This is a genomic window from Pseudomonas sp. KH_050, from assembly GCF_057838875.1.
In genome coordinates, this window is the sequence record NZ_CM174478.1 from 5,129,262 (window position 1) to 5,183,311 (window position 54,050).

Genomic DNA, 54,050 nt, shown 5'->3' on the forward strand with positions numbered 1-54,050 from the left:
TGCTGGTGACCAACTGTCCTGGGTGATCAGCGCCATTCGCCGCGACCTGGCGGAACAGGCCAGCGAACTGCCACAGATTTCGATGTTGCAGAGTCAACACCGCTTTGCCTTGCCGACTTATCATTCGGTTTGAACCGATATTGGCGTAGGAGCTGCCGCAGGCTGCGATCTTTAGCGATTATCAAGATTGCCCAAGAGCAAGATCAAAAGATCGCAGCCTGCGGCAGCTCCTACCGCCTGACTTCGTTGCGCGGTCAATTCAATAACCCCCTGTTCAACGCCTCGCCTACAGCCTGAGCCCTATTGGTCACGTCCAGCTTGCAGTAGATATTGCTCAGGTGGAACTTGACCGTGGCTTGGGATATGGCCCGAATCACACTGATCTCCCACACGGTTTTTCCGGCCCTGGCCCAGCGCAGGATTTCCAGTTCCTTTTCGCTCAAAGGCTTGCCGACCTGGCGCTGTCGACTTCTCATTCATGACTCTCCCTCTCACCTCGGACTATCGCACCACTGCCAACTAAACATTGCGTTGACAAGCCATGCACGCGAAGGCGAAGGGTTACACAGGCATGAGATTAAACAAGGATGAAAGGCACTAAAAAGCGATGAGCCACAAACTAACAAGCACCTTCCTACAACACCCAAGGAAGATAACTGGGTCAGTGTTTGAACGTCGTCCGGTGGCAATCGGCTGACTACTGGCACCGTTTATCAGTAGTCAGCCGTTGCAAATCAGAACGTTGACGGATTTATTTGCGCAAAGCTGCTCACGTTCGGATGCCCTGCCAGCTCACCGCTATCGCGCACCAGCCCGCAGGTGGCCATCCCCGCTTCCCGCGCCGCATCCAGCTCCTGGACGATATCGGACAGGAATAGAATCTGCCGAGATTGAAAGCCAATTGACTGGGCAATCCGCTGATAGGACGATGCTTCGCGCTTGGGCCCCGACGTGGTGTCGAAATAGCCACTGAACAGCGCCGTCAAATCACCGGCCTCGGAGCAACCGAAAATCAGCCGCTGAGCCTGGATCGAACCGGATGAATAAACAAAGAGTTGATAGCCATCCTGATGCCAGCGCTTAAGTGCTTCTACCGCATCCGGATAGACGTGTCCTTTGAGTTGCCCGGCCAGGTAGCCCTGCTCCCAGACCATCCCTTGCAAGGCCTTGAGTGGAGTCGCCTTACGGTCTTCAGCGATCCAGCTCAAGAGGATCTGGATGACCCGCTCGACGTCAGCCGTCGGCTCGCCACCGTCCTGGCGTACCGCCTGCAGTTGCTCGGCTACGTCCGGTCGGTCGGCGTTCTGCCGGACAAACTCCGGGAGATGTTTTGCGGCATAGGGAAACAGCACCTCAAACACGAAACTCACCGCGCTGGTGGTGCCTTCGATGTCGGTGAGGATGGCTTTGATCGACATTCGCTTAGTCCTCCAGGCCAGGAAAACGGCGGGCAATGTCTTCTCCGGTGAACCGGGCTACCCAGCCCTCGGGATTGTTGAACATGCGAATTGCCACGAAGTGCGGGTTCTCGCCCATGTCGAACCAGTGCGGCGTGCCGGCGGGCACCGAAATCAGGTCATTCTTCTCGCAGAGTACGGCGTACACGTAATCATCGATGTGCAAGGTAAACAGACCCCGCCCGGCGACGAAAAAGCGCACTTCGTCTTCATCATGGCGGTGTTCATCAAGGAACTTGGCCCGCAGTTCGGCTTTTTGCGGGTGATCGCTGTTGAGGCTGATGACATCGACGGTGACGTATCCACGCTCGGTCATCAAGCGGTCGATCTGCTCCTGATAGGCGGCGATCACTTCTTCCTGGCTGGCACCGGGCTGGATCTTCGCGGCGGCTTGCCAGCGGTCGAAATGCACGCCTATGTCGGCCAGGGTCGAGGCAATATCGTCGAAGTGGGTCAGAACCTTGTTCGGCAGTTCCGGGCTGGATACGTGGTAAACGGTCAGGCTGCTCATGCTGGCAACTCCTCGGTATCAGCATCGCCCTCCGGCTTTTATCATCCGGTCAGGTGGTGCGTTTCATCAGACGGTGGGCTACTTCTGAAGAAGTAAACGATTAACGGTTGAGCACGGAGCGAGTCTTCAACTCGCACTCGAACAAAAATTCAAAGGCTTCGATCTGCCGTAGCGCATCACTCATTCGCGCACCCCAGGTGTAGAGACCATGGCCGCGGATCAGGTAACCCACGCAATCGGGGTGTGCCTCAAGCCAAGGCTGCACCTTGGCGGCCAGTCGAGCAATATCCTGATCGTTATCGAAGATCGGCACTCGCACTCTGGATTCGTGGGTGGAGACGCCGCTGAAGGCCTTTTGCAGTTCGTAGTTTTCGAACTCGATAAAGTCTTCGGCGGTCAGCCGCGAGAGCACCGTGGCATTCACCGAGTGCGTGTGCAATACCGCGCCGATGTCCGGGCGCCAACTGTAGAGCTGGGTGTGCAGCAGGGTTTCGGCCGAGGGTTTCTTGCCCGGCTCCAGGCTGTTGCCGGCCAGGTCGGTGGCCAACACGTCATCCGGGCCTAGCTGCCCCTTGTGCTTGCCAGAGACGGTCAGCAAGGCTTGGCTCGGCGACAGGCGCGTCGAGTAATTGCTGCTGGTGGCCGGCGACCAGCCGCGGCCATAGAGAAAACGCCCGGCTTCGATGATTTCCAGGGCCAGCTGATCACGGGTAAGACTCATGACCTGTCCTCTTGCATACGAATGGCAATAATAACGGCTGCAGCCAGGGCTGCGAGGCTGGCAATACTAAAAGTCAATGTCGCCCCCAGGGCATTCCAGCTATAGCCGGAATACAACGCACCCAACGCACCGCCGGTGCCGGCCAGTGCGGCATACAGCGCCTGGCCCTGACCTTGCTGGCGAGCACCGAAGCTACGTTGCACGAAATGGATGGCTGCCGCGTGAAAGCTGCCAAAGGTGGCCGCGTGCAAAATTTGCGCGAACAGCAACACCCACAAAAACTCGGCAAAAGAACCGAGCAGCAGCCAGCGCAACGCGGCCAGCAGGAAACTCGCCATCAACACCCGGCGCACCGAGAAGCGCGCCAGAATCTTGCTCATGGCCAGGAACATCAGGACTTCGGCGACCACACCCAGGGCCCAGAGCATGCCGATCAAGCCACGGCTGTAACCCAGGTGCTCAAGGTGCAAAGTCAGGAAAGTGTAATAGGGCCCATGGCTCAACTGCATCAGCGCCACGCAGGCATAAAACGCCAGCACGCCAGGGCTTAGCAATTGCTTGACAAACCCCTCACCGGTCAGACGACTGCCCTGGACGGGTTGGGCATTCGGCACCCAGGCGCTGCTGACGACAATCCCGGCCATGATCACCACCAGAGTCGCCGGGTAGATGTCCAGGCTCAGCCATTCGAACAAACGCCCAAGGGCCACCACTGTGATGATAAAACCGACGGATCCCCACAAGCGGATCTGACTGTAACGGGAAGTCTGGCCGTTCAAGTGCGCCAGGGTAATGACTTCGAATTGCGGCAATACTGCGTGCCAGAAGAACGCATGCAAGGCCATGACCATCGCCAGCCAGGCATAACTCTTGCTGACGAAGATCAACGAGAAAGTCAGCAGCGTGCAAACAGCGCCAAAACGCACAATCGCCAGTCGGCGGCCCGTGTAGTCACCCAGCCAGCCCCAGATATTCGGCGCCACGCAGCGCATCAGCATCGGGATCGCCACCAGTTCGCCAATGCGCGCACTGGAAAAACCCAGGTGATCGAAGTACAGCGCCAGAAACGGCGCCGTCGAACCGAGCAAGGCGAAATAGAACAGATAGAAACTGGATAGCCGCCAGTACGGCAGCGCCGCCACGGCTGTCAGACCGTGGCGACTGCGAAGGTCGCCATTACAGCTGGCCCAGCACCGGTGTGCTCACTCGCACGTCGGCGTTCTGCCCGCGGTGACGCAACAGGTGGTCCATCAGCACAATGGCCATCATCGCCTCGGCGATCGGCGTGGCGCGGATGCCGACGCACGGGTCGTGGCGGCCCTTGGTGATGACGTCCACCGAATTGCCGTGGACATCGATGGAGCGGCCCGGCGTGGTGATGCTCGAGGTCGGCTTGAGGGCCAGGTGGGCAACGATCGGCTGCCCGGAGGAAATCCCGCCGAGAATCCCGCCAGCGTTGTTGCTGAGGAAACCTTCGGGGGTCATTTCGTCACGGTGCTCGGTGCCACGCTGGGCGACGCTGGCGAATCCAGCGCCGATTTCCACGCCCTTGACCGCATTGATGCTCATCAACGCATGGGCCAGTTCGGCATCGAGACGGTCGAAAATCGGCTCGCCAAGGCCCGGCATCACGCCCTCGGCGACCACGGTGATCTTTGCTCCGACTGAATCCTGATCGCGGCGCAGCTGGTCCATGTAGGCTTCAAGCTCTGGCACTTTGTCCGGATCAGGGCTGAAGAAGGCGTTCTCTTCCACCGAATCCCAGGTCTTGAACGGAATTTCGATCGGCCCCAGCTGGCTCATATAGCCACGGATCACGATGCCCTGGCTGGCCAGGAACTTCTTCGCAATCGCACCAGCGGCCACCCGCATGGCGGTTTCCCGCGCCGAACTGCGCCCGCCGCCACGATAGTCGCGTTCACCGTATTTGTGGTGGTAGGTGTAATCGGCATGGGCCGGACGGAACAGATCCTTGATCGCCGAGTAGTCCTTGGACTTCTGGTCGGTGTTGCGGATCAGCAGACCGATCGGGCAACCGGTGGTCCGGCCTTCGAAAACTCCGGAAAGAATTTCGACTTCGTCGGCTTCCTGACGCTGGGTGGTGTGACGGCTGGTGCCAGGCTTGCGCCGATCCAGATCGCGCTGCAGGTCCTCCAGCGACAGCTCGAGGCCCGGCGGGCAGCCGTCGACAATGGCGACCAACGCCGGACCATGGCTTTCGCCAGCGGTGGTGACAGTGAACAGCTTGCCGTAGGTATTGCCGGACATGCAGGGCGCTCCGTGTAATCGCTGAAGTTACTCAACCGGGATAATCCAAGCTTATAAATAAGCCTTGGTAACCAAGTGCGCGCCAGTATACGCAGGCTACCCAACTAGTTCATCCTCGAACCTTATCGGTGTCTGTGAGTCCAACCGACACCTTGTTCATGATGGCGTGATGATGCTGCGAGTTCTTGCCTTGAGCCTTACCCTGTTTACCGGCCTGGTCCAGGCCACCGTTCTGCAACGCCCGGTCAGTCTGGACACTGGCAACGGCGAGTTACACGGCTCGTTGTTGCTGCCCAAATCCGACACCCCAGTGCCGGTGGTATTGATCATCTCCGGTTCCGGCCCCACCGACCGCGACGGCAACAACCCTGACGGCGGGCGCAACGACAGCCTCAAGCGCCTGGCCTGGGTGCTGGCCAAACACAACATTGCCAGCGTGCGCTACGATAAACGTGGCGTGGCCGCCAGCCTGGCGGCCACGCCCGACGAACGCAACCTGACACTCGATGCCTATGTGGCCGACGCCGTGGCTTGGGGTCAGCAGCTCAAGACCGATCCACGCTTTGGTAACCTGATCCTGCTCGGGCACAGCGAAGGCGCGTTGATCGCCAGCCTGGCCGCTCCCACCGTGGATGCCGCGGCGGTGATTTCAGTCTCCGGCAGCGCCCGTCCGATCGACCAGGTGCTGCGCCAGCAGTTGAGCTATCGCCTGCCACCGTCGCTGGTGCTGCGCAGCAATCAGTTGCTCGACAGCCTCAAGGCCGGTCACGTCGACAACGCTGTGCCACCGCAACTGGAAGTGATTTTCCGCCCCAGCGTGCAGCCCTATCTGATCAGTCTGTTTCGCCAGGATCCGGCAGCGGCCTTTGCCAGGCTGAAAATGCCAGCCTTGATCATTCAGGGCAGCAACGATATCCAGGTCGGCGTCGGTGATGCACAGATGCTCAAGGCCGCCAAACCGGACGCCGAACTGGCGTTGATCGAAGGCATGAACCACGTCATGCGCATCGTGCCCAATGATATCAAGCGCCAACTGGCCTCTTACAAAGACCCGCAGCTGCCGCTGGCCGTCGAGTTGGGCGCACATATCTTGAGCTTTATCGAAGGGCTTCACGCCAGTTAAGCGGCTTTCACCCTCCAGTCCTGAATAAAACGGCCGATAAGCCTTTGCCGACAATTCATTTGCTGTCGGCAAGCAGGGCTTGGACAGGATCTCGCCGTTATGACAGAAACCCGGAATTCACCCGAAACCGCAGTCGATGAAACCGCCCCGGAAGCGGTCGAGCTGCCGTGGGCGGACGTCCATGCCGAGCACCAGCGGATGCTCCGTCTGGCGCCGCTGCAAACTGACCGCACCACTGGCGCAAGGCCGCTACGTTTTGTCGAGTTCGGTTATGCCGAGCGCAACGACAAGGAACGCAGTCTGCTCAGGATGAGTATTCAGTTGCCGAACCAACGGGTGCGCAAAGAGCAGAACCACCTGGATGTGTGGGTCGATCATGCCACCCGCCGGGTGCATTTCAGCCCTGAAAGCGGTTTGCAGACAGAGCCGTTGAACCGGGGAATAGGCCGCTTCCTGATGGCTCAGGGCATCTCCTGGGCGCAGAAGAAATGGTCGCAGTATCGAGTCGACGGCTTCGATCTGGCGAACAAGGATGCCCTCAAAGAGGACACCCGACTGCGCCGCGATCACTCTTTGCAAGCCCATGGTTTCGAAGTGGTCTACGCCGATGCCCAGCACTTGAAGGGCAGCGTGAAAGACGTGCGGGTCGGTGAATTGCGGGCGGGCTGGAACACTGAAAAACTGCAGTTCGTGGAAATCCTCGAAGCCGCGCAGATGCTCCAGCAAGCCGAGCAGAACCTGGCGGAACAGGAAGTCAAACTGCGCAAACAGGAAAAACAGGTTACCCGGTTCCAGCGCGACGACGCCGGGTTGCGCTTCACCATTACCTGTCTGGTGGCGTTCTCGGTGTTCCAGGCCGGGTTGTTGATCTGGATTGCTACGCACCGTTGACAGCGGCAGGCGCATGCATCGGTTTGCGACCGCTTCGCCCGAGCGCGGACTGGCCAACGGGGCAAGCCCCTTGCCACAAATCTGATGTTCGACTCATCGTTCGTCACGGCGCGTCAACCAAATAACCAATATCCCGGCAAGGTCAGCACGACAACCGCCAGTACTGGCCGCAGGATGCGATAGAGCTTTGGATTGCGACGTTTCCACTGCTTGATCACGCCGCTGAAGCTGTCGCTGGAGTGTTTGCTCCAGGCATAGACCTGGTTGATCCCGCCGACGCGTTCGTCATCGAGATTCTGCGGCGCAGTGGCGCGACCCAGCAGGCCACTGATCCTGCGGTTGATGCCGGTCATGAGGCGGTTGCTCAGTGGGCGCTCGATGTCACAGAACAGGATGACCCGGGTCTTGCTCGTCTCGTTCTTGACCCAGTGCACATAGGTTTCGTCGAACATTACGTCTTCGCCATCGTGCCAGGCGTATTCCTGACCATCGACGAAAATCCGGCAATCGTCGGAGTTGGGTGTCGACAACCCCAGGTGATAACGCAGGGAGCCGGCGAATGGATCGCGGTGCGGGTTGAGGTGGCTGCCGCCTGGCAGCAAGGCGAACATCGCGCCTTTCACGTTGGGGATAGTGCTCAGGAGCGCCACGGTTCTCGGGCACAACGCCTCGGCCGACGGCAGCGGTTTGTCGTACCACTTGAGGTAGAAACGCTTCCAGCCCTTCTTGAAGAACGAACCAAAACCGGCGTCGTTGTTTTTCTCGGCGGCGCGGATATAACCCTCGTCGAACAGGTGCATGGCTTCGTCGCGAATGACTTCCCAGTTGTCCTTGAGCACATCCAGTTCCGGGAACTTGCTGCGATCCAGATAGGGTTTGGATGGCACGCCAGAGAACAGGTACATCAAGGCGTTGTAGGGAGCGAACAGTGCCGAATGATTGACGAACTGACGCAACACCGGCAAACGCGCGTTGCCACGCAAATGGACATAAAGCGTGCTGCCCATAAACAGCAGCAACACCGACGCCTTCGCAACAAAGGAAAAGCTCATGAATAACTCCCTGTAAATAAGTAACTCTGCGCCCTGTCATTTACCCGACATGGCAGCCGGCCATAATCAACACTACTGGCCTCGAAAAAAACCCGCCTGAATCAACGACCTGCGTAGGAGCTGGCGTAGCCTGCGATCTTTTCGAGGCAGCCGAAGATCAAAAGATCAAAAGATCGCAGCCTGCGGCAGCTCCTACGGGGGAATGCCTTCGTTATTGCTGATTTTCCTGCTCGCTGAACAGGTCACTGAACAACATGCTCGACAGGTAACGCTCACCGGAGTCCGGCAGAATCACCACGATGGTCTTGCCTTGCATTTCCGGCGTTTCGGCCAGACGTACCGCGACCGCCATGGCGGCGCCACAGGAAATGCCGCTCAAGATTCCCTCTTCCTGCATCAAGCGCAGGGCCATGGCCTTGGACTCTTCATCGCTGACCAGCTCGACCCGGTCGACCATCGCCAGATCGAGGTTGTTCGGTACAAACCCGGCGCCGATGCCCTGGATCTTGTGCGGGCTTGGCTTGATCTCTTCCCCGGCCAGTTTCTGAGTGATCACCGGAGACACGACAGGCTCCACCGCCACCGACAGAATCGGTTTGCCCTGAGTGAGCTTGATATAGCGCGACACCCCGGTAATGGTCCCACCAGTGCCCACGCCCGCAACCAGCACGTCCACCGCGCCGTCGGTGTCATTCCAGATTTCCGGGCCGGTGGTTTTTTCATGGATGGCCGGGTTGGCCGGGTTATCGAACTGCTGCGGCATGAAGTACCGGGCAGGATCACTGGCGAGAATCTCGGCGGCCTTTTCGATCGCGCCTTTCATGCCTTTGGCCGGCTCCGTCAGCACCAGCTCGGCCCCCAGGGCCTTGAGGACTTTGCGCCGCTCGATGCTCATGGACGCCGGCATGGTCAGCACCAGCCTGTAGCCACGGGCGGCCGCGACGAACGCCAGGCCGATGCCGGTATTGCCCGAGGTCGGCTCGACGATGGTCATGCCAGGCTTGAGCTTGCCGCTGCTTTCGGCGTCCCAGATCATGTTCGCGCCGATCCTGCACTTGACCGAATATCCGGGATTACGCCCTTCGATCTTGGCCAGAATAGTCACCCCACGAGGGGCGATGCGGTTGATCTGTACCAATGGCGTATTGCCAATGGAATGGGCGTTATCAGCGTAGATACGGCTCATGGCTGGGTCCTTATGCAGCGTTGAAGAAGCGTTCAAGGGTATGCTTCGGGCCCATGGGGCGTCCAGTCGAGACGAACGACTACTTGTTGCAGCAGTCACAGGCTTTATATGGCTGGAGACTGAACACCATGAAACGTCGCTACAGTTGGCCCCTCTGGACCCTGGCCGGCATCGTCGTACTGCTGGTAGCGTTGCACATCACCCTGCCCTACCTGGTTCGCGACTACCTGAACGACAAACTGGCGAACATGGGTGACTACCGCGGTCAGATCGTCGACGTCGACCTGGCACTGTGGCGCGGCGCCTATCGAATCAATGGCCTGAAGATCGTCAAGATCGATGGCAAGGTGCCGGTGCCTTTCGTCAATGCGCCGCTGATCGACCTTTCGGTCAGTTGGCATTCACTCTGGTACGACCATGCAGTGGTGGCCGAAGTGCTGTTCGTCAGACCCGAGTTGAACTTCGTTGACGGCGGAGCCAACAAACAGGCGTCTCAGACCGGTCAGGGTACCGACTGGCGAGCGCAATTGAGCAAGCTGCTGCCCATCACACTTAACGAAGTACGGATCAACGACGGGCGAATGACCTTCCGCAACTTCAACTCGAAACCGCCGGTCAACATGGAGGCCACCCAGGTCAACGCCAGCATCTACAACCTGACCAACGTGGTCGACGTCAAAGGCAAACGCGACGCCCGCTTCGAAGGTAAAGCCCTGCTGCTTGGACATGCGCCGCTGGAAACTATGGCCACCTTCGACCCGCTGAGCAATTTCGAAGAATTCGAGTTCCGTCTGCGCGCCAGGCATATCGAACTCAAACGCATGAATGATTTCGCCTCGGCTTATGGCAAGTTCGATTTCAATGCCGGTCACGGCGACGTCGTGATCGAGGCGCAGGCCAATAAAGGACAACTCAAGGGTTATATCAAACCGCTCTTGAGAGACGTCGATGTGTTCAATTGGCAGCAAGACGTCGAAAACGAGAAAAAAGGCCTCTTCCGTTCCGTATGGGAAGCCCTGGTCGGTACCACTGAAACAGTGCTCAAGAACCAGAGAAAAAATCAGTTCGCCACCCGCGTCGAGCTCAGCGGTAGTGTTCACCAGCGAGATATCAGCGCATTCCAGGCGTTTTTGCAGATACTGCGTAACGGCTTCGTCGAGGCGTTCAACGCCCGCTACGAGCAGTCAAAACCGTCGGCTGACTAATCGTTGCCGGTCACCTGATAACGGCCGGTTTCTTCCGCTGCCTGCAGAGTAGGCGCCAGCTGTTTCTGCAGCGAGTCCCAACCCAGGCAAGCCAGCGCCAGGGACCGGGGGACGGGTTCGCGGCCATTGCTGTAACGGCTGATACTGCGCGTACTGACGCCCAGGGCCTCTGCGGCCAGGCTCAACGGCAATCCGGTGCGCGCACGCCAGCCGATGAAGATCCGGGTGTTTTCATCGACGGCGTTTTGCGCAAGGGCGTCCAGGTACAGCGTGTCGGCGCCGATCTGGATGTCCAGTTCCGGCCACTCGACAGTCCAGCCGTCATCGCCCAAGGCCGCGCTGGCAAATGCTTGCTCGTCCTGGAGCAGGAGCAGCCCCGGGAATCTGCGCAGATCGCCACTTAAATCCAGGGTCAGTTGCTGACCGTCGATAAAGGTCAAAGCCAGTCTGCTATCGGGCAATGCCCGCACGGCTGCCAGGCGTGGCCGTTTCATGGATGCCATGGTTCCACTCCTGCAAAATTTGCTCGCGATGTGCCCTTACCCATTCCAGCGCCTCCGTCACGATTTGCGCGGGAGCATGGCCCAGCATCACTTCGACGGTTTCCAGACTGATCATCACATCCACGCCGCCACCCGTCAGATGCACGTGAAGAGGCAAATGGTCCCTTTCCCGCAGCTGGATGCGATATTTGTCGCGAAATCGATACTTTGTAGACATGCCGGGCAAGCTATCGCCAAAATGGCGATATCTTAATACTGGCAACAAGCCCTGACTGAGTCAAGATGTGACGCCCCATTCAGAGACTGAATGGCCCGTCTGCGTTCACAGTCGACCGGGCGCCGCGTTATAGTCAGCCATGAGATTTATTCGCCCGCCCTGCTTTGCTCAGGTCGGCGTTACCGTTCGAGGAATTGCAGATGAAGTTCGAAGGCACCAGCGCATACGTCGCTACCGATGACCTGAAGCTTGCGGTCAATGCCGCCATCACGCTGGAGCGGCCACTGCTGGTCAAGGGCGAGCCGGGTACCGGCAAGACCATGCTGGCCGAGCAGTTGGCCGAGTCCTTCGGCGCGCGGCTGATCACCTGGCACATCAAGTCCACCACCAAGGCTCACCAGGGCCTTTACGAGTACGATGCGGTCAGCCGTCTGCGCGACTCGCAACTGGGCGTGGACAAGGTCCATGACGTTCGCAACTACCTGAAAAAGGGCAAGCTCTGGGAAGCCTTCGAGTCCGAAGAACGGGTGATTCTGCTGATCGACGAAATTGACAAGGCCGACATTGAGTTCCCCAACGACCTGCTGCAAGAACTCGATAAGATGGAGTTCTACGTTTACGAGATCGACGAGACGATCAAGGCCAAGAAGCGCCCGATCATCATCATTACCTCCAACAACGAGAAAGAACTGCCAGACGCCTTCCTGCGCCGCTGCTTCTTCCACTACATCGCCTTCCCCGACCGCGTCACTATGCAAAAGATCGTCGACGTGCACTACCCGGACATCAAGAAGGATCTGGTCAGCGAAGCGCTGGACGTGTTCTTCGATGTGCGCAAGGTCCCGGGCTTGAAGAAAAAACCTTCGACCTCCGAACTGGTGGACTGGCTGAAACTGCTGATGGCCGACAACATCGGCGAAGCCGTGCTGCGCGAACGCGATCCGACCAAAGCCATCCCGCCCCTGGCCGGCGCGCTGGTGAAGAACGAACAGGACGTGCAATTGCTTGAGCGTCTGGCGTTCATGAGCCGTCGCGGCACTCGCTGATACTCCTTTTTTACGATCTCAAGGGCGACAGCCATGCTGCTCAACCTGTTCAATGAAATGCGCGCAGCCAAGGTCCCGGTCTCGGTACGCGAGCTGCTCGATCTGATCAATGCGCTGAAACAGCGGGTGATCTTCGCCGACATGGACGAGTTCTATTATCTCGCCCGGGCGATCCTGGTGAAGGACGAACGGCATTTCGACAAGTTCGACCGGGCGTTCGGCGCCTATTTCAATGGCCTGGAAAAACTCGACGATCACCTTCAGGCGTTGATCCCCGAAGACTGGCTGCGCAAGGAGTTCGAACGCAGCCTGAGCGATGAAGAGCGCGCACAGATCCAGTCCCTCGGCGGCCTGGACAAGCTGATCGAGGAGTTCAAGAAGCGCCTCGAGGAGCAAAAGGAACGCCACGCCGGCGGCAACAAATGGATCGGCACCGGCGGCACCAGCCCGTTCGGTTCCGGCGGCTTCAACCCGGAAGGCATTCGCATCGGCGATGCCGGCAAACGTCAGGGCAAGGCGGTCAAGGTCTGGGACCAGCGCGAGTACAAGAACCTCGACGATTCGGTCGAGCTCGGCACGCGCAACATCAAGATCGCCCTGCGTCGTCTGCGCAAATTCGCTCGCCAGGGCGCGGCGGAAGAGCTGGATATCGACGGCACCATCGACCACACCGCGCGTGACGCCGGGCTGCTGAATATTCAAATGCGCCCGGAGCGGCGCAACACCATCAAACTGTTGCTGTTGTTCGATATCGGCGGCTCGATGGACGCCCACGTGAAGATCTGCGAGGAGTTGTTTTCAGCCTGCAAGACCGAGTTCAAACATCTGGAGTATTTCTACTTCCATAACTTCGTTTATGAATCGGTGTGGAAGAACAACATGCGTCGCAGCTCGGAGCGGACCTCGACCCAGGACTTGCTGCACAAATACGGCGCCGACTACAAAGTGATCTTCATCGGTGACGCCGCCATGGCGCCCTACGAAATCACCCAGCCTGGCGGCAGCGTCGAGCACTGGAACGAAGAAGCCGGTTATGTGTGGATGCAGCGTTTCAGGGAGAAGTACAAGAAGCTCATCTGGATCAATCCGTACCCGAAAGACACCTGGGGCTACACCGCCTCGACCAACATCGTGCGTGAGCTGGTGGAAGATCAGATGTTCCCGCTGACCTTGCGGGGGCTGGAAGAAGGGATGCGGTTCTTGTCGAAATGATTGGGTGATGGGCAAAAAGATCGCAGCCTGCGCAGCTCCTGCACAGGCTGCGATCTTTTTGGGCTTTATGCGAATCTGCGCAAGTAACTCACTTGCTGCTGATGCGCCGTCTCCTGCACCACCGGCGTCAATCGGACCTGCTGTCCCGGCAGACACTGCGCCAGCCGCGCCAGTGCCAAGGGTGTCAACGCTCCCAACCGCGGATAGCCACCAATCGTCTGTCGATCATTGAGCAGCACGATCGGCTGCCCGTCCGGCGGCACTTGAATCGCTCCCAGCGGGATGCCTTCGGAGATCATGGGCTGGCCCTGGTACTGCAACTCCGGCCCTTGCAAACGAATGCCCATGCGATCGGCGCGGCTGTCGACCGTCCAGCAGCTGTTGAAGGCATCGAACAGACTTTGCCCACTGAACTCGCCAATCTGCGCTCCCAGCACCACCTCCAATGGCAAATTCAGTTTGAAATCCGGGATCTGTTCGCGAGACAGTTCGCGCACATTCATGGCCGGCCGCAAGTAACACAGCTCGGCACCTTTGGCCAACGCTCGGCCAAAACCATCAAGCCCCCCCAATTCTTCACGCACCACCGTGGCACAACTGCCCAACACGCTGGTCGCGGCGAATCCTCCCGGCGCAGCGAGATAAGCTCGTGCCCCGAGCAGCGGCTGGGTGAACTGCAGGCGCTGACCCTTCTTCAGGCTGAAAGCGCGCCACGGTGCCAGAGGCTGACCGTCGAGTTGCCCGCCAAGATCGGCCCCCGCCAACGCCAGGCAGCAATCGTCTTGCGCCACAAGGGTAAAACCACCGAGGGTGATTTCGACCACTGCCGCGTCCAGCGAGTTGCCCAACAGCCAATTGGCCCAGGACATCGACACCCAGTCCAGCGCCCCGCCCTGAGTCACTCCCAAATGCCGCACGCCGAAACGCCCGGCGTCCTGCAGCAGACACAACGGTGTGCTGGCTTCGATCAATAGACGGCTCATGCCAGGTTCTCCAGCGGCGTGTCATCACCGCCCAGGCGGATGAATTCTGCGTGATTGATGGCCTCGAAGCGCACCGTATCGCCCGGTTGCATCAGGCTGTAGCCATCCCGTTCGCGGTCGAACAATTTGCTCGGAGTGCGGCCGATCAGGTTCCAGCCACCCGGAGACACCACCGGATAAGCAGCGGTCTGGCGCTCTGCAATGCCGACACTGCCAGCCGCCACACGCTTGCGCGGCGTACTCAAGCGCGGTGCGGCCAACGCCTCTTCCACCAGGCCCATAAAGGCAAAACCCGGCGCAAAGCCCAAGGCGAAGACCTGATACTCGCGTTCGCTGTGACGACGAATCACTTCGTCGACCGCCAGGCCACTGCGCTGGGACAGCAGGTTCAACTCTGGCCCGACGCTGATGTCATACCAGACCGGCAATACGTGACACTGGCCGTGGGCCTGCGGGTTCGGCGCCAGGTCAGTCAAGGCTTCGGCGATCAGTTCACGGGCCTGTGACGGAGTCAGTGCGGTCAGGTCGTAATGCACCATCAAGGTCGTGTAAGACGGCACCAGATCGATCAGATGCCTGCCGAACCCGGCGCGCAACCGCTCACAGGCGGCGAGCATCCACGGCATATTGTCTTCGGCAATGACCTCAAACAGACGCACCATCAAGCAATCGATCGCCACCACTTCTATCCGTGGCTTCATAGTTGAGTCTGCTGGTTCAAGGCCTCGCGGATACGCCGCACGGCAGCCACCGAACTGGCGTTGTCGCCATGTACGCACAATGTGTTGGCTTGAAGGTGCAAGGCGCTGCCGTCGCTGGCGATCAGGTTGTCACCACGGGCAATGATCAGTGCTTGCTCAATGATCCTTTCGGGGTCGTGATGCACTGCCCCCGGCAGCTGCCGCGACACCAGGCGCCCGGCATTATCGTAGGCCCGATCGGCAAACGCCTCGAACCACAGCGACACCCCATGCTCATCGCCCATGGCTTGAGCCGCACTGTTGTCGCGGGTCGCCATCAGCATCAGTGGCAATTGTCGGTCATAAGCGGCCACGGCCTGGATCACCGCACGCAACTGTTCAGGGTTGGCCATCATGTCGTTGTACATCGCACCGTGGGGTTTGACGTAACTCACGCGGCTGCCCTGGGCCCGGCAAATGCCATCCAGGGCGCCGATCTGATAGTGCAACAGGTCCTGAATCTCCTGCGGGGTGCAAGTCATGGAACGCCGACCGAACCCCACCAGGTCCGGATAGGCCGGATGGGCACCGATCTGTACGCCGTTGGCCAATGCAAGACCGACTGTCTTGCGCATGATGCTCGGGTCGCCGGCATGGAAACCACAGGCAATGTTGGCGCAATCAATGAAGGGCATCACCTCGGCGTCCAGACCCATGGTCCAGTTGCCAAAGCTTTCGCCGATGTCGCAGTTCAATAGCAGGCGGTTCACGGTGAACACTCCTGTAGGCCTTTGAATATTTTAGTGCGGGACCGTTCGTCAGCGGTCCCTCAGATTACAAGCTACTGCGCATCAAGTTGTTTGCCCTGGGTTTCCGGCAGGCTCAGGGCCGCGAGAATCACCACGCCGTAAGAAACGGCCGCGAACACCCCGATCCCCATGCCTAATGGGATTTTCTGGCTGAGTAGACCGATCAGTAGTGGGAAAAGCGCCGCCAGTGCCCGGCCGATGTTGTAGCAGAAGCCTTGGCCCGAACCACGGATCCGGGTTGGGAACAGCTCAGTCAGGAAGGCGCCCATGCCGCTGAAAATCCCCGAGGCGAAGAACCCCAGAGGAAAGCCCAGCCAGAGCATCACGTTGTTGCTGACCTGCAGTTGGGTATAGAGCACGACGATGATGAAGGAGCCGACCGCGAACAGGATGAAGTTCTTTTTGCGGCCCAGGATATCGGTCAGGTAGGCACTGATCACATAACCGACGTAGGAGCCGACAATCACCATTGCCAGATAACCGCCGGTACCCAGCACGCTCAAACCGCGTTCGTTCTTGAGGAAGGTCGGCAGCCACGAGGTGATTGCGTAGTAACCGCCCAGGGCACCGGTGGTCAGCAACGAAGCGCGCAAGGTGGTGCTGAGTATGCCCGGGGCAAAGATCTCGTAGAACTTCGCCGGGTTGCTCGGCTCCTGCCGGGCCTTGGCTTCACGGTAGATTTCCGGATCCTTGACCAGACGACGGACGAAAATCACGAAGATCGCCGGAACGATGCCCAACAGGAACAGCGCACGCCAGGCGTCCTCTGGAGGCAGCAGGGAGAACAGCAGCGCATAGAGAATCGCCGTCAGCCCCCAACCCAGCGCCCAGCCCGCTTGCACCATGCCCACGGCCTTGCCGCGATCCTTGGCGCGGATCACCTCACCCATCAGCACCGCGCCGGCAGTCCATTCACCGCCAAAGCCGAAGCCCATCAAGGTGCGGGAGATCAGCAATTGCTCGTAGTTCTGGGCAAAACCGCAAAGGAAGGTGAAGAATGCGAACCACAAAACGGTCAGTTGCAGCGTGCGCACGCGACCGATGCGATCGGAGAGAATCCCGGCGACCCAACCGCCAATGGCCGAAGCGATCAAGGTGCTGGTGTGAATCAGCCCGGCCTCACCCGTGGTAATGCCCCACATGGCAATCAGGGTAGGCACGACAAAGCTGAGCATCTGCGTGTCCATGCCGTCCAGGCCATAACCGATCTTGCAGCTCCAGAATGTCCGGCGTTCCTGCTGATTGATGTTGCGATACCAGTCGAAGGGACCGGGGTGGGCTGCGGGCTTCGCGACGTCGACGGTGTCGGGCGCACTCATGGCAAAATCTCCACGTTAATTTTATTGGTATTGTTCTGAGCCCCGACGACGCATATCGTGAGGAGGACTGATTTTTGGCACCCATGCCCTCCTGCGTCCAACTAATAAAAACCACCCCAAGACATAAGAAAAAGTTGATCCCATGAATCTCAAGTTTCTCGAAACCTTCGTCTGGGTAGCCCGGCTCAAGAGTTTTCGCCTGACCGCGGAGAAACTCTTCACCACCCAGGCCTCGATATCCAGCCGTATCGCCGTGCTCGAAGGCGAGCTGGGGGTGAAGCTTTTTCTGCGTGATTCGCGCGGAGTGCGGCTGACACCGGAAGGTTTGAAGGTACTCGACTACGCCGAACAGATGATGGACACCATGCAGGCGCTCAAGCAGTCGATCGAGACGAGTTCGAGCAAGGTCGGGCGAATTCGCATTGGCGTGATGGACACAGTGATCCATACCTGGCTCAGCCCATTGGTGGCAGAAATGATGGACACCTACCCCTTGGTGGAAATCGAGTTGGTCGCCGATACCTCACTGAACCTCTGCGATCAGCTGCAAAAAGGCTTTCTCGATATCGCGTTGCAAACCGATCTGCTGCGTCAGGAAACCATCCGCAGCCTGGAACTGGCGAGTCATCCCATGGGCTGGATCGCCGCCACTAATTCGATCTACAACCGCGAGTACTCGAGCGTCGCCGACCTTGGCCGCGAGCGGATCATTACCTATTCGAAAAACTCCCACCCGCATCAGGACGTAGTCAGCCTGATGCAGGCCAACGGCGTGAACGCCCCGCGGCTCAACTGCGTGAACTCGGTGTCGGCGATCACCCGTTTGCTGCGCGACGGTTTCGGCATTGCCGCGCTGCCGCCAGTGCTGGTCAGCGAAGAGTTGGCGCGGGGCGAATTGACCTTGTTGGCGATCGAACAACGCCCGCCGAATCTGCAGGTAGTGGTGTCATGGCGGGTCGGGGTGGAGCTGGTCGAGGAGATAGTGGTGTTGTGTCAGGAGGTCCTGCGCACTTATGCACAGAAGGTTGGTGAGGGGTATATCGTGTTGAGCAAGCCAGCCAGCAGCTGAAGCGGTAGATCAAAAGATCGCAGGCTGCGCCAGCTCCTACATAGACCGTGCCCGATGCAAATCCTGTAGGAGGGGCCGCAGGCTGCGATCTTTTGATCTTCCCAATAGGCGACTCGTCGCTTGAACTGGCGCCAAAGTCAAAAGATCGCAGCCTGCGGCAGCTCCTACAATCCCTTCAAATCCCGCTCTTCAATCGGCCGGCTCTGGCGCAGGCGTTTGCCGCCGAGCACCACCCAGTCGATCAAGCGAAACAGGCACTCCAGACCGAACGACAGCAGCATCGCACCGCCCAGTCCCCAGCCCATCGCTTCGGGGGTCAGTAAAATCTGATAGCTGTAGCCGTTCCAGGTTTCCTTGCGAATGTCCGGATCGGCGGCCAGAGCCACCTGCAGTACGCGGATGTACCACGGGCCTTGCATGGCCTGGAACTGCTTGTCGAGTGCCAGCTGGCGGCCGAGCAAGGTGCTCAGGCTGTCGGCATCGCTGCGAAATACCGGGTCTTCACTGGCGCGATAGTGGTTTACCAACGCCTGCAAATCGCCGTTGAAGAATTGCTGGGCAGTGCCTTGAAAGCCGCGCAAACCGGTCTGCGCTTCGATCAAGTGAGCTTCGACGCGCTTGGCGTAGTCGCTGATGAAACCCGGCACTTGCACACCGACCAACAGGCCGATGGCAAACAACACCAGTCGCAGATAGCTGAGCAACATACGGGACGTCCTTATTCGGTCTGGCCCTGACTGACGCATTCGCCGCGCCGCCACAAGCTCCATTGACCCGGTACGTAACGGGTCCAGGTCTCGTTTTCGGTCAAGGGTTCGGTGGCAATCACCGTCACCACGTCATTGGGCGTGGTTTCTGCCTGGAAATCGACGATCACATCGACATCCTTCAAGCGCGCCGGGCCGAAAGGTGCGCGGCGGGTTATCTGCGCAAGCTTGGTCGAGCAATAGCAAAACAACCAGTCGCCATCGCTGAGCAGGCAGTTGAACACGCCTTTGCTGCGGTATTCGGCGCAAGCCGCCACCAGGTCCGGGAGCAATTGCTCGACGTCCACCGGTTCGGGAAAGGCCTGGCGCAACCGATTGAGCACATCACAGAACGCCGCTTCGCTGTCGGTATCGCCGATCGGCCGATAGAAACTGGCGACGGGCTGGAAATCGGCCAACTGGCCGTTATGCGCGAAACACCAGTTACGTCCCCACAACTCGCGCACGAACGGATGGGTATTGGACAGGCAGACCTTGCCGACATTGGCCTGACGGATATGGCCGATCACCACTTCGCTTTTAATCGGATAACGCTGCACCAGTTGCGCCACTTCGGAGTCGCAACTGGCCGCCGGGTCCTGGAACAGACGCAAGCCGCGGCCTTCGTAGAACCCGATGCCCCAACCGTCACGGTGTGGACCGGTGCGGCCACCGCGCTGCATCAGCCCGGTAAAGCTGAACACGATATCAGTCGGTACATTGGCGCTCATGCCCAATAACTCACACATGCTCGGACTCTCGCTTCAATGCAGGACGGGGTTACAAACGCGGTTCGACCCGCAAACGCTGGGGGTTGCTCGGAACGGGTGGGCGGCCATAGCGGTCATCACCGGGGGCACCACCGAAAGGCTGATCATCCTCGGGGTCCTGCGCCGACACCGCGGCTTTCGCAGCAGCGGCCTGTTCCTTGCGAGCGTTGGAGCCACGCTCGATCTGCCAGCGAATCAACGCAAATATGAGATAGATAGCGAACGCGATCATGCCGTACATGAACAGGTCAGAGACCGCGCGCCAGGCGTTGTTGCCGACCTTGAACAGCAAGTCCAGAGCAGTAATGGCCAACGCCGGGGCGAACTTTTCCTTCACCGGGTCGATAATGGTCGGGGTGAACAGCAGCACGGCCATCAGCAAGCGCAATGGCTCACGCAACCAGCGCCACATCCAGCGGGTCATGCGCATCCACACCAACAGGCAGCCTAAAGCGGCGAAGGCGTACAGGCCCCAAGCGATCAGATAGTCGTTCTCGGTCATGGTGTCCATGGCATGGCAGGCAAAGAGACGCTTATGATAACGGCTTTTCGCATGCCAGGCTGCACCGCCGTCCGCGAACCCTTCTTTTGCACAACGTCCGAGAGCCATTCATGCCCCTATCCGACAACGTTCTCGCTGCCCCGATCGCCCACAAGGCCGACGGTGCCGACCCTTATGCCTGGCTGCAGGACCGCGATAGCAAGCCTGTGCTCGACTACCTCAAGGCGGAAAACCGCTATCAGGAGGCGCGACTGGCCGATCAGGCCGAACTGCGCGAAACCCTGTTCGAAGAAATCAAAGGACGTATTCGCGAAACCGACCTGTCGGTGCCCTCGCCCTGGGGCCCGTATCTGTATTACACCCGCACCACGGCCGGTGATGAATACGCCCGGCATTACCGCTGCCCGCGTCCGGCCGATGACAGCCAACAAATCGATGAAAGCCAGGAACAGCTATTGCTCGACCCGAACGAGCTGGCCAACGGCGGCTACTTCTCCCTTGGCGCGTTCAGCATCAGCCCGGACCACCAGCGCCTGGCCTACAGCCTGGACACCAACGGCGAAGAAACCTACACCCTGTTCGTCAAGGAACTGTCCGACGGCCGAGTCAGTGAGCTGTCGTTCGAAAACTGCGACGGCAGCATGACCTGGGCCAATGACAGCCTGACGCTATTCTTCGGCGAGCTGGATGACACCCATCGCCCGCACAAACTGTTCCGTTATCGCCTGGACGGCACCGCAGCCGAAGAAGTGTTCCATGAGTCGGACGGACGCTTCTTCCTGCACTGCTACCGCTCAAGCTCCGAACGCCAGCTGATACTGTCCCTGGGCAGCAAGACCACCAGCGAAGTCTGGGTCCTCGACGCCTCGCAGCCGCAGCAGCCATTTACTTGCCTGGCGCCGCGGGTCGAAGAGCATGAGTATGACGCCGACCACGGCAAGCTCGACGGTCAATGGACCTGGTTGTTTCGCAGCAACCGCGACGGCATCAACTTCGCCCTGTACCAGGCCGCCGACAACGACGTCGTACCGACCGAGGCTGACTGGCAGAACTTGGTCCCGCACAGCGACAGCGTGATGCTCGACGGCATGAGCCTGAACGCTTCGGCGCTGACCCTGAGCCTGCGCGAAGGTGGTTTGCCGATCATCGAAGTCCGCCCCGAGGGCCTGCCCGCCTACCGCGTGCAACTGCCCGACGCAGCCTACAGCCTGCATGTGCAAAACAGCCTGGAGTTTGTCAGCGAGAAGATCCGTCTGCGCTACGAAGCGCTGAATCGCCCCGCGCAAATCCGCCAGCTTGATCTGGCGACTGGCGAGCAGAAAGTCCTCAAGGAAACTCCGGTGCTCGGCCCGTTCGATCCCGAGGCTTATGTCAGCCAGCGCCTCTGGGCCACCGCTGCCGACGGCACCCAGGTGCCGATCAGCCTGGTGGTCAAACGCGAATCCCTCGGTAAACCGACACCGCTCTACCTTTACGGTTACGGCGCCTACGGCGAAAGTCTCGATCCCTGGTTTTCCCATGCCCGCTTGAGCCTGCTCGATCGCGGCGTCGCCTTCGCCATCGCCCACGTGCGTGGCGGCGGTGAATTGGGCGAAGCGTGGTATCGCGCCGGCAAGCAGGAACATAAACAGAACACCTTCAGCGACTTCATCGCCTGTGCCGAGCACCTGATCGCCAATGGCTTCACCACCTCATCGCAACTGGCGATCAGCGGCGGCAGCGCCGGTGGCCTGTTGATCGGCGCGGTGCTCAACCAGCGGCCGGAGCTGTTCCAGGCAGCGATCGCCGAAGTGCCCTTTGTCGACGTACTGAACACCATGCTCGACCCGGATCTGCCGCTGACCGTCACCGAATACGACGAATGGGGCAACCCTGAAGTACCTGAAGTCCATGAGCGGATCAAGTCTTACGCACCCTACGAAAACGTCCGGGCCCAGACCTACCCGGCGACGTTGGTGATCGCCGGCTACAACGACAGCCGCGTGCAGTACTGGGAAGCCGCCAAATGGGTGGCGAAGTTGCGAGCAACCAAGACCGACGACCATCTGCTGCTGCTCAAGACCGAGCTTGGCGCTGGCCATGGCGGGATGAGCGGGCGTTATCAGGGATTGCGTGATGTAGCGCTCGAATATGCCTTTGTGTTCAAGGTGCTGGGTATTGCCTGAAGCACTCGGCACGGCGTCCCGGCCCTGACGCCGGGTGCCGGGCTAACCGCCAGGTGTCTTGGCTTTCGGCGGGTTGGGTTCCAACCCGGGCAACGTTTGGTCCTTGGGCGGTTTGGGCATTGGCATCGGCGGCAGCAAAGGTGAACCGTCGCCGCCGCCGGCCTTGGGAATACTCGCAGGAGTGATCTGCGGATACGGCGTGGGCGTCGCGGTGCCCGGCGAACCCGGCATCGGCGCTGGCGTAATCGGCACAGGTTGCAGCTCTTGCGCCTGCACTGCACTTATCGAGAGCGCGGCCGACGCAATGACCGTTAGAATGGTGCGCTTCATCAATGGCTCCGTTGCTACCGTCTGCATTCAGGCTACTCCCAACGACGCAAGTTTGCCTTTCTCAATGCCAATTTTCCCTCCCTAATGAGAGTTCCATGAAACGTTTCGTTCTGCTCGACACCACCCCGATCCCCGAAAACGGCGGTGCCTTGTGCCTGTTCGAATACGGCGAGGATTTCGTCATCAAGATCCAGGGCGGTGACGGCGGGCAACTGATGAACACCCGCATGCACGGCTCCGAAGACGCATTGGCCGAAATCCCCTGCCGCAAGGTCGCGGGTCGTCCCGGCTCGCGGGTGTTGATCGGTGGCCTGGGCATGGGTTTCACCCTGGCCGCGGCCCTCAAGCATCTGGGCAAGACCGCCGAGGTGGTGGTCGCGGAACTGGTACCGGGTGTAGTGGAGTGGAATCGTGGGCCGCTGGGGGAAAAATCCGGACGGCCGCTGCTCGACCCGCGCACCGTGATCCGCATGGAAGACGTGGCCAAGGTGCTGCAAGCCGAGCCACAGGGTTTCGACGCGATCATGCTCGACGTCGACAACGGCCCCGAAGGCCTGACGCAGAAGGCCAATAGCTGGCTTTACTCCTCGGGTGGCCTGAGTGCCTGTGCCAAGGCCCTGCGCCCCAAAGGCGTGCTCGCCGTGTGGTCGGCCAGTGCTGACCGGCTGTTTTCCGACAAGCTGCGCAAGGCTGGCTTCAAGGCCGAGGAAGTGCAAGTCTTCGCCCACGGCAACAAAGGCACACGGCACACCATCTGGATTGCCGAAAAGCTCAAGGCCTGAGCTAAACTTGCTGCATAACCGTCATCAGTCATTTACAAAGGTGAACCCATGAGTTCGTCAACGCCTCCGTCCAACACCGCCAAATTGGACCGCATCCTCGCCGACGCCCAGCGCGACCGCGAGATGGGTTACCGCGACAAGGCCCTGAAGATGTACCCGCACGTCTGCGGTCGTTGCGCCCGTGAGTTTTCCGGCAAGCGCCTGAGCGAGCTGACCGTGCACCACCGCGATCACAACCACGACAACAATCCGCAGGACGGCTCCAACTGGGAGCTGCTGTGCCTGTACTGCCACGATAACGAACACTCGCGCTACACCGACCAGCAGTACTTCGGTGAAGGCTCCACCAGCTCGCCAAAAATCGCCAAGGCCACTCACAACCCGTTCGCCGCGCTGGCGGGGTTGATGAAGAAAGAAGAGTAAATGCAAAAGATCGCAGCCTGCGGCAGCTCCTACACGGCTATCTCCGCCTTGATGCCCCCGCCCCCCGACAAACCCGTATAATCACGGTTTTTCTCGAAGGCACCCCGCTCGTGGCCAACAAACGGTACAGCTGCATTGGTTTGTATAACCCCAAATCACCGGAGAACGTCGGTTCGGTGATGCGCGCCGCTGGCTGCTACGGCGTGGCGTCGGTGTTCTACACCGGCAAGCGTTATGAACGCGCCCGCGACTTCGTCACCGACACCAAGAAAGTCCACCAGGACATTCCGCTGATCGGCATCGAAGACCTGAAGAAAATCCTTCCATTGGGCTGCATCCCGGTCGCTGTCGAACTGGTCGAAGGCGCTCGCTCGCTGCCGGAGTACACCCATCCGGATCGCGCGCTGTATATCTTCGGTCCGGAAGACGGCTCGCTGGATAAAGACATCCGCGACTGGTGCGAAGACGTGGTCTACATCCCGACCACCGGTTGCATGAACCTTGCAGCGACCGTCAACGTGGTGCTTTATGACCGCATGGCCAAGGGTAATAACACCCGCTCCGGGCCGAAGTTCTAGTGAGTAAATATTGAAAGCCGACGGAACAAGCGACGCGTTCGCGCAGTCAGCTTTATATCCATCACCCTTCTGGAGACAGATCATGAGCGACCGCAAATTCGTAGAGCGCATCGAATCCACCCCGTTCCAGACCCGGCCGTCGCAGAATGTTCAAGGCTGGGAACGTATTGGATCGCTGGCCGGTGGCGTGCTGATGATGGGCAAAGGGCTGCGCCGTGGCGGCGTTTTCGGTCTGATCCAGGTAGCGATTGGCGGCGTGGCCCTGGCCCGCGGCATCACTGGCCACAGCTCGGCGAAAGACCTGCTGGAGAAAAGCCGTCAGGACATGAACAACGTACGTTCGAAAATCGAACGGGCCGGGGAAGATTTGCGCCGTATGAAAGCCAATGCCGAAGCGGCGACCCGCACGGCGACAGTGACCGGCAATGAGTCGGTGGAATCGCCAAAAGCCGGAGTTTGATGGTGTTGGTGCGTTAGCCGAAAAAGATCGCAACCCTGTAGGAGCTGCCGCAGGCTGCGATCTTTTGATCTTCTGCGGTCACTGCAACAACTTGCTATCCAGCACCGACGACGATTCACCAAGAATGCTTTCGCTCAACTGCACGAACTCTTTGGTGCTGACGCTTTCCAGGCGCATGACCGCGTGCAGCACATCGTCCAGGGAACGTTTGTTGCGGGTTTTCAGGCGGATCTCGCTGTCCAGCTCCTGCAGCAACAACACCGCTCTGGCGACCATCGGCCCGCTGATTTGCTCGCCGCGCAACGTGCTGACGTTATGGCTGTCCTTGGCCAATCGGGTCTGCAGACTCTGATAGCGCTCGTCACTCATGCCGCCAGCCCGGCGCACCAGCTCGATCGCGTAATACTCGGCAACCCCCTCACTGATCCAGTCGCTGCGCTGACTGTCGTTGATGCGGCCAAACACCTGAGCCAACTCACGCACCAGAGGGCTGGTGCCGTTTTCGCTGACCAGCGGTATGCGGCTGTGCAGGTAGATCGAATCGCGCCCGGCCAGGCTACCGCGCCACATCGGGTCGCCAGCGCCGACAATCAGCAATTTGGTGGGGTGACGCGGGAATGCGGCCTGCACTTGCGGCCAAACGAAGGTCAGCAACGTCAGCACGTCCATGCGGCGCATGCCCTGCCCTTGCGGCGAGGCGACCGTAACTTCGGTTTCTCCCAGGCGAGTGCGACGACTGCCCAGGGTACCCGCAAGCATCCAGCCGGTCGGCCGGTCGAACAGCCGCGAGACGTTGTCGACCCTAAAGCGGTTCTTGCCGATACGCGGCCAGGCGGTCTCGACGCTTTTCCAGCCTGGCGGCAATTCGAATTCCAGCCGCGACACCAGTTCGATGCCGTCCTGCTGGTCCAGCCGGGCGGCAGGTACCAGCTCTTCACCTCGCAGCAACGCCCAACTCGGGGTCATGCGCGCTTCGAAAGTGCCATTCTTGCGGGCATGGCTGATGCGAACGCGGTAGGTCAGGCTGGCCTTGCCACTGGCAGGGCGCCAAATGCCTCGCTGGCCTTCGGGCGGTTTGGATGCGGAGGATTGCCACTGACCATCCGCCTTGAAATCGCTGTAATCGCCGCGATTGCCCAGATCCAGGTCCAGACTGCGTACCGCAGCGCCGTCGGTCAGGGTCAGTCGCACCTCGGCCTGATCGCTCTGCGGCAATAAGCGCACGTGGTAATCCAGATTCACTTTCTTTGCCGCCCACAGCGGCGAACTCAGCGCCAGCAACAAACAGGCTAACGGTAGCCTTGCCCCCACAGCCATACACACTCCCTCGTGAATCAACCTTGAAACGCTAAACCAGCCCGCCCGCTCTTAACCAGCCCGAAAGATCAGATGATCCTCCCAATCCTCTTCGGCCACGCTGCCCTCGGCGAGCATGCGCCCGGATTGGGAGATGCGCTCGTGGTGTACAGCATCGCGATCACCGCAGACCAGATGGTGCCAGAGCGGCAAGTCCTTGCCCTCGCTGACCAAACGGTAGCCGCAGGTCGGCGGCAGCCATTTGAACTGGTCGGCCTTGCCCGGTGTGAGCTGGATGCAGTCGGGCACCGAGTCGCGACGGTTGGTGTAATCGCTGCACTGGCAGGTTTTCAGGTCCAGCAGTTTGCAGGCTATACGCGTGTAGTAGACGCTGTTGTCATCTTCGTCCTCGAGCTTTTGCAGGCAGCACAGGCCACAGCCGTCGCACAACGACTCCCATTCCTCTTGATCGAGTTGTTCGAGGGTTTTGCGTATCCAGAAAGGTTCGACTTTGGCGGCCATGGCTCAAGCATCAGTATCAGGCAGTGAAAAGGCCGCCAGTCTAGTGCGCAAGGGCTCTGCGGCCAAGCGCTTGCGACTGCCGGTAGAACAGGACTTGTCAGTTCTTGTGCGGCGAAGTAGTTTTGCCAGTCGCAAAGAGCACCTGCCTGAGCCATTAACGTTCAACCGCGTTGCATTCAAGTGAACTGCCACGGCTCACATCAACTGCGCCCGCCGTTTTATTTCGACCCAAACCAGCAAGGAATCTCTTCATGAGCGCTAACCTCCGCGTCGCCGACTATGCCATCCACCCGCAGTTCACCGATCGCTGGTCGCCCCGCGCCTTCACCGGTGAAAGCATCCCGCAAGAAACCTTGTTGAGCTTCTTCGAAGCCGCGCGCTGGGCACCCTCGGCCTACAACTCGCAGCCATGGCGCTTCCTCTACGCTCGTCGTGACACGCCGAACTGGGAGCGCTACCTGGGCCTGCTGAATGAATTCAACCGCAGTTGGGCACAACATGCCTCGGCGCTGGTGATCGTGATCTCGAAAACCACCTTCACAGCTCCTGGCGCCGAAGAAGAAACACCGGCGCTGTGGCACACCTTCGACACCGGCTCGGCCTGGGGCCATCTGGCGCTGCAAGCCAGCCTCAGCGGCTGGCACACCCACGGCATGGCCGGTTTCGATCAGGAGCTGACCCGCAAGGAGCTGAATATTCCTGAAGGCTACGCGCTGCACGCTGCCGTGGCGATCGGCAAGCTGGGGGACAAGGCAACCCTGGCCGAATACCTGCAGGCCCGTGAAGTCCCAAGCCCGCGCCGTCCGTTGAGCGAGACAGCGGCTGAGGGTGATTTCAGCCTGTAAGATTTGGGTGATCGCAAAAGATCGCAGCCTGCGGCAGCTCCTACAGGAGCTGCCGCAGGCTGCGATCTTTTGGGGCTGGTCAGATCTCCCAGGGACCTAATACCCCCGATCGAAACTCACTTCCCCGCGTAACGCCGTACCCGCCTGATAAGCCCGCAGGTTCTCGACAAACAACTGCACCATCAGCGAAGGTGAAGTCGGCGCCGAGCTGTGGCCGGTCAGCAGCAAGCCCCAGGCGGTCCAGAACGGGTGACGTTGCGGCAATGGCTCCTGGCGGCAGACGTCGATCACCGCCCCGGCGAGATGCCCTTCCTTCAAGGCTTCGACCAGGTCCGCATCGACCACCGCGACACCGCGCCCGACGTTGATGAACAGGCCGGTCGGCTTGAATTTCTTGAACAGCGCCGCGTCGTACAGATCATGGGTGTTCGGTGTATTGGGCAGCAGGTTGACCACATAATCGACCTCCCCTACCAATCGCCCCAGATCTTCCAGCCCGCCGACTTCGATAAACGGCGCCAGCTCACGCGCTTCGCTGGCAATGCCATACAACTCGACACCGAATGGCAGCAGGAACTGCGCCACGCTGCGGCCAATGTCGCCAGTGCCGACGATCAACACCTTGCGCCCGGCCAGACTCTGGCCCAGACGGTTATCCCACTTGCGCTCGACCTGGCTGACCAGCCGCGCCAGCACTTCGCGCTCATGACCGAGCATGTAGGTCAGCACGTACTCGGCCATGAGCTGACCGAAAATCCCCACCGCCCGGGTCAGACGGTAATGCCGCGGCAACTCCTCGGCGAGCAACGGGGTGATCCCCGCCCAGGTCGATTGCAACCACTGCGGCTCATGGCCCTGACGCAGCAGCGTTGCCAGCAGGTCCGGCTGGCCGAACCAGATCGGGCAATCCGCGGCAAAGCCCGCAAGCTCCGCGGAGTCGCCGCTGGTGAGCACTTCCAGGTCAGGAGCGGCCTGACGCAACAATTGGGCGTAAAGAGCGTGGTCGTGTTCAGCAATCAGAACGCGCATGGTTCAAACCTTTCAAAAACAGTGCAGCGGGTCGTCGACGGGGTTTGCCCGCCATTAACGTCCTCTGCCGGATTATTCAGTTTCATGTGTAAGAGCGCTCCGCACAGAGCCCCCGGACCCGTTCGTCACATCGGATCATTGCGCCGCAGCAGTTCTTCGGGCAAATGTTCGATGTACTCGTCTTCAGCTGGCGGCATTTGCAGGTGATAACCCTGTTTCTCAAGGTTCTCCAACACCACATTGATGTCCTCGCGGGACAACTTGCGCTCCGGGCTCAGCACCAGGTCGAAGGCGTGGTGCGGCTTGCCGAATGCCAGCAGCAGGCTTTCCGGGACGCGCTCCAGTGCATCGCTTTTCAGCACATAGAGGTACATCTCGTTTCTCTTCAAGCTTCGGTAGATCGAGCAAATACGTTTCAAGGCTGTTCTCCGGCGGTGGCCAGGCTGTCGAGCAGCATCTGGCCCATCAATTCGCGGCGCCAGCCACGCAATGAATCAGGCAATTGGTAAGGGCCCTCGGGGAAGCCGCTTTTGAGCAAGGCTTCCAGGGTTTTCTTGCGTAGCATCAGTTCCGGTGCAATGTTCAGGCGCTCGGCCTCGGCCTGGCCGATTGCCCGCAGACGCTTGATCAGCGCGGCGGCTTCCACCGGCAATGGCTCTGACACCGCAGGCGGCCATTGATCAGGGGATACACTGCCAGCTTGCTTGATAAGCTCAAGCAGGAACTCGCCGTCCTGACGTACGGTACGCGGGTGCATGTCTTCGATTTTTGCCAGCGCCGTGAGGTTGTCCGGCTGGGTCCGGGCCAATGGCCACAGTGAATGCTCACGAACAATCCGGTTACGCGGCAGATCGCGGGCGCGGGCTTCGCGTTCACGCCAGGCACAGAGCTCTCGCAAAACGGCCAACTGGGCGCGGGAGAGTTTCCAGGCCAGTTTGGCCTCGCGATAGACCTCGTAGGGGTCGACTTCGCGACGCAGGTTGGCCACCAGTTCGGCACCGTCCTCCAGCACCCAGGCGAATTTGTCGTCCGACAGTTGCGGGCGCAGGCGGATGTAGACCTCGGCCAGATGCAGTGCATCTTCAGCGGCATAGCTGATCTGGGTCTCGGACAGCGGGCGTTGCAACCAGTCGGATCGAGTCTCGCCCTTGGGCAGATCGATGCCCAGCACTTCCTGGACCAGGCGCGAGTAGCCCATGGAAAAGCCCAGGTTCAGATAGGCGGCGGCCAATTGGGTATCGAACAGCGGTGCCGGCAGGCTGCCGGTCAATCGCAGCAACACTTCCAGATCTTCGCTGCACGCATGTACAACCTTGATCACTGCCGGATCTTCCAGCAAGGCGGCCAAGGGTTGCCAGTTATCGATCGTCAATGGGTCAATCAGGAAAGCGCGCACGCCATCGCCAATCTGCAGCAGCCCGGCGATCGGATAAAAAGTGTCGACCCGCATGAATTCGGTGTCGAGGGCAACGAACGGCAATTGCTGCCACTCGGCGCAAAACTGACCGAGGCTATCGTTGTCGCGAATCCAGTGAATATCGATGGCCACACGGCTCTCCCTTGAAGAATGGCGCGCAGTATATATCGACCCCGGCGATTTCCGAGCATTCACTGCAGTGGAGCATGAAGGAAAACTCCTGGCGGACTATCAGAATAGCCCGACAGAACAGACTAGTGGCCTGTACGGCTAACAGAACCAGCCACACAGGCCACTAACGGCCTTTACGCAGCGCGTAGACCCGTGACAGGCCGCAACCGGGCATGAAGTCTTGAGAATGGAGAATCTCGAACCCCGCTTGTCTGAACTCGCCTACGACCTGGGCTTTACTGGCCAACGGGCGTTTTGCAGCCTCCGCCGATGCAGCGTCTTTGGCCCTCCGGCGACGAACCTTGAAGCTGCCGGCGACTTGCACCGAAACAATCACCGTGTCGCGGCTGACGCGATGAAGTTCACGCAGCAAGAGCAATCGGTGCTCGCTGCTGACGATGTGCTGAAACAACTGCATGCAAAAAATGCAGTCCACGGCATTGTCCGGCAGGCCAATGGTGAACGCCGAGCTCTGAAAGGTTTTCACCCGATCGAGCAGGCCAGGCGAATGATGGGTCTGGGCGTGGTCGAGCATATCCTGAGAGTTGTCCGCCGCCAGGATGACCCGGTTTGCGTGCTCCGCCAGCACCGGCCAGAAACGCCCTGCACCGCAGGCCAGATCGAGTATCAGCCCGGGCTCGCCCGCCACCTTGAGCGCCTGACGCACCAACTGCTCAGCGCGCCAAAGCGAGAGACGCCTGGCCAGGTTGACGGGGCGCGCTCCCAGACACACCCTGGCGTGCTCCTGGTCGTAACGCCTGGCGAACTCAAGCTCGATGGTAGACGGGGGTTGCGAGGACATGACGCACGGACTCTTGTAAAGGGATCACCTGGCGGCAGACTAACCACTGACGCGTGAAAAAAAGGTCGAACGACGCTGACGATCTCACTGAGTGGCCAACACCCCATCGAGAACAGTGCCGCGGCAACCGGCAAACATATCCAGGCTGGGGTTGTAAACGCTGCTGTTGACTTCCAGCAGGCCGAGCATTGAATGGAACAGATTGTCCTGGCTCAGCGGCTTTTCGCGGCTCAGTTGCAGGCAATGGGTGTCCACCGAAAAGCTCTTCTGGTAACTGTCCGAGAACCAGGCGAGCATCGCCACATGCTTCTGCTGCTCCGGCGCCAGCATGTAAGGCGTGCCGTGCAGGAACAGGTTGAACTCACCGAGCGATTCACCGTGATCCGACAGGTAGAGCATCGCGGTATCGACCTTGTCCTGATTGCTGCGCAGCAAGTCGATCAGCGTCGCCAACACGTGATCGGTATACACCAGCGTGTTGTCGTAACCGTTGATGATGCTTTCGCGGCTGCAACTGTTCAGCGCGTTGCTTTCACAGACCGGAGTGAAACGCTCGTACTCCTTGGGATAACGCTTGAAGTATTCCGGACCATGACTACCCATCTGATGCAGCACCAGCACGGTGTCTTTATCGAGGTGATCGATGAAGTGCTGCAACCCTTGCAACAGGATTTCATCGTGGCATTCGCTATTGGCACACAACCCCGGATCCTTGAGATTGCTCACATCCTGAAGCGTGACCCGGTCGCAGGTGCCTTTGCAGCCGGACTGGTTGTCGCGCCAGATCACATCCAGCCCGGCATGCTTGAGCACATCGAGCAGACCTTCTTCGTTCTTCGCCGTGCTGGCGTTGTAGTCCTTGCGGCCCAGGTTGGAGAACATGCACGGCACCGATACCGCGGTTTCCGTGCCGCAGGAGTGCACATCGGTAAAGGCAATCAGGCCGGCCTCTTTATTCAGTTTCGGCGTGGTATCGCGGTTATAACCCAGAACGCCGAAATTCGACCCACGGGCACTTTCGCCCACCACCAGCACCGTCAGCGACTTGCGGGCATGGACCTGCCAGCTCGGGTTCTTCTGCGCATCTTCTCCAATCTTGACGAATGGCTGCCGGGAGGACACCACCTGCTCACGCAAATAGCCGACGGACGCGCCAATGTAATTACTCGGCACTATCATCAAGCGCAACTCATGGTGATTACGAAACAACGAAGACAAACCCTGGTAGTTGGCCAGAGCGACAATACCGAGCACACCCGCCGATACAACACCGAGCAAAATCTTACTTAATGCTTCGCGGTGCCAGCGACGATAGTTTACTGGGGTCTTCCATAACAACCACGACGGCAACACACCCAGAAAAAAAAGGTAGGCCAGCCACTTGACCGAAAGTAAGTCACGCACTTCGGTGGCATTGGTTTCGGCGAAGTTACGTAACATCCCCTTATCAATCAAAACACCATACTGCGCCATGAAATAAGCCACGCCAGCGCTGATTAAAAACAACAGGATCAGCACCGGCTTGAGAACGTAAGGAAAGGCCAGCAGGGTCAGGACAATATTGAACGCGCACCAGATCATTACCCCGAATGCCACGCGCATGGCAATGCCTTGCCCGTCGAACGAGGTAATGGCGAACAGGTGTTGCCAGAGCACAAAGTTGAAGCCGATTAATAAAAAGGCACTGGCAACCAACGTCACCCACTCGGGGCGCACGGCTTTAATAGTCCACATGACGGTCTGCTTTATCCTTGAAAGTAGTGCCGCCAGGAAGTAACAAAAACTTCACTTCCCACGACAGCACAAACTTTAAGCAGCCAACCATCAATTTTTCGTGAAAAATAAGCGAACGAATAGTTTTATCAGCGGCAAGCGTTAAGCTTCAAGTTGTGAGCTTGAAGCTTGAAGCTTGAAGCTGCTTTTAGGCTTGATGTAAATACCAGCGCCAGTCCTGTTCGCCCACTTCGCCCATGAATTGCCGGTACTCGGCCCGCTTCACCGCCAGGTACACCCCAAGAAACTCGGTTCCGAAGGCGTCCCGAGCCCAGGACGAGCCTTCCAGGGCACGCAAGGTGGTCAGCCAGTCCGTCGGCAGCAGCTCGGTGGCCTGAGCGTAACCATTGCCTTCAACCGGCGCGCCGGGATCGCGCTGTTCGCGAATGCCCCGATGAATACCCGCCAGAATCGCTGCTGCCGCCAGATACGGATTGGCATCGGCGCCGCAGATACGGTGTTCGATATGCCGGGAAAACGCCGGGCCGCCGGGTACCCGAAGGCTGACCGTACGGTTGTCGACGCCCCAGGTCGCGGCCAGCGGCGCGTAACTGTTGGTCTGGAAACGCCGGTAAGAGTTGGCGTTGGGGCAGAACAGCAGCAAAGAGTCGAGCAAGCTGCTGAGCATGCCGCCGACCGCCTGCCTGAGCAGCGGAGTGCCGTCGGGCGCTTCGCTGGCGAAGAGGTTATTGCCGTCCTTGTCCGCCAGGCTGACATGCATGTGCATGCCGGTACCGGCCAGGTCATCGAAGGGTTTGGCCATGAAACAGGCAGTCATGCCGTGCTTGTGCGCCACGCCTTTGACCAGGCGTTTGTAGCGCACCGCCTCATCCATCGCCTGCAAGGCATCGTTGCGATGCTCAAGGGTGATCTCCACCTGCCCCGGTGCGTACTCGGAAATCGCCGTGCGCGCCGCAATGCCCTGGAGCTTGCAGGCGTTGTAGAGATCAGCGAGAAACGGCTCGATCTGCTCCAGCTCACGCAAGCCATAGACCTGCGTAGTCCGCGGCCGACCGCCGTCGACATCCCGCGCCGGTTGCGGCCGACCGTTGCTGTCGCGCTCACGGTCGAGCAGATAGAACTCCAGCTCCGCCGCCATGACCGGATAAAAACCATCAGCCTTGAGGCCATCGATCACCTGGGCCAGCAGATGCCGCGGATCAGCGACTGTCGCCGGCATCCCCTCTTGCGGGTGCATGCTGACCTGCACCGCCGCGGTAGGAATCAGCCGCCACGGCATGCGCTGCAAACTGCCACTGAGCGGATAGGCCCTGCAGTCGATATCGCCGACTTCCCAGACCAGCCCGGAGTTTTCCACGTCGTCGCCATTGATGGTCAACCCGAGGATGGTGCTCGGCAGCGGCCGGCCGCTTTCATACACGGCCAACAGTTCATCGCGATGCAGCAACTTGCCCCGTGGCACGCCGTTGTTGTCGAGGATGAACAGCTCGAACATCTCGATATCCGGATTGTTCGCAAGAAAGGTCTGGGCTTCTTGTAGGGAGGCAAAGGGGGTCGTGGCAAAATTCATGGGAACTCTCGTATTTCCGCGTCAGGCAAGCGCGCAGGCGCCGCCGGTTGAATCCACTGTGCCGCGTAGGGCGAAGTGGCATCCGTATGAAGACTTAACGGGAAATACAGGCATCCGGTGGGCGCGCATGGCGACAGTGCCAGAGCGCCCAGAAGGCCAGTTCAGAAGGGAGTGCAGACAGGCTCGGTGCGGTGGCAGGCGTGAATCGATGACAAAGGCCCGAGGCGCTGGCGCCAGGAGAAGCCTTGAGTTTGATTCCGATCAGCCAGGCGCCCATACGAAAACCGCAGTAAACAGATGCCGAGCAGCGTCACACGGGCGGATAAGCCGTTAAATCCGGATTTGAAGAACCTTGGTTGCAGATTGACTAAACATTCCCCCGCTGCTCGACCAACTCGACAAACGCCCCACACGCGGTACTTCGGTAAGCGCCCTTGCGACTGAGCAATGCCACGGTGCGTTGCAGCAGTGCCGGTTCGAGCTCCAGCGCCTGCAAGCCCGTCTGCTCGCGGGCAACGGCTTGCGGGAGGATCGTCGCCAGTTGGCTGCGGCGTACGGTCTCGATGATCGCGCTGATGGAGTTGGCTTCCATAACGATACGTGGCGCGATGTTTTGCTCGCGACAGTAGCGGTCGATGTGCTGGCGGGTGGCGAAGTCGCTGCTGAGCAAGACCAGCGCCTGCTCGCCCAGTTCGTGAGCACTCAATGACTGCTGCCCGACAAACCCCGGATGGGTATCACTCACCACCAGGCTCAGGGTTTCGGCGAACAGCGCCTGAGATTCGATATCGGCCAGATGTTCACCGCAAAAACCGATGCCGATATCCAGGCGGTCTTCAGCCAGCGCCGCTTCGATTCGGTCCTGAGTCATTTCCTCGACGCTCAGGGTGATTGCCGGGTAAAGGCTATTGAAGCGGGTCAGCAACGGGCCGATCAGATAGGTGGTGAAGGTCGGGGTCATTGCCAGGCGCAACGAACCACGACTCAGATCCTGCACGTCATGCATCGCCCGTTTGGCTGCCTGCAGATCCTGCAGGGCTTGCCGGGCATAACGCACATAGGCCTCACCGGCGTCGGTCAGGCGCACGCAACGTCCCGAACGGTCGAATAACGTCGCGCCGAGGGAGTCCTCCAGCTGTTTGATCTGCTGCGACAGCGTCGGCTGCGACACATGCAGCGCTTCGGCAGCTCTGGTGAAGTTGCGATGCTCGGCAACCGCCAGCAGGTAGCGAATATGACGTAACAGCATGGCCGCTCAACTATAGGAAGGGCTTATGGCAACAATAATAAGCCGGTCTTGGACGCTATAGCCGAAAAATTTCATCCTTGCCCCATCAGCGACGCAAGGAGAATCACCATGCAAGACATCATCGACGGCTTTCTCAAGTTCCAGCGTGAGGCTTTTCCGGAGCGCAGCGAACTGTTCAAGCAATTGGCTATGCAAATTGCCACACGCCGCCTGACCCCATTGCGGTAGCGACTTTTCGTACTTAACCAAAGAGGAAATCACCATGCTGCAATCACAATTCACTCAAGCCCCACGCCTGGCCCTGGCCGACATCATCATCGACGCCAAGGCCCGCAAGAACCTTTCGTGGCAGGACCTGACCGACGGCACCGGCCTGAGCCTGGCCTTCGTCACCGCCGCTCTGCTCGGTCAACACCCTCTGCCGGCTGAAGCCGCCAATGTAGTCTGCGACAAACTCGGCCTGGACCAGGACGCCAGCCGCCTGCTGCAAAGCGTGCCATTGCGCGGCAGCATCCAGGGCGGGATCCCGACCGATCCGACCGTCTACCGTTTTTATGAAATGCTGCAGGTCTACGGTTCGACGCTCAAGGCCCTGGTCCACGAGCAGTTCGGCGACGGCATCATCAGCGCCATCAACTTCAAACTGGACATCAAGAAAGTCGAAGATCCGGACGGCGGTTCCCGTGCGGTGATCACTCTGGATGGCAAGTACCTGCCGACCAAGCCGTTCTGATTGAAAAAGCCACTGCCTGCGGGAAAACCGGCGAGAGCCCTGAAACCGCCTGTATCGCGGGCAAGCCCTCTCCCACAGGTATGGCACTGTCTCCGTGGGACCGATTTGCCCGCTAAGAATGATGACTCGATTGACCTGACAAACCGCCCGCTCTGACTGGTAACCGATTTGTCAGAACCCGATAGCGGTCTTGGTGTAAGACTCCCGGTCAATATCCAGAATCTCCGCGCACAACTGCACTTCGACATTGGCCGGCCATTCACACAGGTCCTGCAGTACCTCCAACAGGCTTTGCGACAATTGTCGCTTGATCTCGGCCGAACGCCCGCTCAGCAGCGCCAGCTTCACATGCACGAAAGCCCGCTCAGCCAATCCAGTGCCGACCCGAAATGCCCCCACCTGCACTGCCCGGCTCTTGATATCGAACTCCGCCGCAAACAGCCCTGAAGCCACCAACGCAAGGTTGAGTCGCAACAATGCCTTGTCGGCATCCAGTTCCGGCAGATTGGGGGTGTATTCCATATGCAGGTGAGGCATGACAGTGCTCCTGATCGCGTGAAGGTAAGGTGGTAGATATAGCACAGGGACGCCTTGCGGCTGCCGCCCTTGGCTCTGCTTTCAGAGCGGTTTGAGATTGCCCGCCCCGCGCTCACTCATGAATGCTTCCAGCCGCGAACGCAGCCAGCGTTCCGCCGGGTCGCTGTCGACGTGGCTCAGCCAGACCATCGAAAGATCCAGGGTCGGTGTCTTGAACGGGAATGGCTCTTTGAACAACTGACCGGAAGCCGCCATGGCCGCGGCGGTGTAATCCGGCAGGCTGGCGATCATGTCGGTGTCGGCGAGCAATGCCGGCAACGAACTGTATTGCGGCACCGAAAGCACCACATGGCGCTTACGGCCGATTTCCGCCAGCCACTCATCAGCGAAACCACTGACATTGGCGGTGTGGGACACCAGCACATGCGGCCGTGAGCAGTATTCATCGAGGGTCAGCGGGGTGTCAGACTTATCCGCACGCAACACGCTGGGCTGAATTTGCCTGAGTAACTTACGTTTGGCGTTGGCTGGCAGGCCGCGGGTCTGACTGATGCCGACAGTAATGTCGCCGGACGCCAGCAAGTCCGGAATCCGCCAGTAGTCGACGTGCTGAACGACAAACACCACCTGCGGCGCCTCCTGGCGCAGCGTCCGCAACAACGGCGGCAGCAAACCGAACTCCACATCATCTGACAGGCCGATGCGAAAGGTCATGCGGCTGCTGGCGGGCTCGAAATCATGGGTCAGGCTCAAGGCGACCGAAAGCGAGTCCAGCGCCGGCGAGAGATGCCGAATGATCTCCTCGGCCCTCGCCGTCGGCTCCATGCGATGCCCGACCCGGATAAACAACGGATCGTTGAACATCGTGCGCAAGCGATTGAGCGCCGAACTGATGGTGGGTTGCCCGAGAAACAGCTTCTCCGCAACCCGCGTCACATTGCGTTCGAGCATCAGCGTTTCGAACACAACCATCAGATTGATGTCGGCCTTGCGCAGTTCATTACGATTCATCGAGTGCCCTCAGTCCCCAAGACTGTTCACAGTTTAGGGAGGGGCAAGGCCTTTGCCCAATGAAACGAAGCTGCCCCCTTATGGGAGCAGCTTGCGGATTACCAAAGGCGATGAGGAAATACCGTCCTCAACCGCCGGCGCCCTTGTTCAGGACGGGACACCAGACGAAAAAAAGCCCCGAGGGCTATTAAGCGCTCGGGGCTTTTAAATATGGCGGAGAGATAGGGATTCGAACCCTAGGTACCGGTGAAGGTACAACGGATTTCGAATCCGTCCCATTCGGCCACTCTGGCATCTCTCCAACGGCGCGCATCATAACAGCACCTTTGCCGGAAGCGAAGCCCCCTGAGCAAAATTTTTCCGTGCTATCAGTCGCTTGCGTCGGTTAAAGCGGTACGCCCAGACGTTTGGCGACTTCTTCGTAGGCTTCGATAACGTCACCGAGGCCCTGGCGGAAGCGGTCTTTGTCCATTTTCTTGCGGGTTTCCTTGTCCCACAGGCGGCAGCCGTCCGGGCTGAATTCGTCACCCAGGACGATTTCACCGTGGAATACGCCGAATTCGAGTTTGAAGTCGACCAGCAGCAGACCGGCGTCGTCGAACAGTTTGCTAAGGACTTCGTTGACCTTGAGCGACAGTTCTTTCATGCGCACCAGTTGCTCGGCCGTGCCCCAACCGAACGCCACGACGTGGGATTCGTTGATGAACGGGTCGCCCTTGGCGTCGTCCTTGAGGAACAGTTCGAAGGTGTAAGGCTCGAGCTTGAGGCCTTCTTCGACGCCCAGGCGCTTGACCAGGCTGCCGGCGGCGTAGTTACGCACGACGCACTCGACCGGGATCATGTCGAGTTTCTTCACCAGGCACTCGTTGTCACCCAGCAGCTTGTCGAATTGGGTCGGCACGCCGGCTTCTTCGAGTTTCTGCATGATGAAGGCGTTGAACTTGTTGTTCACCATGCCTTTGCGGTCGAGCTGCTCGATGCGCTTGCCGTCGAACGCCGAAGTGTCGTTGCGAAACAGCAGGATCAAGCGGTCAGCGTCATCGGTCTTGTAAACCGATTTGGCTTTGCCGCGGTAGAGTTCTTCACGTTTTTCCATGATGGGCTCCGCTTGCTAAGTAGGTGGGCTAGGCGATATGTCGCCAGTCGAGCCCTGAATCTTGATCGGCCAGTTGCAGCCAGTCCGGGTCGCACCCAAGGGTGTCGACAAAACATTGCCGGGCCAGCTGCGGCAGGTTGTTCTTGCTGCTCAGATGGGCCAGGACCAGGTGTTGCAGGTCTTTCCAGCCCAACTCCGCCACCAGGAATGCCGCCTGATGGTTATTCAAATGTCCCAGCTCACCGCCCACCCGCTGCTTGAGAAAGTACGGGTAGTGACCGCGGGCCAGCCTGTCGCGGCAATGGTTGGACTCGATCATCAACGCATCGAGATCCCGATAGCCTTCCAGCACCTTGCTGCAATACGAACCCAGATCGGTCAACAGGCCAAAACGCCGCTCGCCGTCACTGAAGACGTACTGCGTCGGTTCCTGCGCATCGTGGGATACAGAGATCACGTCGATGCTCAAGGCACCGACCTGAAGTTGCTCACCACCTGCCACGAAGCCCGCCGGTTCAACGGGTTTGCGCATCCCGCGCAAGGTACCGCGACTGAGGTAGACCGGTAGATTGTAACGCCGAGACAGCAAACCCACGCCATGCACGTGGTCGGCATGTTCGTGGGTCACCAGAATCGCGCTCAGCTGCGTCGGGCTTACACCCAGGCGCAGCAGGCGCCGCTCGGTTTCGCGCAGGGAGAAACCACAATCCACCAGAATGTACGTGTCATTACTGGCTATCAGCGTGCCATTCCCTTGGCTACCACTGCCGAGAACGGCAAAACGCATGTGATCAGCCCAGGTTGTCCTGAATCACGCTCAACACTTTGCGAGCCACTTCTGGCGGCGCAACGGTGTTGATGTTTTTCTCGACGGTGACTTGCACGGTGTCGCCCACCTTGCTCAGGCGAACCTGATAACGCTCGGCGCGGGCTTCAACTTCTTCTTTCGCCGGCTTGCTGCCAAACAGCTTGCCGAAGAAACCTGGCTCGTTGTCCTTGGTCTCGGCTTTTTCAGCGAGGTTGATGTAGTACAGGCCCAGGCTGCGGTTGATGTCTTCAACCCGCCATTCGCCCTGCTCCAGCGCGCGACCGACACTCGACCAGGCACGGTCGAGGTCCTCACCGAGGTTAAGCACCACGTTGCCGCTGCCGTCCTCGGTGAGGCTGACACGGTTAGGCGTATCGAAATCACGCGCAGCCAACAGGGAGACCGAACCGCCCTTCTCGGAGATACGGCTCATGCTCGCGAGCATTTCATCGACCAGCACCGCGTCCAGCCCGGTGTTGACCGAGCGGTTAGTGAACTCAGTATTGGCGGTACTGCCGGCAGCACGCTCGGCACTGACCACATAGACTTCACTGGTGTTGCGCTGCACACCCGGCTCGATACGGACCCGTACCCGGAATTCGTTGTCGGGCGCCGTTGTGGTGCTGCCCAGGCGTTTGGCCATCGACGCGGAGAGCTCGTCAGAGCGCTGCCAGGTGGTGGTGAACTCGCCGGTCTGCGGGCGTTGTTCGTCAAGGCGGAAACCGTTGTCCTGGAAGAACTGCACGGCCACTGGCCAGACTTCCGCGGGCGGACGCTGCGCCGTGATCCAGCGCGATTCGCCGGTTTTCTGCAGGCTGTAGGCGCTGGCATCGGCGCTGGCCGTCAACGGCTGCGGACGCGGCACTTCGTATTCGCCCTTGACGCTGTCGTCAGCCACGTTACGCGGGATCGGCAACAGCGGGTCGAGGCGCTTGGAAGTGCTGACATCCGGTGGCAATTGCATCGGTGCAGTCTGTTGCGCCTCCAGGTAATCGCTGCCACGGTCGCGGAAGTAACCTTCCGGGCCCCAAAGCCACCCACAGCCACTGGTGCTGGAGATAATCAAGGCAAGTGCGGAAAGTCCGGCCATTCGCTTCATGCGTAGTACTTCCTCAATTAAACCAATACGCCGGACTGGCGCATGGCCTGTCGCAGCGGTTCGTGACAGGCAGCACTGAGCCAGGTGAGCGGCAGACGGATACCGTCCGGCATCAAGCCCATTTCATGCAGGGCCCATTTCACGGGGATCGGGTTGGATTCGATAAACAGGGTTTTATTGAGTGGCATCAGCTTTTCGTGGATCGCCCGGGCCGTCACGGCGTCGCCACGCATCGCGGCGGCGCACAGGTCGCTCATGGCTCGCGGAGCAACGTTGGCGGTAACCGAGATATTGCCTTTGCCGCCGAGCAGCATCAACTCGACTGCCGTTGCGTCGTCACCGGAGTACACCAGGAAGTCGCTGCTGACGCCGGCCAGGATGTCCTTGGCGCGTTGCAGGTCACCGGTGGCTTCCTTGATACCGATGATATTCGGCACGGTCGACAGACGGATCACGGTCTCGGCCAGCATGTCACACGCCGTACGGCCGGGCACGTTGTAGAGGATCTGTGGAATGTCCACCGCTTCGGCGATCGCACGGAAGTGCTGATACAAGCCTTCCTGGGTCGGCTTGTTGTAGTAAGGCGTTACCAGCAGGCACGCGTCGGCGCCGGCGTTTTTCGCGTTGTTGGTCAGTTCGATCGCTTCACGCGTCGAATTGGCGCCGGTACCGGCGATCACCGGAATACGCCCTGCAACTTGAGCTACCACGCGACGAATCACTTCGATGTGTTCGTTCACATCGAGGGTGGCCGACTCACCTGTGGTGCCGACCGCCACGATGGCGTTGGTGCCCTCTTGCAGGTGGAAGTCCACCAGTTTGCTCAGGCTGTCCCAATCGAGACGACCCTGTGCATCCATGGGTGTGACCAGTGCCACCATACTGCCCGCAATCATGCAACCGCTCCTGCCGGAAAAAGAGAGCGGTAATGGTACTGGCGCCAAGATGCTTGTACAAGCGAAGTACTGCGCTCGCGCCATTCCCCTGAGCGATGGTTTTCGCTACCCTTCAGACTTTGATCGGTACTCATAAGCTTGTACGCCAGGTTTGAGCCTCCCTTTTCGGCCTCCGAAGCCCCGATCCTGCGTTGCCGCCCTTCGCTCTCGCCTTACTGGAGCTCGTCGCAACCTCTGGATTCAGGGTTTTTGATTTCGTATCCGGACGCTTGCCCTGTGCGCTCGGGCCCCTAAAAGTATCGACCGCTCATCGTTTTAGGAATGCTGCATGTCCACCCCCACAGTCCGCGAACAATTCCTTGTCATCAGTGCCCTCGGCGCCAACCCCATGGAGCTGACTAACGTCCTGTGCCGCGCCAGCCATGAAAATCGCTGTGCCGTTGTGACCTCCCGCCTGACTCGCCACGGCGAATGCAGCGCGCTGGTCCTGCAGATTTCCGGCACCTGGGACGCGCTGGCGCGCCTCGAAGCAGGCTTGCCCTCTCTGGCCAAGAAACATGCCTTCACGGTCAACGTGGTGCGTAGCGCTGCGCTGGAAAATCGCCCTGAGGCGCTGCCTTATGTGGCATATGTCAGCTCGGCCTATCGCTCGGACATCGTCAACGAGCTGTGCCAGTTCTTCATCGACCATAACGTCGAGCTGGAAAACCTGACCTGCGACACCTACCAGGCGCCGCAGACCGGCGGCACCATGCTCAATGCGACCTTCACCGTGACCTTGCCGGCCGGCGTGCAGATCAGTTGGCTGCGCGACCAGTTCCTGGATTTCGCCGACGCGCTGAACCTCGACGCGCTGATCGAACCGTGGCGCCCACAGAACCCAATCTAAGGAAGCTTTCATGGCCGTTGCCATCGACCAACCTGTCGCCGACTTCGAAGCGCCCGCCACCAGTGGGCAATCTGTCAGCCTCGCCGGGCTCAAGGGCAAGCAAGTGGTGATCTACTTCTATCCGAAGGACAGCACCCCTGGCTGCACCACCGAAGGCCAGGGCTTTCGCGATCAGTACGCCGGGTTCAAGGCGGCCAACACCGAAGTCTTCGGCCTATCGCGTGACAGCCTGAAGTCCCACGAGAACTTCAAGTGCAAGCAGGAGTTTCCCTTCGAGCTGATCAGCGACAAGGATGAAGCCATCTGCCAGCTGTTCGATGTGATCAAGCTCAAGAAGCTCTACGGCAAGGAGTACATGGGCGTCGACCGCAGCACCTTCCTGATCGACAAGGATGGCATCCTGCGTCAGGAATGGCGCGGCGTGAAAGTACCGGGTCATGTGGATGCGGTGCTGGCTGCGGCTCAGGCCCTTAACAAAGCCTGATCCGAATAAGCGACGCCCCAAAAGGATCGCAGCCTGCGTAGGAGCTGCCGAGCGAAGCGAGGCTGCGATCTTTTAAACGGCACCACCGATTTTCTGTCTGGCATCGACATCTACAACAACGGCGCCACGATCGGCTCCTTGCGCGGCCAGGCATCCAGTACTGCCTTGAACAGGGTCGCCAGCGGAATCGCGAAGAATATCCCCCAGAAGCCCCACAACCCGCCAAATAACAGCACCGCGCAGATGATCGCCACCGGATGCAGGTTGACCGCTTCGGAGAACAGCAGCGGCACCAGCACGTTGCCATCCAGCGTCTGGATGATTCCGTAGACTGCCATCAGATAGATGAACTGATCGCTCCAGCCCCACTGGAACAGCGCAATCAGTAGTACCGGCACAGTCACCACCACCGCCCCGACGTACGGCACCACCACCGAAACCCCGACCAACAACGCGAGCAATGCCGCGTAATTCAGGCCCAGGGCGACAAAGGCAATGTAGGTCACCCCACCGCAAATGAAGATCTCGATCACCTTGCCGCGAATATAGTTGGCGATCTGGCGGTTCATTTCCTGCGCAACCCGGGTAATCAATGCGCGTTCGCGAGGCAGATAACCCCGGACCCATTGCCCGATCATTTCCCGATCCTTGAGGAAGAAAAACACCAGGATCGGTACCAGCACCAGGTAGATCATGATGTTGACCAGCAACGGCAGGCTGGACAGCGAGAACGTCAGCGCCCATTGGCCAAATTTGCCGATTTCGCCGCGCGCCACTTCGATGGCCTGCAACACCTGCTCATCGGACACCAGATGCGGATAACGCTCCGGCAGCAGCAACAGCAAGGATTGCCACTTGGCGAGCATGCCCGGCAATTCGTTGAACAAGGTGATCAACTGATGCCATAGCAATGGCACCACCACCACGATGAACACCATCAAAACGCCCATGAACAAGGCGAACACCAGTCCAACCGCTGCCCCACCGGGCAAACGCAGACGCTCAAGGATGACCACCAGCCCTTGCATCAGATAGGCCAGGACCATCCCCGCCAGGACCGGCGCCAGCATCCCGCCCAGGGTCAGCACCGCGGTAAAGGCCAGGAACAGGAGAACGGCCAGCACCACCGCCTCTTCATCGGAGAAATAGCGCTGAATCCAGTCGCGTAACACCTTGAACATCAATAATCCTTATAAATCGGCGAGGCCGAACTCAGGCTTTGCGCAACCAGTATCGATAGACACCGGCGTCATCTTCTTCGCGAAGCAACGTATGACCGGCCAAACGGGCAAAGGTGCGAAAATCGCGCTGAGAACCGGCGTCCGTGGCGATTACCTTGAGCACTGCACCGCTGGGCAGGCGATTGAGTTCCAGCTTGGCCTTGAGCAATGGCAGCGGGCAGTTCAAACCACTGGCGTCCAGTTCGGCGTCGTACTCTACAGTTTCGGTCATTGCTTCACTCCTGACGGGCGTTCAAGCCGTCTAGAATATCTGGTCCCGGGCCAAGTGTCCGGCTACAGTAAGCTCTTTGTCGACTAAGGCTTTGTGCATGACTTTTTTGCGCCCTACCCTGCTGACGCTCGCTTGCCTGCTCGCCTCACCGGGCTTCGCCGACGACTTGCCGTCACTCGGTGACGCCAGTTCTGCCATCGTCTCGCCGCAGCAGGAACACCAATTGGGCCGTGCCTGGCTGGCGCTGTTACGCAGCCAGGTGTCTCAGCTCAACGACCCGCAACTCAAGGATTACGTCGAAACCAGCGTCTACAAGCTGGTAGAGACCAGCCAGCTCAACGATCGGCGCCTGGAATTCATTCTGATCAACAGCCCGCAACTCAACGCCTTTGCGGCGCCGGGCGGAATTGTCGGGGTCAACGGGGGGTTGTTCCTCAGCGCCCAGACCGAAGGCGAATACGCCTCGGTACTGGCGCACGAATTGGCTCACTTGTCGCAGCGCCACTTTGCTCGCGGCGTAGAAGCCCAGCAACGCATGCAGGTGCCGATGATGGCCGCGCTGCTGGCCGGGATCGTAATCGCCGCCGCCGGTGCCGGTGATGCAGGCATCGCCGCGATCGCCGGTACCCAGGCCGCAGCGATTCAGGAACAACGACGTTTCTCGCGCCAGAACGAGCAGGAAGCCGACCGAATCGGCATTCTCAACCTGGAAAAAGCCGGTTACGACCCACGTTCCATGCCGACCATGTTCGAACGGCTGATGCGCCAGTACCGCTTCGACGCCAAGCCACCGGAGTTCCTGCTGACTCACCCGGTCACCGAATCGCGGATCGCAGACACCCGCAACCGCGCCGAACAAGCCAGGCCGGGCGGCACCGAAGACAGCCTGCGCTATCAGCTGATTCGTGCTCGGGTCCAGCTGGTCTATGAAGAAACCCCCGGCCTGGGTGCCAAACGCTTTCGCGCCCAGCTCGATGAAAATCCAAAGAACGATGTGGCGCGCTACGGCCTGGCGATCGCCCAGATCAAGGGCGGACAGTTGAATGAGGCTCGAGAGAACCTCAAGCAGCTGCTGGCCAAGTCACCGAATGACATCACCTATAACCTGGCGCAGGTCGATCTGGATATCACCAACAATCGCCTGCCGGACGCCCAGTCACGGGTGGATCGGATGCTGACGCAATACCCAGGCAACTACCCGCTGAACGATGTGCGCGTCGACTTGCTGCTCAAGCAGAACCGCCCCGCCGATGCCGAGAAAGCGCTCGATAAGCTGCTCAAGACTCGCCCGGATGATCCAGATGTCTGGTACATGGTGGCGGAAACCCGTGGGCTGTCTGGCAATATCATCGGCCTGCATCAGGCCCGGGCCGAATATTTCGCGTTGGTCGGCGACTATCGTCAGGCCCTCCAGCAACTCGATTTCGCCAAGCGCCGGGCCGGCACCAACTTCCCGCTGTCTTCAAGAATCGATGCGCGGCAGCGGGAGTTGTTGGAGCAGGAGCAAATGGTCAAAGACATGATGGGTTGAGTGGTGGCCGTTTTTCCGCGATATCAAGGCTTTACTCGGTCGGTATAGGAGCTGCCACAGACTGCGATTTTTTGGCTACAAAAAAGCCCGCCTCTTTCGAGACGGGCTTTTTAATGTCGCAAATAAACGGTTACCCGGTTATTCCGCCAGTTTGAAGGTGATGAAGCTGGCACGACCCTGACGCAGAACGCGCATCGATACCGAACGATTCTTCGGCAGCGCCTTGGCGATCTCGGTGAAGTTCTTGGTCGAAGTGATCGCCTGATTGTTCAGGTGAGTGATCACATCGCCCGGCTGCAGGCCGATCAAGGCAGCAGGACCGTCCTGGACTTCCTTGATGATGACGCCACCCTTGAGGTCGTTGGCCTTCTTCTGTTCTTCGGTCAGTTCAACCACCGCAACACCCAGACGGTTACTGCTGCGCTCGACGCCGGATTTAGGCAGGGCGTCCAGTTCCTTGCCTTCTTCTGGAATAGCGCCGACGGTCAGCTCGACGTTTTTACGTTTACCCTCACGGATGACTTCGAGATTAGCCTTGGAGCCGGCCTTGAGTGCACCCACCAGGTGTGGCAGATCAGCAGACATGACGATCGGTTGATCATTCATGCTCAGGATCACGTCACCGACCTGCAGACCGCCCTTGGCTGCCGGACCGTCATCCTGGATCTGCGCCACCAGCGCACCGGCCGGCTTCTCCAGACCGAAGGACTCGGCGAGGTCCTTGCTCACTTCCTGGATCACCACACCCAGCCAGCCGCGGCTGACTTTGCCGCCGCTCTTCAACTGATTGGAGACGTCCATCGCCACATCGATCGGGATGGCGAACGACACGCCCATGAAGCCGCCGGAACGGGTGTAGATCTGCGAGTTGATACCAACCACTTCACCGGCCAGGTTGAACAGCGGACCGCCGGAGTTGCCCGGATTGATCGGTACGTCGGTCTGGATGAACGGCACATAGTTTTCATTCGGCAGGCTACGGCCGATGGCGCTGATAATGCCTTGGGTCACGGTATGGTCGAAACCAAACGGCGAGCCGATTGCCACTACCCACTGCCCGGCTTTCAGGTCCTGGGATTTGCCCAGTTTCAGAACCGGCAGGTCCTTGCCTTCAATCTTCAGCAGCGCCACGTCGGAACGTGGGTCAGTGCCGATCAGCTTGGCTTTCAACTCACTGCGATCGGCGAGACGCACGATGATTTCATCGGCATCGGCGATCACATGGTTGTTGGTCAGGATGTAGCCGTCAGTCGAGATAATGAAACCCGAACCCAGGGACTGGGCTTCGCGCTGACGATCGCCACGCGGTGAACGAGGCTGCTGAGGCATACCGCGCTCGAAAAACTCCCGCAGCATCGGCGGCAGGCCTTCCAGATCAGGCATTTGAGAACCTGAGACCTTGCGATCAGGCAGTTTTTGCGTGGTGCTGATATTCACTACTGCGGGCGAGGCTTGTTCGACCAGTTGCGTGAAATCCGGCAGCTCAGCCGCCTGGGCGGTGAGCGTCTGACCGAGCAACAATACGGTGGCGACAATGGATAAATATGACTTCAAGCGTGGAATCGACATACGGCTCCCGTTACGACGAGCATGGTTAAGCGATATGGAGCAAGAACACCGAGGAAATATACACCGGTACTTTTGTTCCGGGAACAACAAACAAGGCCAGAGCCGAGGGACTCTGACCTATAAAAAAATTCCGGGAGTTTTGCAAATTGAAATGCTCACCAAACATTTCGCGAACTCAATCGAGAGCTCAATCGAGAGCTCAATTGTGGAGTCGGCATTGACGACCTCCAACGCAACCAACAAGCGTTCTGATGAGCATTAATTCAACAGCTCACTGCTTGGATGCAGTGGCATTGTTGCGCATCGAAAGCGCAATCCGTTCAGCAGTGCCAATCGGAATTTCACCGACCACGGTCACCATCACCTCACCTTGCGGTGTGGTCAGGCGCCGCGAGACCGCGGCAGTCGGCCCCAGCTGGGTTCGAGTATCGGTGGCCACCTCGCCGTTCAAAGGCTCGAGGAACACCGAGAACCGCGCCAGGCCATCGTCGTACATCAGACTATTGACCAGGGTCTTGGTGTTCGAATCCCGGTGCGCAGAGCTACTGGTCAGTTCAAACCCTGGCGGTAGCCAGTCGGAATGCCAAGCCTGGGCAGCCTTCACCGCCGAAGCCTTGTCACTGTCCAGGGGTACAGGCTTGCACTCGGCACTGGCCTGCAGTTCATTGTCGCTGGGCACGTCGGCTGTATTGAGCTGGGTAAACTGGAAGCGTTCAAGCAACTGACCTTTGTCACTCAACAGCAATGACTTCAATGGCAGACCCGTTTCACGGTCCAGGTGCAGTTCGAACCCGTATCGATGCTGATCACGAGGCATCAGCGAGACAATGACCGCCGGCCGACCGGCCACGCGCGACTTGCCGATAACGGCAAGGTCGTACCAATTCTTGAGCTTTTGAGGATCCAGTGTGCGAGCGGAGGAGTCGGGGGCATTCCCAAGCCCTGCTATCAGAGTGCCGCTGACGCATTGAGTATGCCCATCAATGCGTACGACTTCCTGAGCCGAGCCGTCGAGCTGAAGCAAACGCTCGCGGACCTTGCCATCCTGGACACGGTGCCAGATGTTATGGGTAGAAAAACTACCGTTACGCTCGTAGACGAAAGTACCGTGGAAGCTTTGCTGTTGCTCGGCCTGGCCCAGACGTGTCAGCCAGTCCTGGGCTTCGTCGGCATGGGCTGGAACAATGAACCAGCCACCGAGCAGAAGCGCAAGTAGAGGTATGGCGCGCATGATCCTCCTTAATTAGCGATTTTCCAGGCTTGCCGCACGGGCATAAGGCAGAGCGCTTTCAGTGCCTTTGAGTGCAGCTTGTTGCGCATGTTGGCGCAAGTAACCTGGCAAACGCTGATTGCCTGGCTGAGCTTGAAGTACGCCGTTGGCCATAGGACCAGTGGCTTCCGAACTCTCACTATAGCCTGCCAACACCGCGGGACCCTTGACTTGCGGAACAGCCAGACCTGGTTGAGCCGATTGCTGAGCCAGTTCGACCCCGGCGATCTCATCCTGGTTGTACAGACGCACACCCGCCAGCACCGCAATAGTCACCGAAGCGGCAACCGCCAGACGCCCGAGGTTGCGCCATGGGCCACGCGTTGCCTTGGCAGGTACGGCTTCGTCAGCCAGAGCGGCAGAAACGGCCGCAGCGATATCCAGACGAGGGAGCAACAAATCTTTATGCATGACCGCACGAGCGACTTGGTAGCGAGCCCAGGTATCACGGGTTTCAACATCGTCAAAGGCATTCAATACCCGACGTAATTCAAGTTCGTCCGCTTCGTTATCCATCACTGCGGACAGCGATTCCTGCAGGGCTTCACGACTCATGGCGGTTTCCTCTCTTGGCTGTCGCCGCTGTCTCGGTTAATCCTGCAACAACGGCTGCAGGGCTTTGTCGATGGCTTCCCGAGCGCGGAAAATCCGGGAGCGCACGGTACCCACCGGACACTGCATGACGCTCGCAATGTCCTCGTAACTCAGACCATCGAATTCACGTAAAGTTAAGGCCGTACGTAAATCTTCTGGTAGTTGCTGAATGGTTCGATGGACGGTGCCTTCGATCTCATCCCGCAGCAACGCACGCTCTGGTGACTCGAGATCCTTGAGGCCATGATCGCCGTCGTAGAACTCCGCATCTTCAGAACTGACATCACTATCCGGCGGCCGGCGGCCGCGTGAAACCAGATAGTTCTTCGCCGTGTTGATGGCGATGCGGTACAACCACGTATAAAACGCACTGTCGCCGCGAAAATTACCAAGTGCACGGTATGCCTTGATAAAGGCTTCCTGTGCGACATCCTGGGCTTCATGGGTGTCGTGCACGAAACGCACGATCAACCCGAGAATTTTGTGCTGATATTTCAGCACTAACAGATCGAAAGCTCGCTTGTCGCCGCGCTGAACGCGCTCTACAAGCTGCTGATCCTCTTCCTGGGTTAGCATGAACACTCCTCGTTAAACCCGCAGGAGGCTTGCATTCCCAATCGATCAACCTTGCAAACATAGACTCGGGCTTTTCGCAAAAGTTCTCCCCCTCCAAGCAAGTTTCCTGCGTGCTCTGATTTGGCACGCACGAAAAGCGCAGCTCGGACAAAAAGCCGGCTGCGCGAATAATCTTGTTGTCGAATTCAGCTGCAAGGACTGGTATACCGGTCCTGCACGATTTCGACGCTGCCCCCTTCCTTCGGGCAACCTTCTATTGAGCCTGTCGGATCAGCAAAAGTTCCCATTATTTATAGCCTTGCGGTACGTATAGTGCGAAACCAAGAAGAGAAAAGAGTTGGTTCGTCCTCGATACAGTCGACTAATCGTCGATTTAACTGGTAAATCAACCGGCGCCTGCTCAAGCTGAGAACAACCTTTCAGCCACAGTAGTCTCACAATGCCACGACTGCCTGGCTATTGTGCCGATCCACCCCTCTATATACTAGGGGGCTGTGTGGCTGCCTGACTCGCCGATCCAGGTGTCTTGCGCCAACCCCGACCCGGGTCGCATTGAGCGGAATCCTGAAATGAGCCAACAGTTTCAACACGATGTTCTGGTGATTGGCAGCGGCGCTGCCGGTTTGAGCCTTGCGCTGACCTTGCCCGGTCACCTGCGCATTGCCGTATTGAGCAAGGGCGATCTCGCCAACGGCTCGACCTTCTGGGCCCAGGGCGGTGTTGCCGCCGTACTGGATGACACCGACACCATTGAGTCGCATGTCGATGACACGCTCAATGCCGGTGGCGGCCTGTGTCATGAAGATGCGGTGCGCTTTACCGTCGAGCATAGCCGCGAGGCTATCCAGTGGCTGATCGACCAGGGCGTGCCCTTCACCCGCGATGAACAATCCGGCACCGAAGACGGCGGATTCGAGTTTCATCTGACCCGCGAAGGCGGTCACAGTCACCGACGCATCATCCATGCCGCCGATGCCACCGGCGCGGCGATTTTCAAGACGTTGCTGGACCAGGCCAAACAACGGCCGAACATCGAACTGCTGGAACAACGGGTTGCCGTCGATCTGATCACTGAAAAACGCCTGGGCCTGGACGGCGAACGCTGCCTTGGCGCCTACGTGCTCAACCGCGGCACCGGCGAAGTCGACACCTATGGCGCACGCTTCACCATCCTGGCCTCCGGTGGCGCAGCAAAAGTCTATCTCTATACCAGCAACCCCGACGGCGCCTGCGGTGACGGCATCGCCATGGCCTGGCGCGCGGGTTGCCGGGTGGCGAACCTGGAGTTCAACCAATTCCACCCTACCTGCCTGTATCACCCGCTGGCCAAGAGTTTTCTGATCACCGAGGCCCTGCGCGGCGAAGGTGCGCACCTGAAGCTGCCCAATGGCGAACGCTTCATGCAGCGCTTCGACCCTCGAGCCGAACTGGCGCCGCGGGACATCGTCGCCCGCGCCATCGACCATGAGATGAAACGCCTGGGCGTCGATTGCGTGTACCTGGACATCAGCCACAAACCGGAAGCGTTCATCAAGAGCCACTTTCCGACCATGTATGAGCGCTGCCTGGAATTCTCCATCGACATCACCAAACAGCCGATCCCGGTGGTTCCGGCGGCGCACTACACCTGCGGCGGGGTAATGGTCGATCAACAGGGCCGTACCGATGTGCCTGGCCTGTACGCCATCGGCGAAACCAGCTTCACCGGCCTGCACGGCGCCAACCGCATGGCCAGCAACTCGTTGCTGGAGTGTTTCGTCTATGCCCGTTCGGCAGCGGCGGACATTCTTGAGCAACTGCCGCATATCGGGGACTCTCTCGCCCTGCCCGCCTGGGATGCCAGCCAGGTCACCGACTCCGACGAAGACGTGATCATTGCGCACAACTGGGATGAACTTCGGCGTTTCATGTGGGACTACGTCGGGATCGTGCGCACCAACAAGCGCCTGCAACGGGCCGAGCATCGTGTGCGCCTGCTGCTCGATGAGATCGATGAGTTCTACAGCAACTACAAGGTCAGCCGGGATTTGATCGAGTTGCGCAACCTGGCCCAGGTGGCCGAGTTGATGATTCGCTCAGCCATGGAGCGCAAGGAAAGCCGCGGCCTGCACTACACCCTCGATTACCCGGACATGCTGCCGGTTGCCCTCGACACTATTCTGGTGCCGCCCACCTACGTCGACTGAATTTGAGTCGAACCCGCAGGCGTCGGTGCAGATCCGCCGCCTGCGAGTCATGCGGCACGCAGATCGCCCGCAACCGCCACTCACCGCGCAGACGAAAACGCAACACCACGATCAGCGGCAAGGCCAGGCTGTCGGGGCGTAACTGCACCGGCTGCCAGCCATTGGCGGCATTCCACAGTTGCCAGCCGTCGGCATCCCGGCGCAAACCGCGGAAAGCCGAAGGATGAGTCAACAGAATCTGCCGTGGCAGCGCCCACAGGCCATGGGCCAGGCACAAGGCAACCCCGGACAGGCTCGCCCAGATCGGTATCGATAGCAGCAACAGCGAACCCAGCGCGAACAGCTGGGCCAGGAGATAAGCCGCCAGCAACCGCCGAGAGGCATGCCAGCGGCATTCGAAATGATTACTTGGGCTGGACACGGTCCAGAATCATTCGGACCATGCGCTGCAGCTCAGGATCTTGCGATTCGGCACGTTCCATGAACCAGCCGAACATGTCCTGATCTTCGCATTCGAGCAGTCTGACGTAGCAAGCGCGATCAACCTCGTTGAGGTGCGGGTAAACCTCCTTCACGAATGGCACCAGCAATACGTCCAGCTCAAGCATGCCGCGGCGGCTGTGCCAGTAGAGGCGGTTCAGTTCAACATCTTCGACCATGGAGCGCTCCTCAAATAGAGCGCAAGTATACAGCCCGGGGCCGCAACGAACACTCGGCTTTGGTCGGCCATCCGCTATCCTTTGTTAACTACCCATTTCATGGGCGCCCCCTTATGATGTCCTCCAGACTTTTTGACCTGCGATGACCCATGGCTGATTCCGCTTTTTTCTGCACCTTGTCTCACGAAGGCGTTCTCGCCGTTCGCGGCCCGGACGCCAGCAAGTTCCTTCAGGGGCAACTGACCTGCAACCTCAATTACCTGAGCGACACCCTGGCCAGCCTCGGCGCCCGCTGTACCCAGAAAGGTCGCATGCAGTCGAGCTTTCGCATCCTGATGCAAGGCGATGGCTTCCTGCTGGCGATGGCCACCGAGCTGCTGGAGCCGCAACTGGCGGACCTGAAAAAGTACGCGGTGTTCTCCAAATCGAAGTTGACTGACGAAAGCGCCGCCTGGGTTCGCTTCGGCCTCGGCCAGGCGGATACCGCACTGGCCGCGCTGGGGCTTGAGCTGCCAGCGGAAACCGACGCCGTAGTGCGCGCCAATGGCCTGATCGCAATTCGCATATCCCCTGACCGAGCCGAACTCTGGGCGGCAGCGGATCAGGCCCGAACCCTGCACGATCAACTGTCCGCGCAACTGGTCGAGGGCGATCTGAATCAGTGGTTGCTGGGGCAGGTTCGCGCCGGCATCGGCCAAGTCATGCCCACTACCCGCGAACTGTTCATTCCGCAGATGCTCAATCTGCAAGCCGTCGGCGGCGTGAGCTTCAAGAAAGGCTGCTACACCGGCCAGGAAATCGTCGCGCGCATGCAGTACCTGGGCAAACTCAAGCGTCGGCTGTATCGCCTGCAACTGGACGCCAGTGAACTGCCTGAACCCGGCGCGCAGTTGTTTTCCCCGACCCACGGCAGCTCCATCGGCGAAGTAGTGATTGCCGCCCAGGCCGGGCAAGGCATTGAACTGCTGGCCGTGCTGCAAGCCGAAGCCGCTGACGGTGGGATCATCCATCTTGGCG

The 54,050-nt window shown here is 59.4% G+C and carries 60 protein-coding genes, 1 tRNA gene and 1 pseudogene (2 of these 62 cut by a window edge); 20 read left to right on the top strand and 42 right to left on the bottom strand.

Annotated features, from left to right (window positions below; translation table 11 throughout):
* On the top strand, positions 1-133 hold the final stretch of the coding sequence (locus AC3IUA_RS23480) for a DUF3509 domain-containing protein (protein ID WP_489357260.1). Its footprint begins 143 nt before the window's first position; only the last 133 of its 276 coding nucleotides appear in the window; the start codon falls outside the window, past its left edge; the stop codon is at positions 131-133.
* Between the two features lie 121 nt (positions 134-254).
* Here AC3IUA_RS23480 and AC3IUA_RS23485 read toward each other — a convergent pair whose 3' ends face one another.
* From AC3IUA_RS23485 to aroC, 6 genes are all read right to left on the bottom strand, one after another.
* Positions 255-476, bottom strand: coding sequence for a response regulator transcription factor (locus AC3IUA_RS23485; protein ID WP_489357261.1), 222 nt, complete (start codon positions 474-476; stop codon positions 255-257).
* 258 nt (positions 477-734) lie between these two features.
* Positions 735-1,418 carry an acireductone synthase gene (gene mtnC / locus AC3IUA_RS23490; protein ID WP_489357262.1) on the bottom strand — a complete coding sequence of 228 codons (684 nt, stop codon included), beginning with the start codon at positions 1,416-1,418 and terminating at the stop codon, positions 735-737.
* A gap of 4 nt (positions 1,419-1,422) precedes the next feature.
* On the bottom strand, positions 1,423-1,968 hold the full coding sequence (locus AC3IUA_RS23495; RefSeq protein WP_489357263.1) for a 1,2-dihydroxy-3-keto-5-methylthiopentene dioxygenase: 546 nt from the start codon (positions 1,966-1,968) through the stop codon (positions 1,423-1,425).
* 100 nt (positions 1,969-2,068) lie between these two features.
* On the bottom strand, positions 2,069-2,689 hold the full coding sequence (locus tag AC3IUA_RS23500) for a methylthioribulose 1-phosphate dehydratase (protein WP_489357264.1): 621 nt from the start codon (positions 2,687-2,689) through the stop codon (positions 2,069-2,071).
* Positions 2,686-3,831 (bottom strand): MFS transporter, encoded by a 1,146-nt coding sequence (locus tag AC3IUA_RS23505; protein WP_489357265.1) that lies wholly within the window; start codon positions 3,829-3,831, stop codon positions 2,686-2,688. The genes AC3IUA_RS23500 and AC3IUA_RS23505 overlap by 4 nt, the downstream gene beginning before the upstream one ends.
* Positions 3,832-3,865: 34 nt before the next feature.
* Positions 3,866-4,957 carry a chorismate synthase gene (gene aroC, locus AC3IUA_RS23510; protein WP_489357266.1) on the bottom strand — a complete coding sequence of 364 codons (1,092 nt, stop codon included), beginning with the start codon at positions 4,955-4,957 and terminating at the stop codon, positions 3,866-3,868.
* A 124-nt stretch (positions 4,958-5,081) separates the two neighbouring features.
* Here aroC and AC3IUA_RS23515 point away from each other — a divergent pair, with 124 nt between their 5' ends.
* Together AC3IUA_RS23515 and AC3IUA_RS23520 are read left to right on the top strand one after the other, a co-directional pair.
* A complete protein-coding gene (locus tag AC3IUA_RS23515; protein ID WP_489362446.1) occupies positions 5,082-6,080 on the top strand; it encodes an alpha/beta hydrolase in 999 nt (332 codons plus the stop codon).
* 99 nt (positions 6,081-6,179) lie between these two features.
* The gene (locus AC3IUA_RS23520; protein ID WP_489357267.1) at positions 6,180-6,971 is read left to right on the top strand and encodes a hypothetical protein; all 792 of its coding nucleotides are present in this window, start codon (positions 6,180-6,182) and stop codon (positions 6,969-6,971) included.
* Between the two features lie 113 nt (positions 6,972-7,084).
* Here the strand turns inward: AC3IUA_RS23520 and AC3IUA_RS23525 are convergent, their stop codons facing one another.
* Both AC3IUA_RS23525 and cysK read right to left on the bottom strand, forming a co-directional pair.
* Positions 7,085-8,023: an aspartyl/asparaginyl beta-hydroxylase domain-containing protein gene (locus AC3IUA_RS23525; protein ID WP_489357268.1), complete on the bottom strand. Its 939-nt coding sequence runs from the start codon at positions 8,021-8,023 to the stop codon at positions 7,085-7,087.
* A gap of 211 nt (positions 8,024-8,234) precedes the next feature.
* Entirely contained in the window at positions 8,235-9,209 is a 975-nt protein-coding gene (cysK, locus tag AC3IUA_RS23530; protein WP_489357269.1) for a cysteine synthase A, read from the bottom strand.
* Positions 9,210-9,337: 128 nt separating this feature from the next.
* On the opposite strand from cysK, the gene AC3IUA_RS23535 reads away from it, so the two are divergent.
* Positions 9,338-10,414 (top strand): AsmA family protein, encoded by a 1,077-nt coding sequence (locus AC3IUA_RS23535; RefSeq protein WP_489357270.1) that lies wholly within the window; start codon positions 9,338-9,340, stop codon positions 10,412-10,414.
* Here AC3IUA_RS23535 and AC3IUA_RS23540 read toward each other — a convergent pair.
* Together AC3IUA_RS23540 and AC3IUA_RS23545 are read right to left on the bottom strand one after the other, a co-directional pair.
* The gene (locus AC3IUA_RS23540) at positions 10,411-10,917 is read right to left on the bottom strand and encodes a DUF2442 domain-containing protein (protein WP_489357271.1); all 507 of its coding nucleotides are present in this window, start codon (positions 10,915-10,917) and stop codon (positions 10,411-10,413) included. The two genes, AC3IUA_RS23535 and AC3IUA_RS23540, sit on opposite strands and share 4 nt — an antisense overlap.
* Positions 10,865-11,134, bottom strand: coding sequence for a DUF4160 domain-containing protein (locus AC3IUA_RS23545; RefSeq protein ID WP_489357272.1), 270 nt, complete (start codon positions 11,132-11,134; stop codon positions 10,865-10,867). The genes AC3IUA_RS23540 and AC3IUA_RS23545 overlap by 53 nt, the downstream gene beginning before the upstream one ends.
* Positions 11,135-11,334: 200 nt before the next feature.
* Between AC3IUA_RS23545 and AC3IUA_RS23550 the strand changes: the two genes are divergently transcribed.
* The gene (locus tag AC3IUA_RS23550; RefSeq protein ID WP_489357273.1) at positions 11,335-12,180 is read left to right on the top strand and encodes an AAA family ATPase; all 846 of its coding nucleotides are present in this window, start codon (positions 11,335-11,337) and stop codon (positions 12,178-12,180) included.
* A 33-nt stretch (positions 12,181-12,213) separates the two neighbouring features.
* On the top strand, positions 12,214-13,392 hold the full coding sequence (locus tag AC3IUA_RS23555; RefSeq protein WP_489357274.1) for a vWA domain-containing protein: 1,179 nt from the start codon (positions 12,214-12,216) through the stop codon (positions 13,390-13,392).
* A 65-nt stretch (positions 13,393-13,457) separates the two neighbouring features.
* Here the strand turns inward: AC3IUA_RS23555 and AC3IUA_RS23560 are convergent, their stop codons facing one another.
* The 4 genes from AC3IUA_RS23560 to AC3IUA_RS23575 all read right to left on the bottom strand — a co-directional run bounded on the left by AC3IUA_RS23560 (position 13,458) and on the right by AC3IUA_RS23575 (position 17,183).
* The gene (locus tag AC3IUA_RS23560; protein WP_489357275.1) at positions 13,458-14,375 is read right to left on the bottom strand and encodes a 5-oxoprolinase subunit C family protein; all 918 of its coding nucleotides are present in this window, start codon (positions 14,373-14,375) and stop codon (positions 13,458-13,460) included.
* Positions 14,372-15,076, bottom strand: coding sequence for a 5-oxoprolinase subunit B family protein (locus AC3IUA_RS23565; protein WP_489357276.1), 705 nt, complete (start codon positions 15,074-15,076; stop codon positions 14,372-14,374). Before AC3IUA_RS23565 ends, AC3IUA_RS23560 begins: the two co-directional genes overlap by 4 nt.
* Positions 15,073-15,825, bottom strand: coding sequence for a 5-oxoprolinase subunit PxpA (locus AC3IUA_RS23570; protein ID WP_489357277.1), 753 nt, complete (start codon positions 15,823-15,825; stop codon positions 15,073-15,075). Before AC3IUA_RS23570 ends, AC3IUA_RS23565 begins: the two co-directional genes overlap by 4 nt.
* 71 nt (positions 15,826-15,896) lie before the next feature.
* Positions 15,897-17,183 (bottom strand): MFS transporter, encoded by a 1,287-nt coding sequence (locus AC3IUA_RS23575; RefSeq protein ID WP_489357278.1) that lies wholly within the window; start codon positions 17,181-17,183, stop codon positions 15,897-15,899.
* 142 nt (positions 17,184-17,325) lie between these two features.
* On the opposite strand from AC3IUA_RS23575, the gene AC3IUA_RS23580 reads away from it, so the two are divergent.
* Complete coding sequence (locus AC3IUA_RS23580) at positions 17,326-18,252, top strand: LysR family transcriptional regulator (RefSeq protein ID WP_489357279.1); 927 nt, start codon at positions 17,326-17,328, stop codon at positions 18,250-18,252.
* A 164-nt stretch (positions 18,253-18,416) separates the two neighbouring features.
* Here the strand turns inward: AC3IUA_RS23580 and AC3IUA_RS23585 are convergent, their stop codons facing one another.
* The 3 genes from AC3IUA_RS23585 to AC3IUA_RS23595 are packed head-to-tail and all read right to left on the bottom strand — an operon-like array spanning position 18,417 to position 20,279.
* Positions 18,417-18,959, bottom strand: coding sequence for a DUF2937 family protein (locus AC3IUA_RS23585; protein WP_489357280.1), 543 nt, complete (start codon positions 18,957-18,959; stop codon positions 18,417-18,419).
* Positions 18,960-18,970: 11 nt separating this feature from the next.
* On the bottom strand, positions 18,971-19,747 hold the full coding sequence (locus AC3IUA_RS23590; protein WP_489357281.1) for a class II glutamine amidotransferase: 777 nt from the start codon (positions 19,745-19,747) through the stop codon (positions 18,971-18,973).
* A gap of 31 nt (positions 19,748-19,778) precedes the next feature.
* Positions 19,779-20,279, bottom strand: a complete 501-nt coding sequence (locus tag AC3IUA_RS23595; RefSeq protein ID WP_489362448.1) for an MFS transporter — start codon at positions 20,277-20,279, stop codon at positions 19,779-19,781.
* 101 nt (positions 20,280-20,380) lie between these two features.
* Between AC3IUA_RS23595 and AC3IUA_RS23600 the strand changes: the two genes are divergently transcribed.
* Positions 20,381-22,435, top strand: a complete 2,055-nt coding sequence (locus AC3IUA_RS23600; RefSeq protein WP_489357282.1) for a S9 family peptidase — start codon at positions 20,381-20,383, stop codon at positions 22,433-22,435.
* 42 nt (positions 22,436-22,477) lie between these two features.
* Here AC3IUA_RS23600 and AC3IUA_RS23605 read toward each other — a convergent pair whose 3' ends face one another.
* Entirely contained in the window at positions 22,478-22,765 is a 288-nt protein-coding gene (locus tag AC3IUA_RS23605; RefSeq protein ID WP_489357283.1) for a hypothetical protein, read from the bottom strand.
* Between the two features lie 95 nt (positions 22,766-22,860).
* On the opposite strand from AC3IUA_RS23605, the gene AC3IUA_RS23610 reads away from it, so the two are divergent.
* The 4 genes from AC3IUA_RS23610 to AC3IUA_RS23625 all read left to right on the top strand — a co-directional run bounded on the left by AC3IUA_RS23610 (position 22,861) and on the right by AC3IUA_RS23625 (position 25,008).
* On the top strand, positions 22,861-23,547 hold the full coding sequence (locus AC3IUA_RS23610; protein ID WP_489357284.1) for a spermidine synthase: 687 nt from the start codon (positions 22,861-22,863) through the stop codon (positions 23,545-23,547).
* 48 nt (positions 23,548-23,595) lie between these two features.
* Positions 23,596-23,970 (top strand): YajD family HNH nuclease, encoded by a 375-nt coding sequence (locus AC3IUA_RS23615; RefSeq protein WP_489357285.1) that lies wholly within the window; start codon positions 23,596-23,598, stop codon positions 23,968-23,970.
* A gap of 110 nt (positions 23,971-24,080) precedes the next feature.
* Complete coding sequence (locus AC3IUA_RS23620) at positions 24,081-24,548, top strand: RNA methyltransferase (protein ID WP_150642116.1); 468 nt, start codon at positions 24,081-24,083, stop codon at positions 24,546-24,548.
* An 82-nt stretch (positions 24,549-24,630) separates the two neighbouring features.
* A complete protein-coding gene (locus tag AC3IUA_RS23625; RefSeq protein ID WP_489357286.1) occupies positions 24,631-25,008 on the top strand; it encodes a YgaP family membrane protein in 378 nt (125 codons plus the stop codon).
* A 78-nt stretch (positions 25,009-25,086) separates the two neighbouring features.
* Here AC3IUA_RS23625 and AC3IUA_RS23630 read toward each other — a convergent pair whose 3' ends face one another.
* On the bottom strand, positions 25,087-26,325 hold the full coding sequence (locus AC3IUA_RS23630; RefSeq protein ID WP_489357287.1) for a hypothetical protein: 1,239 nt from the start codon (positions 26,323-26,325) through the stop codon (positions 25,087-25,089).
* Positions 26,326-26,376: 51 nt separating this feature from the next.
* Positions 26,377-26,826, bottom strand: a complete 450-nt coding sequence (locus AC3IUA_RS23635) for a YcgN family cysteine cluster protein (protein ID WP_150807378.1) — start codon at positions 26,824-26,826, stop codon at positions 26,377-26,379.
* 251 nt (positions 26,827-27,077) lie between these two features.
* On the opposite strand from AC3IUA_RS23635, the gene AC3IUA_RS23640 reads away from it, so the two are divergent.
* Positions 27,078-27,671: a nitroreductase family protein gene (locus tag AC3IUA_RS23640; protein WP_489357288.1), complete on the top strand. Its 594-nt coding sequence runs from the start codon at positions 27,078-27,080 to the stop codon at positions 27,669-27,671.
* A gap of 96 nt (positions 27,672-27,767) precedes the next feature.
* Here AC3IUA_RS23640 and AC3IUA_RS23645 read toward each other — a convergent pair whose 3' ends face one another.
* The 7 genes from AC3IUA_RS23645 to cynR all read right to left on the bottom strand — a co-directional run bounded on the left by AC3IUA_RS23645 (position 27,768) and on the right by cynR (position 35,643).
* Positions 27,768-28,700: a D-2-hydroxyacid dehydrogenase gene (locus tag AC3IUA_RS23645; RefSeq protein WP_489357289.1), complete on the bottom strand. Its 933-nt coding sequence runs from the start codon at positions 28,698-28,700 to the stop codon at positions 27,768-27,770.
* Between the two features lie 125 nt (positions 28,701-28,825).
* Positions 28,826-29,119, bottom strand: coding sequence for a YcgL domain-containing protein (locus tag AC3IUA_RS23650; protein ID WP_489357290.1), 294 nt, complete (start codon positions 29,117-29,119; stop codon positions 28,826-28,828).
* Positions 29,116-30,249 (bottom strand): ribonuclease D, encoded by a 1,134-nt coding sequence (gene rnd, locus AC3IUA_RS23655; RefSeq protein WP_489357291.1) that lies wholly within the window; start codon positions 30,247-30,249, stop codon positions 29,116-29,118. The genes AC3IUA_RS23650 and rnd overlap by 4 nt, the downstream gene beginning before the upstream one ends.
* Before the next feature lie 163 nt (positions 30,250-30,412).
* Positions 30,413-31,090: a class I SAM-dependent methyltransferase gene (locus AC3IUA_RS23660; RefSeq protein WP_489357292.1), complete on the bottom strand. Its 678-nt coding sequence runs from the start codon at positions 31,088-31,090 to the stop codon at positions 30,413-30,415.
* A gap of 84 nt (positions 31,091-31,174) precedes the next feature.
* The gene (locus AC3IUA_RS23665) at positions 31,175-32,824 is read right to left on the bottom strand and encodes a phosphoethanolamine transferase (protein WP_489357293.1); all 1,650 of its coding nucleotides are present in this window, start codon (positions 32,822-32,824) and stop codon (positions 31,175-31,177) included.
* Positions 32,825-33,011: 187 nt separating this feature from the next.
* Positions 33,012-34,394, bottom strand: a complete 1,383-nt coding sequence (locus AC3IUA_RS23670) for a glutamine synthetase family protein (protein ID WP_489357294.1) — start codon at positions 34,392-34,394, stop codon at positions 33,012-33,014.
* A gap of 367 nt (positions 34,395-34,761) precedes the next feature.
* A complete protein-coding gene (gene cynR, locus AC3IUA_RS23675; protein WP_489357295.1) occupies positions 34,762-35,643 on the bottom strand; it encodes a transcriptional regulator CynR in 882 nt (293 codons plus the stop codon).
* A gap of 108 nt (positions 35,644-35,751) precedes the next feature.
* On the opposite strand from cynR, the pseudogene AC3IUA_RS23680 reads away from it, so the two are divergent.
* Positions 35,752-35,832, top strand: a pseudogene (locus AC3IUA_RS23680) (carbonic anhydrase); the annotation flags it as partial.
* Positions 35,833-35,905: 73 nt separating this feature from the next.
* Positions 35,906-36,376 (top strand): cyanase, encoded by a 471-nt coding sequence (gene cynS, locus AC3IUA_RS23685; protein WP_489357296.1) that lies wholly within the window; start codon positions 35,906-35,908, stop codon positions 36,374-36,376.
* A gap of 171 nt (positions 36,377-36,547) precedes the next feature.
* On the opposite strand, the gene AC3IUA_RS23690 is transcribed toward cynS, so the two are convergent.
* The 7 genes from AC3IUA_RS23690 to dapA all read right to left on the bottom strand — a co-directional run bounded on the left by AC3IUA_RS23690 (position 36,548) and on the right by dapA (position 41,823).
* Positions 36,548-36,913, bottom strand: coding sequence for a 5-carboxymethyl-2-hydroxymuconate Delta-isomerase (locus AC3IUA_RS23690; RefSeq protein ID WP_489357297.1), 366 nt, complete (start codon positions 36,911-36,913; stop codon positions 36,548-36,550).
* An 81-nt stretch (positions 36,914-36,994) separates the two neighbouring features.
* The gene (locus AC3IUA_RS23695; RefSeq protein WP_489357298.1) at positions 36,995-37,924 is read right to left on the bottom strand and encodes a LysR family transcriptional regulator; all 930 of its coding nucleotides are present in this window, start codon (positions 37,922-37,924) and stop codon (positions 36,995-36,997) included.
* A 211-nt stretch (positions 37,925-38,135) separates the two neighbouring features.
* Positions 38,136-38,225, bottom strand: a tRNA-Ser gene (locus AC3IUA_RS23700).
* A gap of 84 nt (positions 38,226-38,309) precedes the next feature.
* A complete protein-coding gene (gene purC / locus AC3IUA_RS23705) occupies positions 38,310-39,020 on the bottom strand; it encodes a phosphoribosylaminoimidazolesuccinocarboxamide synthase (RefSeq protein ID WP_489357299.1) in 711 nt (236 codons plus the stop codon).
* 28 nt (positions 39,021-39,048) lie between these two features.
* Entirely contained in the window at positions 39,049-39,807 is a 759-nt protein-coding gene (locus AC3IUA_RS23710) for an MBL fold metallo-hydrolase (RefSeq protein ID WP_489357300.1), read from the bottom strand.
* A 4-nt stretch (positions 39,808-39,811) separates the two neighbouring features.
* Positions 39,812-40,927, bottom strand: coding sequence for an NlpB/DapX family lipoprotein (bamC, locus tag AC3IUA_RS23715; protein ID WP_489357301.1), 1,116 nt, complete (start codon positions 40,925-40,927; stop codon positions 39,812-39,814).
* Between the two features lie 17 nt (positions 40,928-40,944).
* On the bottom strand, positions 40,945-41,823 hold the full coding sequence (gene dapA, locus AC3IUA_RS23720) for a 4-hydroxy-tetrahydrodipicolinate synthase (protein ID WP_489357302.1): 879 nt from the start codon (positions 41,821-41,823) through the stop codon (positions 40,945-40,947).
* 328 nt (positions 41,824-42,151) lie between these two features.
* Here dapA and AC3IUA_RS23725 point away from each other — a divergent pair, with 328 nt between their 5' ends.
* Positions 42,152-42,712 carry a glycine cleavage system transcriptional repressor gene (locus AC3IUA_RS23725; RefSeq protein ID WP_489357303.1) on the top strand — a complete coding sequence of 187 codons (561 nt, stop codon included), beginning with the start codon at positions 42,152-42,154 and terminating at the stop codon, positions 42,710-42,712.
* Positions 42,713-42,722: 10 nt separating this feature from the next.
* Positions 42,723-43,196, top strand: coding sequence for a peroxiredoxin (locus tag AC3IUA_RS23730; protein ID WP_489357304.1), 474 nt, complete (start codon positions 42,723-42,725; stop codon positions 43,194-43,196).
* A 110-nt stretch (positions 43,197-43,306) separates the two neighbouring features.
* Here AC3IUA_RS23730 and AC3IUA_RS23735 read toward each other — a convergent pair whose 3' ends face one another.
* Positions 43,307-44,377: an AI-2E family transporter gene (locus AC3IUA_RS23735; RefSeq protein WP_489357305.1), complete on the bottom strand. Its 1,071-nt coding sequence runs from the start codon at positions 44,375-44,377 to the stop codon at positions 43,307-43,309.
* Between the two features lie 31 nt (positions 44,378-44,408).
* Positions 44,409-44,648, bottom strand: a complete 240-nt coding sequence (locus AC3IUA_RS23740) for a sulfurtransferase TusA family protein (protein WP_489357306.1) — start codon at positions 44,646-44,648, stop codon at positions 44,409-44,411.
* A gap of 97 nt (positions 44,649-44,745) precedes the next feature.
* Between AC3IUA_RS23740 and AC3IUA_RS23745 the strand changes: the two genes are divergently transcribed.
* Positions 44,746-46,179: a M48 family metalloprotease gene (locus AC3IUA_RS23745; RefSeq protein WP_489357307.1), complete on the top strand. Its 1,434-nt coding sequence runs from the start codon at positions 44,746-44,748 to the stop codon at positions 46,177-46,179.
* Positions 46,180-46,317: 138 nt separating this feature from the next.
* On the opposite strand, the gene AC3IUA_RS23750 is transcribed toward AC3IUA_RS23745, so the two are convergent.
* From AC3IUA_RS23750 to rpoE, 4 genes are all read right to left on the bottom strand, one after another.
* The gene (locus AC3IUA_RS23750; RefSeq protein WP_489357308.1) at positions 46,318-47,748 is read right to left on the bottom strand and encodes a DegQ family serine endoprotease; all 1,431 of its coding nucleotides are present in this window, start codon (positions 47,746-47,748) and stop codon (positions 46,318-46,320) included.
* Positions 47,749-48,019: 271 nt separating this feature from the next.
* Positions 48,020-48,979 (bottom strand): MucB/RseB C-terminal domain-containing protein, encoded by a 960-nt coding sequence (locus AC3IUA_RS23755; protein WP_489357309.1) that lies wholly within the window; start codon positions 48,977-48,979, stop codon positions 48,020-48,022.
* Positions 48,980-48,991: 12 nt separating this feature from the next.
* Positions 48,992-49,573: a sigma-E factor negative regulatory protein gene (locus AC3IUA_RS23760; protein WP_489357310.1), complete on the bottom strand. Its 582-nt coding sequence runs from the start codon at positions 49,571-49,573 to the stop codon at positions 48,992-48,994.
* 36 nt (positions 49,574-49,609) lie between these two features.
* Positions 49,610-50,188 carry an RNA polymerase sigma factor RpoE/AlgU gene (gene rpoE / locus AC3IUA_RS23765; protein WP_150642086.1) on the bottom strand — a complete coding sequence of 193 codons (579 nt, stop codon included), beginning with the start codon at positions 50,186-50,188 and terminating at the stop codon, positions 49,610-49,612.
* A 569-nt stretch (positions 50,189-50,757) separates the two neighbouring features.
* Between rpoE and nadB the strand changes: the two genes are divergently transcribed.
* On the top strand, positions 50,758-52,374 hold the full coding sequence (gene nadB, locus AC3IUA_RS23770; protein WP_489357311.1) for an L-aspartate oxidase: 1,617 nt from the start codon (positions 50,758-50,760) through the stop codon (positions 52,372-52,374).
* Here the strand turns inward: nadB and AC3IUA_RS23775 are convergent.
* A complete protein-coding gene (locus tag AC3IUA_RS23775; RefSeq protein ID WP_489357312.1) occupies positions 52,343-52,795 on the bottom strand; it encodes a protein YgfX in 453 nt (150 codons plus the stop codon). The two genes, nadB and AC3IUA_RS23775, sit on opposite strands and share 32 nt — an antisense overlap.
* Positions 52,779-53,033, bottom strand: a complete 255-nt coding sequence (locus tag AC3IUA_RS23780; RefSeq protein ID WP_489357313.1) for an FAD assembly factor SdhE — start codon at positions 53,031-53,033, stop codon at positions 52,779-52,781. The genes AC3IUA_RS23775 and AC3IUA_RS23780 overlap by 17 nt, the downstream gene beginning before the upstream one ends.
* Before the next feature lie 149 nt (positions 53,034-53,182).
* On the opposite strand from AC3IUA_RS23780, the gene ygfZ reads away from it, so the two are divergent.
* On the top strand, positions 53,183-54,050 hold the 5' portion of the coding sequence (gene ygfZ / locus AC3IUA_RS23785) for a CAF17-like 4Fe-4S cluster assembly/insertion protein YgfZ (protein WP_489357314.1). Its footprint extends 74 nt past the window's final position; only the first 868 of its 942 coding nucleotides appear in the window; the start codon lies at positions 53,183-53,185; its stop codon lies beyond the right edge, outside the window.

Bases quoted from the DNA above. Each gene is read 5' to 3' on its own strand.
- AC3IUA_RS23485 (WP_489357261.1), bottom strand. From the start codon at position 476: ATGAGAAGTCGACAGCGCCAGGTCGGCAAGCCTTTGAGCGAAAAGGAA.
- mtnC (WP_489357262.1), bottom strand. From the start codon at position 1,418: ATGTCGATCAAAGCCATCCTCACCGACATCGAAGGCACCACCAGCGCG.
- AC3IUA_RS23495 (WP_489357263.1), bottom strand. From the start codon at position 1,968: ATGAGCAGCCTGACCGTTTACCACGTATCCAGCCCGGAACTGCCGAAC.
- AC3IUA_RS23500 (WP_489357264.1), bottom strand. From the start codon at position 2,689: ATGAGTCTTACCCGTGATCAGCTGGCCCTGGAAATCATCGAAGCCGGG.
- aroC (WP_489357266.1), bottom strand. From the start codon at position 4,957: ATGTCCGGCAATACCTACGGCAAGCTGTTCACTGTCACCACCGCTGGC.
- AC3IUA_RS23520 (WP_489357267.1), top strand. From the start codon at position 6,180: ATGACAGAAACCCGGAATTCACCCGAAACCGCAGTCGATGAAACCGCC.
- AC3IUA_RS23525 (WP_489357268.1), bottom strand. From the start codon at position 8,023: ATGAGCTTTTCCTTTGTTGCGAAGGCGTCGGTGTTGCTGCTGTTTATG.
- cysK (WP_489357269.1), bottom strand. From the start codon at position 9,209: ATGAGCCGTATCTACGCTGATAACGCCCATTCCATTGGCAATACGCCA.
- AC3IUA_RS23535 (WP_489357270.1), top strand. From the start codon at position 9,338: ATGAAACGTCGCTACAGTTGGCCCCTCTGGACCCTGGCCGGCATCGTC.
- AC3IUA_RS23540 (WP_489357271.1), bottom strand. From the start codon at position 10,917: ATGGCATCCATGAAACGGCCACGCCTGGCAGCCGTGCGGGCATTGCCC.
- AC3IUA_RS23545 (WP_489357272.1), bottom strand. From the start codon at position 11,134: ATGTCTACAAAGTATCGATTTCGCGACAAATATCGCATCCAGCTGCGG.
- AC3IUA_RS23550 (WP_489357273.1), top strand. From the start codon at position 11,335: ATGAAGTTCGAAGGCACCAGCGCATACGTCGCTACCGATGACCTGAAG.
- AC3IUA_RS23555 (WP_489357274.1), top strand. From the start codon at position 12,214: ATGCTGCTCAACCTGTTCAATGAAATGCGCGCAGCCAAGGTCCCGGTC.
- AC3IUA_RS23560 (WP_489357275.1), bottom strand. From the start codon at position 14,375: ATGAGCCGTCTATTGATCGAAGCCAGCACACCGTTGTGTCTGCTGCAG.
- AC3IUA_RS23565 (WP_489357276.1), bottom strand. From the start codon at position 15,076: ATGAAGCCACGGATAGAAGTGGTGGCGATCGATTGCTTGATGGTGCGT.
- AC3IUA_RS23575 (WP_489357278.1), bottom strand. From the start codon at position 17,183: ATGAGTGCGCCCGACACCGTCGACGTCGCGAAGCCCGCAGCCCACCCC.
- AC3IUA_RS23580 (WP_489357279.1), top strand. From the start codon at position 17,326: ATGAATCTCAAGTTTCTCGAAACCTTCGTCTGGGTAGCCCGGCTCAAG.
- AC3IUA_RS23585 (WP_489357280.1), bottom strand. From the start codon at position 18,959: ATGTTGCTCAGCTATCTGCGACTGGTGTTGTTTGCCATCGGCCTGTTG.
- AC3IUA_RS23590 (WP_489357281.1), bottom strand. From the start codon at position 19,747: ATGTGTGAGTTATTGGGCATGAGCGCCAATGTACCGACTGATATCGTG.
- AC3IUA_RS23595 (WP_489362448.1), bottom strand. From the start codon at position 20,279: ATGGACACCATGACCGAGAACGACTATCTGATCGCTTGGGGCCTGTAC.
- AC3IUA_RS23600 (WP_489357282.1), top strand. From the start codon at position 20,381: ATGCCCCTATCCGACAACGTTCTCGCTGCCCCGATCGCCCACAAGGCC.
- AC3IUA_RS23605 (WP_489357283.1), bottom strand. From the start codon at position 22,765: ATGAAGCGCACCATTCTAACGGTCATTGCGTCGGCCGCGCTCTCGATA.
- AC3IUA_RS23610 (WP_489357284.1), top strand. From the start codon at position 22,861: ATGAAACGTTTCGTTCTGCTCGACACCACCCCGATCCCCGAAAACGGC.
- AC3IUA_RS23615 (WP_489357285.1), top strand. From the start codon at position 23,596: ATGAGTTCGTCAACGCCTCCGTCCAACACCGCCAAATTGGACCGCATC.
- AC3IUA_RS23625 (WP_489357286.1), top strand. From the start codon at position 24,631: ATGAGCGACCGCAAATTCGTAGAGCGCATCGAATCCACCCCGTTCCAG.
- AC3IUA_RS23630 (WP_489357287.1), bottom strand. From the start codon at position 26,325: ATGGCTGTGGGGGCAAGGCTACCGTTAGCCTGTTTGTTGCTGGCGCTG.
- AC3IUA_RS23635 (WP_150807378.1), bottom strand. From the start codon at position 26,826: ATGGCCGCCAAAGTCGAACCTTTCTGGATACGCAAAACCCTCGAACAA.
- AC3IUA_RS23640 (WP_489357288.1), top strand. From the start codon at position 27,078: ATGAGCGCTAACCTCCGCGTCGCCGACTATGCCATCCACCCGCAGTTC.
- AC3IUA_RS23645 (WP_489357289.1), bottom strand. From the start codon at position 28,700: ATGCGCGTTCTGATTGCTGAACACGACCACGCTCTTTACGCCCAATTG.
- AC3IUA_RS23660 (WP_489357292.1), bottom strand. From the start codon at position 31,090: ATGTCCTCGCAACCCCCGTCTACCATCGAGCTTGAGTTCGCCAGGCGT.
- AC3IUA_RS23665 (WP_489357293.1), bottom strand. From the start codon at position 32,824: ATGTGGACTATTAAAGCCGTGCGCCCCGAGTGGGTGACGTTGGTTGCC.
- AC3IUA_RS23670 (WP_489357294.1), bottom strand. From the start codon at position 34,394: ATGAATTTTGCCACGACCCCCTTTGCCTCCCTACAAGAAGCCCAGACC.
- cynR (WP_489357295.1), bottom strand. From the start codon at position 35,643: ATGCTGTTACGTCATATTCGCTACCTGCTGGCGGTTGCCGAGCATCGC.
- cynS (WP_489357296.1), top strand. From the start codon at position 35,906: ATGCTGCAATCACAATTCACTCAAGCCCCACGCCTGGCCCTGGCCGAC.
- AC3IUA_RS23690 (WP_489357297.1), bottom strand. From the start codon at position 36,913: ATGCCTCACCTGCATATGGAATACACCCCCAATCTGCCGGAACTGGAT.
- AC3IUA_RS23695 (WP_489357298.1), bottom strand. From the start codon at position 37,924: ATGAATCGTAATGAACTGCGCAAGGCCGACATCAATCTGATGGTTGTG.
- purC (WP_489357299.1), bottom strand. From the start codon at position 39,020: ATGGAAAAACGTGAAGAACTCTACCGCGGCAAAGCCAAATCGGTTTAC.
- AC3IUA_RS23710 (WP_489357300.1), bottom strand. From the start codon at position 39,807: ATGCGTTTTGCCGTTCTCGGCAGTGGTAGCCAAGGGAATGGCACGCTG.
- bamC (WP_489357301.1), bottom strand. From the start codon at position 40,927: ATGAAGCGAATGGCCGGACTTTCCGCACTTGCCTTGATTATCTCCAGC.
- dapA (WP_489357302.1), bottom strand. From the start codon at position 41,823: ATGATTGCGGGCAGTATGGTGGCACTGGTCACACCCATGGATGCACAG.
- AC3IUA_RS23725 (WP_489357303.1), top strand. From the start codon at position 42,152: ATGTCCACCCCCACAGTCCGCGAACAATTCCTTGTCATCAGTGCCCTC.
- AC3IUA_RS23730 (WP_489357304.1), top strand. From the start codon at position 42,723: ATGGCCGTTGCCATCGACCAACCTGTCGCCGACTTCGAAGCGCCCGCC.
- AC3IUA_RS23735 (WP_489357305.1), bottom strand. From the start codon at position 44,377: ATGTTCAAGGTGTTACGCGACTGGATTCAGCGCTATTTCTCCGATGAA.
- AC3IUA_RS23740 (WP_489357306.1), bottom strand. From the start codon at position 44,648: ATGACCGAAACTGTAGAGTACGACGCCGAACTGGACGCCAGTGGTTTG.
- AC3IUA_RS23745 (WP_489357307.1), top strand. From the start codon at position 44,746: ATGACTTTTTTGCGCCCTACCCTGCTGACGCTCGCTTGCCTGCTCGCC.
- AC3IUA_RS23750 (WP_489357308.1), bottom strand. From the start codon at position 47,748: ATGTCGATTCCACGCTTGAAGTCATATTTATCCATTGTCGCCACCGTA.
- AC3IUA_RS23755 (WP_489357309.1), bottom strand. From the start codon at position 48,979: ATGCGCGCCATACCTCTACTTGCGCTTCTGCTCGGTGGCTGGTTCATT.
- AC3IUA_RS23760 (WP_489357310.1), bottom strand. From the start codon at position 49,573: ATGAGTCGTGAAGCCCTGCAGGAATCGCTGTCCGCAGTGATGGATAAC.
- rpoE (WP_150642086.1), bottom strand. From the start codon at position 50,188: ATGCTAACCCAGGAAGAGGATCAGCAGCTTGTAGAGCGCGTTCAGCGC.
- nadB (WP_489357311.1), top strand. From the start codon at position 50,758: ATGAGCCAACAGTTTCAACACGATGTTCTGGTGATTGGCAGCGGCGCT.
- AC3IUA_RS23780 (WP_489357313.1), bottom strand. From the start codon at position 53,033: ATGGTCGAAGATGTTGAACTGAACCGCCTCTACTGGCACAGCCGCCGC.